This is a genomic window from Azohydromonas caseinilytica, from assembly GCF_012927045.1.
Taxonomy (GTDB): Bacteria; Pseudomonadota; Gammaproteobacteria; order Burkholderiales; family Burkholderiaceae_C; genus Azohydromonas; species Azohydromonas caseinilytica.
Genome location: NZ_JABBFW010000006.1, coordinates 113,410 through 164,360, shown reverse-complemented (window position 1 = coordinate 164,360; position 50,951 = coordinate 113,410). Strand labels below are relative to the sequence as shown.

At 67.7% G+C, this 50,951-nt stretch carries 50 protein-coding genes and 6 tRNA genes (1 of these 56 running past the window's edge); 42 read left to right on the top strand and 14 right to left on the bottom strand.

Annotated features, from left to right (window positions below; genetic code table 11):
• The 6 genes from HHL10_RS10970 (at position 1) to HHL10_RS10945 (ending at position 4,935) form a co-directional block, all read left to right on the top strand.
• Positions 1–77, top strand: a tRNA-Asp gene (locus HHL10_RS10970).
• A gap of 34 nt (positions 78–111) precedes the next feature.
• Positions 112–187 (top strand) — tRNA-Ala (locus HHL10_RS10965).
• Positions 188–635: 448 nt separating this feature from the next.
• The gene (gene phaR, locus HHL10_RS10960; RefSeq protein WP_169160397.1) at positions 636–1,229 is read left to right on the top strand and encodes a polyhydroxyalkanoate synthesis repressor PhaR; all 594 of its coding nucleotides are present in this window, start codon (positions 636–638) and stop codon (positions 1,227–1,229) included.
• Between the two features lie 21 nt (positions 1,230–1,250).
• Positions 1,251–2,654, top strand: a complete 1,404-nt coding sequence (rimO, locus tag HHL10_RS10955) for a 30S ribosomal protein S12 methylthiotransferase RimO (protein WP_169160396.1) — start codon at positions 1,251–1,253, stop codon at positions 2,652–2,654.
• Positions 2,651–3,832, top strand: a complete 1,182-nt coding sequence (locus tag HHL10_RS10950; protein WP_169160395.1) for a PLP-dependent transferase — start codon at positions 2,651–2,653, stop codon at positions 3,830–3,832. The genes rimO and HHL10_RS10950 overlap by 4 nt, the downstream gene beginning before the upstream one ends.
• Before the next feature lie 5 nt (positions 3,833–3,837).
• Positions 3,838–4,935, top strand: a complete 1,098-nt coding sequence (locus tag HHL10_RS10945) for an acyltransferase family protein (protein WP_235971323.1) — start codon at positions 3,838–3,840, stop codon at positions 4,933–4,935.
• A gap of 47 nt (positions 4,936–4,982) precedes the next feature.
• On the opposite strand, the gene smpB is transcribed toward HHL10_RS10945, so the two are convergent.
• Entirely contained in the window at positions 4,983–5,459 is a 477-nt protein-coding gene (gene smpB, locus HHL10_RS10940; protein WP_169160393.1) for an SsrA-binding protein SmpB, read from the bottom strand.
• A 50-nt stretch (positions 5,460–5,509) separates the two neighbouring features.
• On the opposite strand from smpB, the gene HHL10_RS10935 reads away from it, so the two are divergent.
• From HHL10_RS10935 to guaA, 5 genes are all read left to right on the top strand, one after another.
• Positions 5,510–5,962 carry a type II toxin-antitoxin system RatA family toxin gene (locus HHL10_RS10935; RefSeq protein WP_169160392.1) on the top strand — a complete coding sequence of 151 codons (453 nt, stop codon included), beginning with the start codon at positions 5,510–5,512 and terminating at the stop codon, positions 5,960–5,962.
• Positions 5,949–6,266 carry an RnfH family protein gene (locus HHL10_RS10930; RefSeq protein WP_235971320.1) on the top strand — a complete coding sequence of 106 codons (318 nt, stop codon included), beginning with the start codon at positions 5,949–5,951 and terminating at the stop codon, positions 6,264–6,266. Before HHL10_RS10935 ends, HHL10_RS10930 begins: the two co-directional genes overlap by 14 nt.
• A 198-nt stretch (positions 6,267–6,464) precedes the next feature.
• Positions 6,465–7,937 (top strand): IMP dehydrogenase, encoded by a 1,473-nt coding sequence (guaB, locus tag HHL10_RS10925; protein ID WP_169160391.1) that lies wholly within the window; start codon positions 6,465–6,467, stop codon positions 7,935–7,937.
• An 11-nt stretch (positions 7,938–7,948) separates the two neighbouring features.
• Entirely contained in the window at positions 7,949–9,196 is a 1,248-nt protein-coding gene (locus HHL10_RS10920; protein ID WP_310734574.1) for a TCR/Tet family MFS transporter, read from the top strand.
• 4 nt (positions 9,197–9,200) lie between these two features.
• On the top strand, positions 9,201–10,784 hold the full coding sequence (gene guaA, locus HHL10_RS10915; RefSeq protein ID WP_169160389.1) for a glutamine-hydrolyzing GMP synthase: 1,584 nt from the start codon (positions 9,201–9,203) through the stop codon (positions 10,782–10,784).
• A gap of 170 nt (positions 10,785–10,954) precedes the next feature.
• On the opposite strand, the gene HHL10_RS31340 is transcribed toward guaA, so the two are convergent.
• Positions 10,955–11,548 carry a PDDEXK family nuclease gene (locus tag HHL10_RS31340; RefSeq protein WP_169160388.1) on the bottom strand — a complete coding sequence of 198 codons (594 nt, stop codon included), beginning with the start codon at positions 11,546–11,548 and terminating at the stop codon, positions 10,955–10,957.
• Positions 11,529–11,768 carry a helix-turn-helix domain-containing protein gene (locus tag HHL10_RS10905; protein WP_169160387.1) on the bottom strand — a complete coding sequence of 80 codons (240 nt, stop codon included), beginning with the start codon at positions 11,766–11,768 and terminating at the stop codon, positions 11,529–11,531. The genes HHL10_RS31340 and HHL10_RS10905 overlap by 20 nt, the downstream gene beginning before the upstream one ends.
• Before the next feature lie 80 nt (positions 11,769–11,848).
• Here HHL10_RS10905 and HHL10_RS10900 point away from each other — a divergent pair, with 80 nt between their 5' ends.
• Positions 11,849–13,084 carry a DNA-methyltransferase gene (locus HHL10_RS10900; RefSeq protein WP_169160386.1) on the top strand — a complete coding sequence of 412 codons (1,236 nt, stop codon included), beginning with the start codon at positions 11,849–11,851 and terminating at the stop codon, positions 13,082–13,084.
• Between the two features lie 48 nt (positions 13,085–13,132).
• Here HHL10_RS10900 and HHL10_RS10895 read toward each other — a convergent pair whose 3' ends face one another.
• From HHL10_RS10895 to HHL10_RS10885, 3 genes are all read right to left on the bottom strand, one after another.
• Positions 13,133–13,471, bottom strand: a complete 339-nt coding sequence (locus tag HHL10_RS10895; protein WP_169160385.1) for a hypothetical protein — start codon at positions 13,469–13,471, stop codon at positions 13,133–13,135.
• Positions 13,472–13,742: 271 nt separating this feature from the next.
• Positions 13,743–14,417, bottom strand: coding sequence for a hypothetical protein (locus HHL10_RS10890; RefSeq protein ID WP_169160384.1), 675 nt, complete (start codon positions 14,415–14,417; stop codon positions 13,743–13,745).
• A gap of 50 nt (positions 14,418–14,467) precedes the next feature.
• Entirely contained in the window at positions 14,468–14,923 is a 456-nt protein-coding gene (locus tag HHL10_RS10885) for a hypothetical protein (protein WP_169160383.1), read from the bottom strand.
• A gap of 901 nt (positions 14,924–15,824) precedes the next feature.
• On the opposite strand from HHL10_RS10885, the gene HHL10_RS10880 reads away from it, so the two are divergent.
• The 9 genes from HHL10_RS10880 (at position 15,825) to HHL10_RS10845 (ending at position 26,923) form a co-directional block, all read left to right on the top strand.
• Positions 15,825–17,942, top strand: a complete 2,118-nt coding sequence (locus HHL10_RS10880; protein ID WP_169160382.1) for a type VI secretion system Vgr family protein — start codon at positions 15,825–15,827, stop codon at positions 17,940–17,942.
• On the top strand, positions 17,843–18,151 hold the full coding sequence (locus tag HHL10_RS31335) for a DUF2345 domain-containing protein (RefSeq protein ID WP_375138951.1): 309 nt from the start codon (positions 17,843–17,845) through the stop codon (positions 18,149–18,151). The genes HHL10_RS10880 and HHL10_RS31335 overlap by 100 nt, the downstream gene beginning before the upstream one ends.
• 161 nt (positions 18,152–18,312) lie before the next feature.
• On the top strand, positions 18,313–18,597 hold the full coding sequence (locus HHL10_RS10875; protein WP_169160381.1) for a hypothetical protein: 285 nt from the start codon (positions 18,313–18,315) through the stop codon (positions 18,595–18,597).
• A 267-nt stretch (positions 18,598–18,864) separates the two neighbouring features.
• The gene (gene tadA / locus HHL10_RS10870; protein WP_375138950.1) at positions 18,865–19,413 is read left to right on the top strand and encodes a tRNA adenosine(34) deaminase TadA; all 549 of its coding nucleotides are present in this window, start codon (positions 18,865–18,867) and stop codon (positions 19,411–19,413) included.
• Positions 19,410–20,330 carry an LD-carboxypeptidase gene (locus HHL10_RS10865; protein WP_169160380.1) on the top strand — a complete coding sequence of 307 codons (921 nt, stop codon included), beginning with the start codon at positions 19,410–19,412 and terminating at the stop codon, positions 20,328–20,330. The genes tadA and HHL10_RS10865 overlap by 4 nt, the downstream gene beginning before the upstream one ends.
• A 47-nt stretch (positions 20,331–20,377) precedes the next feature.
• Positions 20,378–22,588 carry an ABC transporter substrate-binding protein gene (locus HHL10_RS10860; RefSeq protein WP_310734580.1) on the top strand — a complete coding sequence of 737 codons (2,211 nt, stop codon included), beginning with the start codon at positions 20,378–20,380 and terminating at the stop codon, positions 22,586–22,588.
• A complete protein-coding gene (locus tag HHL10_RS10855; protein ID WP_169160378.1) occupies positions 22,585–23,568 on the top strand; it encodes an ABC transporter permease in 984 nt (327 codons plus the stop codon). The genes HHL10_RS10860 and HHL10_RS10855 overlap by 4 nt, the downstream gene beginning before the upstream one ends.
• 12 nt (positions 23,569–23,580) lie before the next feature.
• Positions 23,581–24,999, top strand: coding sequence for an ABC transporter permease (locus tag HHL10_RS10850; protein WP_169160535.1), 1,419 nt, complete (start codon positions 23,581–23,583; stop codon positions 24,997–24,999).
• Between the two features lie 10 nt (positions 25,000–25,009).
• On the top strand, positions 25,010–26,923 hold the full coding sequence (locus HHL10_RS10845; RefSeq protein WP_169160377.1) for an ABC transporter ATP-binding protein: 1,914 nt from the start codon (positions 25,010–25,012) through the stop codon (positions 26,921–26,923).
• Positions 26,924–27,008: 85 nt separating this feature from the next.
• On the opposite strand, the gene adk is transcribed toward HHL10_RS10845, so the two are convergent.
• The 6 genes from adk to HHL10_RS10815 all read right to left on the bottom strand — a co-directional run bounded on the left by adk (position 27,009) and on the right by HHL10_RS10815 (position 30,997).
• Positions 27,009–27,665 (bottom strand): adenylate kinase, encoded by a 657-nt coding sequence (adk, locus tag HHL10_RS10840; RefSeq protein ID WP_169160376.1) that lies wholly within the window; start codon positions 27,663–27,665, stop codon positions 27,009–27,011.
• A 238-nt stretch (positions 27,666–27,903) separates the two neighbouring features.
• On the bottom strand, positions 27,904–28,674 hold the full coding sequence (kdsB, locus tag HHL10_RS10835; protein ID WP_169160375.1) for a 3-deoxy-manno-octulosonate cytidylyltransferase: 771 nt from the start codon (positions 28,672–28,674) through the stop codon (positions 27,904–27,906).
• Positions 28,671–28,901 carry a Trm112 family protein gene (locus HHL10_RS10830; protein WP_169160374.1) on the bottom strand — a complete coding sequence of 77 codons (231 nt, stop codon included), beginning with the start codon at positions 28,899–28,901 and terminating at the stop codon, positions 28,671–28,673. The genes kdsB and HHL10_RS10830 overlap by 4 nt, the downstream gene beginning before the upstream one ends.
• Positions 28,891–29,940 (bottom strand): tetraacyldisaccharide 4'-kinase, encoded by a 1,050-nt coding sequence (gene lpxK / locus HHL10_RS10825; protein ID WP_169160373.1) that lies wholly within the window; start codon positions 29,938–29,940, stop codon positions 28,891–28,893. Before lpxK ends, HHL10_RS10830 begins: the two co-directional genes overlap by 11 nt.
• Entirely contained in the window at positions 29,927–30,346 is a 420-nt protein-coding gene (locus HHL10_RS10820; protein ID WP_169160372.1) for an ExbD/TolR family protein, read from the bottom strand. Before HHL10_RS10820 ends, lpxK begins: the two co-directional genes overlap by 14 nt.
• 18 nt (positions 30,347–30,364) lie before the next feature.
• Positions 30,365–30,997 (bottom strand): MotA/TolQ/ExbB proton channel family protein, encoded by a 633-nt coding sequence (locus tag HHL10_RS10815; RefSeq protein ID WP_169160371.1) that lies wholly within the window; start codon positions 30,995–30,997, stop codon positions 30,365–30,367.
• Positions 30,998–31,254: 257 nt separating this feature from the next.
• Here HHL10_RS10815 and xseA point away from each other — a divergent pair, with 257 nt between their 5' ends.
• Positions 31,255–32,616, top strand: coding sequence for an exodeoxyribonuclease VII large subunit (xseA, locus tag HHL10_RS10810; protein WP_235971313.1), 1,362 nt, complete (start codon positions 31,255–31,257; stop codon positions 32,614–32,616).
• A 114-nt stretch (positions 32,617–32,730) separates the two neighbouring features.
• Entirely contained in the window at positions 32,731–33,315 is a 585-nt protein-coding gene (locus tag HHL10_RS30525) for a superoxide dismutase (protein WP_235971311.1), read from the top strand.
• Between the two features lie 80 nt (positions 33,316–33,395).
• Here the strand turns inward: HHL10_RS30525 and HHL10_RS10805 are convergent, their stop codons facing one another.
• Positions 33,396–33,863, bottom strand: a complete 468-nt coding sequence (locus HHL10_RS10805; protein WP_169160370.1) for a DUF192 domain-containing protein — start codon at positions 33,861–33,863, stop codon at positions 33,396–33,398.
• A gap of 71 nt (positions 33,864–33,934) precedes the next feature.
• Between HHL10_RS10805 and HHL10_RS10800 the strand changes: the two genes are divergently transcribed.
• From HHL10_RS10800 to HHL10_RS10760, 9 genes are all read left to right on the top strand, one after another.
• On the top strand, positions 33,935–36,217 hold the full coding sequence (locus tag HHL10_RS10800; RefSeq protein WP_169160369.1) for a heavy metal translocating P-type ATPase: 2,283 nt from the start codon (positions 33,935–33,937) through the stop codon (positions 36,215–36,217).
• Between the two features lie 6 nt (positions 36,218–36,223).
• Positions 36,224–36,433 carry a cbb3-type cytochrome oxidase assembly protein CcoS gene (gene ccoS / locus HHL10_RS10795; RefSeq protein ID WP_169160368.1) on the top strand — a complete coding sequence of 70 codons (210 nt, stop codon included), beginning with the start codon at positions 36,224–36,226 and terminating at the stop codon, positions 36,431–36,433.
• A 14-nt stretch (positions 36,434–36,447) separates the two neighbouring features.
• The gene (gene ccoN / locus HHL10_RS10790) at positions 36,448–37,887 is read left to right on the top strand and encodes a cytochrome-c oxidase, cbb3-type subunit I (protein ID WP_169160367.1); all 1,440 of its coding nucleotides are present in this window, start codon (positions 36,448–36,450) and stop codon (positions 37,885–37,887) included.
• Positions 37,888–37,908: 21 nt separating this feature from the next.
• Positions 37,909–38,526 (top strand): cytochrome-c oxidase, cbb3-type subunit II, encoded by a 618-nt coding sequence (ccoO, locus tag HHL10_RS10785; RefSeq protein WP_169160366.1) that lies wholly within the window; start codon positions 37,909–37,911, stop codon positions 38,524–38,526.
• A 21-nt stretch (positions 38,527–38,547) separates the two neighbouring features.
• Entirely contained in the window at positions 38,548–38,739 is a 192-nt protein-coding gene (locus HHL10_RS10780) for a cbb3-type cytochrome oxidase subunit 3 (protein WP_235971308.1), read from the top strand.
• Positions 38,739–39,662: a cytochrome-c oxidase, cbb3-type subunit III gene (gene ccoP, locus HHL10_RS10775; RefSeq protein WP_169160365.1), complete on the top strand. Its 924-nt coding sequence runs from the start codon at positions 38,739–38,741 to the stop codon at positions 39,660–39,662. The genes HHL10_RS10780 and ccoP overlap by 1 nt, the downstream gene beginning before the upstream one ends.
• Positions 39,663–40,005: 343 nt before the next feature.
• Positions 40,006–40,260 (top strand): hypothetical protein, encoded by a 255-nt coding sequence (locus HHL10_RS30520; RefSeq protein ID WP_235971305.1) that lies wholly within the window; start codon positions 40,006–40,008, stop codon positions 40,258–40,260.
• 44 nt (positions 40,261–40,304) lie between these two features.
• Positions 40,305–40,595, top strand: a complete 291-nt coding sequence (locus tag HHL10_RS10765) for a nitrogen fixation protein FixH (RefSeq protein ID WP_235971302.1) — start codon at positions 40,305–40,307, stop codon at positions 40,593–40,595.
• Positions 40,596–40,646: 51 nt separating this feature from the next.
• A complete protein-coding gene (locus tag HHL10_RS10760) occupies positions 40,647–40,925 on the top strand; it encodes a hypothetical protein (RefSeq protein WP_235971300.1) in 279 nt (92 codons plus the stop codon).
• 65 nt (positions 40,926–40,990) lie between these two features.
• Here the strand turns inward: HHL10_RS10760 and fnr are convergent, their stop codons facing one another.
• Positions 40,991–41,728, bottom strand: a complete 738-nt coding sequence (gene fnr, locus HHL10_RS10755; RefSeq protein WP_169160364.1) for a fumarate/nitrate reduction transcriptional regulator Fnr — start codon at positions 41,726–41,728, stop codon at positions 40,991–40,993.
• A gap of 180 nt (positions 41,729–41,908) precedes the next feature.
• Here fnr and hemN point away from each other — a divergent pair, with 180 nt between their 5' ends.
• From hemN to HHL10_RS10705, 10 genes are all read left to right on the top strand, one after another.
• Positions 41,909–43,318: an oxygen-independent coproporphyrinogen III oxidase gene (hemN, locus tag HHL10_RS10750; protein ID WP_169160363.1), complete on the top strand. Its 1,410-nt coding sequence runs from the start codon at positions 41,909–41,911 to the stop codon at positions 43,316–43,318.
• Positions 43,319–43,379: 61 nt separating this feature from the next.
• The gene (locus HHL10_RS10745) at positions 43,380–44,078 is read left to right on the top strand and encodes a sulfite exporter TauE/SafE family protein (protein ID WP_310734573.1); all 699 of its coding nucleotides are present in this window, start codon (positions 43,380–43,382) and stop codon (positions 44,076–44,078) included.
• Positions 44,079–44,259: 181 nt separating this feature from the next.
• Complete coding sequence (gene icd, locus HHL10_RS10740) at positions 44,260–45,513, top strand: NADP-dependent isocitrate dehydrogenase (RefSeq protein WP_169160361.1); 1,254 nt, start codon at positions 44,260–44,262, stop codon at positions 45,511–45,513.
• 153 nt (positions 45,514–45,666) lie between these two features.
• Positions 45,667–45,742, top strand: a tRNA-Asn gene (locus tag HHL10_RS10735).
• A 54-nt stretch (positions 45,743–45,796) separates the two neighbouring features.
• Positions 45,797–45,872, top strand: a tRNA-Asn gene (locus HHL10_RS10730).
• A gap of 158 nt (positions 45,873–46,030) precedes the next feature.
• Positions 46,031–46,106 (top strand) — tRNA-Val (locus HHL10_RS10725).
• A gap of 123 nt (positions 46,107–46,229) precedes the next feature.
• A complete protein-coding gene (locus HHL10_RS10720; protein ID WP_169160360.1) occupies positions 46,230–48,158 on the top strand; it encodes a SurA N-terminal domain-containing protein in 1,929 nt (642 codons plus the stop codon).
• Between the two features lie 48 nt (positions 48,159–48,206).
• Positions 48,207–48,282 (top strand) — tRNA-His (locus HHL10_RS10715).
• Between the two features lie 134 nt (positions 48,283–48,416).
• Positions 48,417–50,873, top strand: a complete 2,457-nt coding sequence (locus HHL10_RS10710; RefSeq protein ID WP_169160359.1) for a DEAD/DEAH box helicase family protein — start codon at positions 48,417–48,419, stop codon at positions 50,871–50,873.
• Positions 50,870–50,951 carry the start of a DUF8741 domain-containing protein gene (locus tag HHL10_RS10705; RefSeq protein WP_169160358.1) on the top strand. Its footprint extends 2,804 nt past the window's final position, so 82 of the gene's 2,886 nt are visible here — the first part of the coding sequence; it begins with the start codon at positions 50,870–50,872; the stop codon falls past the right edge of the window. The genes HHL10_RS10710 and HHL10_RS10705 overlap by 4 nt, the downstream gene beginning before the upstream one ends.

Sequence of the window (50,951 nt, the reverse complement as noted above, 5' to 3'; positions counted from 1 at the left end):
GGAGTGGTAGTTCAGTCGGTTAGAATACCGGCCTGTCACGCCGGGGGTCGCGGGTTCGAGTCCCGTCCACTCCGCCAAAGTTTTATTGCCTGAACGGCGCGCAATTCCTTCGGGGGTATAGCTCAGCTGGGAGAGCGCTTGCATGGCATGCAAGAGGTCAGCGGTTCGATCCCGCTTACCTCCACCATCAATTTTTTGATGAGGGCGCGGCGTTCAGGAATGCAGTTTGACTGCAAGCCCTTTCAGGGCTCATGTGACTGTTTTGATGCTCAAGGCCGCCTTCGGGTGGCCTTTTTGCATTCTTGGATGCGAATTGGCGTTGGGTTAATGAGGCGAATTTCCAGGTAATTTTTCGCGGCGGGCGCGCCGCGTTGATGCGGGACCTGTTTTCACCCTTGCCGGCGGGGTCGGGCGCGGTCCTTGGTGAGCTGCGGCGTGCAGCGGGTTGGCTCCAGCGGGCTCCACACGCGCTGCATCCGGCCTGTGCAGCGCGTGGTTTTCAAAGCCGGGCGAGCGCTCCAAGCCCGATGATCTGCCGCACAAGGCCGCGTCGGGGTCCTGAATTCCTGCCGCCTCCAGGCTTGGGCCGGGGGCGCTGCGCCTAAAATCCCGGCGATTGTTACGGGAGCCTGTATATGCCCTTGAAGCGACCTGGCGGTACGGCCGGCGAAGCAAACACCGTCCAGGACAGCGGACCCCGCATCCTGAAGAAGTACCCCAACCGTCGCCTCTACGACACACACACCAGCGCCTACATCACGCTGGCCGACGTCAAGGCGATGGTTCTGGAAGGACAAGCCTTCGAAGTTCGCGACGCCAAGACTGGCGAAGACCTCACGCGCAGCATCCTGCTGCAGATCATCCTGGAAGAGGAAACCGGCGGCGTGCCGATGTTCTCGACCCAGATGCTGGCGCACATCATCCGTTTCTACGGCCACGCCATGCAGGGCCTGATGGGCTCGTACCTGGAAAAGAACCTGCAGACTTTCGTCGAGCTGCAAAGCCGGCTGGCCGAGCAGGGCCGCGAACTGTACGACCCGCAGAAATACACGCCGGAAATGTGGACGCAGTTCCTCAGCGGCCAGGCGCCGCTGATGCAGCACCTCATTGGCAATTACATGGAGCAGTCCAAGAAGCTGTTCACGCAGATGCAGGAGCAGATGCAGAAACAGGCCGAATCGCTCTTTCCCAACATGCCCGGCTTTCCCGGTTCAAAACGTCAGCCTTGAGGGATGCGGGACAATTCCCGCATGACTGACCCCATTTCCACCGCCGCGCCGCAGGGCGTGGCGCCCACCATCGGCTTCGTGTCGCTGGGCTGCCCCAAGGCACTGACCGATTCCGAGCTGATCCTTACCCAGCTGCGCGCCGAAGGCTACGAAACCAGCAAGACCTACGCCGGCGCCGACCTCGTCATCGTCAACACCTGCGGCTTCATCGACGACGCCGTCAAGGAAAGCCTGGACACCATCGGCGAGGCGCTGGCCGAGAACGGCAAGGTGATTGTCACCGGCTGCCTGGGCGCGCGCGCCGGCGCCGAGAGCGACAACCTCGTGCGCGAGGTCCATCCCAAGGTGCTGGCCGTCACCGGCCCGCATGCCACGCAGGAGGTGATGGACGCGGTGCACCAATACGTGCCCAAGCCGCACGATCCCTTCATCGACCTGGTGCCCGAGGCGCGCGGCGCCGCCGGCATCAAGCTCACGCCCAAGCACTACGCCTACCTGAAGATCAGCGAGGGCTGCAACCACCGCTGCAGCTTCTGCATCATCCCCAGCCTGCGCGGCGACCTGGTGTCGCGCCCGATCGGCGACGTGCTGGGCGAGGCCCGCGCGCTGTTCGAGTCCGGCGTGAAGGAGCTGCTGGTCGTCAGCCAGGACACGAGCGCGTATGGGGTCGATGTGAAGTACCGCACCGGCTTCTGGGACGGCAAGCCCGTGCGCACGCGCATGCTGGAGCTGTGCGAGCAGCTCGGCGCGCTGGCCGAGCAGCACGGCGCCTGGGTGCGGCTGCACTACGTCTATCCCTATCCGCATGTGGACGAGGTCCTGCCGCTGATGGCCGCGGGCCGCATCCTGCCGTACCTCGACATCCCGCTGCAGCACGCGCATCCCGACGTGCTCAAGCGCATGAAGCGCCCGGCCAGCGGCGAGCGTCATCTGGAGCGCATCGCCAAGTGGCGCGAGGTCTGCCCGGAGCTGGTGGTGCGCAGCACCTTCATCGCCGGCTTCCCCGGCGAGACCGACGCCGAGTTCGAGTACCTGCTGCAGTTCATGCAGGAGGCGCAGATCGACCGCGCCGGCTGCTTCGCCTACTCGCCGGTGCAGGGCGCCACGGCCAACGAGTTGCCCGGCGCCTTGCCGGACGCCGTGCGCGAGGAGCGCCGCGCCCGCTTCATGGCCGCGGCCGAGCGCATCTCGGTGGCCAAGCTGCAGCGCCGCGTCGGCGCCACCATGCAGGTGCTGGTGGACAGCGCCCCGGCGCTGGGCCGCAAGGGAGGCGTGGGCCGCACTTATGCCGACGCGCCGGAGATCGACGGCACCGTGCGCATCCTGCCGCCCGAGAAGGCCTCGCGCACGCTGAAGGTGGGCGAGTTCACGCGCGTGCGCATCGTCGCCGCCGAGGGGCATGACCTGGTGGGCATGCCCGTATGAGCCAGGACCGCAGCACCTCACTCATCCACCACGACTACGTCCCGCCGGCCGGTTTTGGATCGCCCGCGGTGGCGGTGCACAAGGCCTCGACCGTGTTCTTCCCGAACACGGCGGCGCTGCGCACGCACAGCTGGCTGGACAAGTCGGCCTACACCTACGGCCTGCACGGCACGCCCACCACCTTCACGCTGGAGGCACGCATCGCCTCGCTCGAAGGCGGCAAGCAGGCGCTGCTGGCGCCCAGCGGGCTGTCCGCCATCTCGCTGGTGGACATCGCGCTGCTGGGGCAGGGCGACGAGGTGCTGCTGCCCGACAACGCCTATGGGCCAGGTAAAACCTTCGCGCGCCATGAATTGAAGTCCTGGGGCATCACGCACCGGGTCTACGACGCGATGGACCCGGCCTCGCTCGAAGCGCTGCTGACGCCGCAAGTAAAACTCGTCTGGGTGGAGGCTGCGGGCTCGGTGACGATGGAGTTCCCGGACCTGCGCGCGCTCATTGCCGCGGTGCGCCGCGGCGCGCCGCAGGCCGTGATCGCGCTGGACAACACCTGGGGTGCCGGCATCGCCTTCGACGCCTTTGCGTTGGGCGTGGACCTGACGGTGCACGCGCTGACCAAGTACCCCTCCGGCGGCGGCGACCTGCTCATGGGCTCGGTCGTCACCGCCGACGAGACGCTGTACCGGCGCCTGGCGCTGGCGCACAGCCGCCTGGGCCTGGGCGTGGGCCTCAACGACGTGGAAGCGGTGCTGCGCGGGCTGCCCTCGCTGCCGCTGCGCTACGCGGCGCAGGACGCCGCCGGCCGGCAGCTGGCGCGCTGGTGCGCGCAACGCCCCGAGTTCGCGCGCGTGCTGCATCCGGCGCTGCCCGGGTCGCCGGGGCATGAGCACTGGGCCGACACCTGCAGCGCCGCCGCCGGCCTGTTCACGGTCGAGCTGGACCTGCGCTACAGCCCGGCCCAGGCCGACGCGGTGGTGGACGCGCTCAAGCTCTTTCGCATCGGCTGGTCCTGGGGCGGGCCGGTGAGCCTGGCCGTGCCCTATGACGCGGCCAGCCTGCGCAGCCGCCCGGTGCCGTACCGCGGCACGCTGATCCGCTTCAGCCTGGGCCTCGAAGCGGTGGAAGACCTGCAGGCCGACCTGGCCCAGGCACTCGACCTGCTGCACCGCGCTCCATGAAAAACATGGCTTCACGCTGGGCGCATGTGGATGCGCTCAAGGCGGTCGCGTGCCAATTGATCGTGCTGCATCACCTGGCCTTCTACGGGCCGATGTCGGACGTGGTGGCGCCGCTGGCGCCCGATCTGGTCGGCTGGCTGTCGCAGCACGCGCGCATCGCCGTGCAGGTGTTCCTGGTGCTGGGCGGCTTCCTGGCGGCGCGCAGCCTGGCGCCGCAGGGCCGGCTCAAGGCCGGGGCCTCGCCCTGGAGCCTGCTGGGCGAGCGCTACGCGCGGCTGGTGCTGCCCTACGCCGTGATGCTGCTGATCGCCATCGCGGCCTCGGCGCTGGCGCGCGAGTGGATGGACCACGACAGCATTTCCGATCCGCCGCGGCTGCTGCAGCTGCTGGCGCATGTGCTGCTGCTGCACGACCTGCTGGGCTTCGAGGCGCTGTCCGCGGGCGTCTGGTACGTGGCCATCGACTTCCAGCTCTACGCGCTGCTGCTGGCGCTGCTGGTGCTGGCGCACAAGCTGGAGGGCCAGGACGGCCTGCGGCGCCGGCTCGCGCCGATGCTGGTCTGGGCCGTCGTGGCGGCTTCGCTGCTGTACTTCAACCTGGATGCCGACTGGGACGTGGCGGCGCCATATTTCTTTGGCGCCTACGGCCTGGGCGTGCTGGCGGCCTGGTGGAGCGCGCCGCGGCTGCGCGTCGGGCCGCTGGCCGGCTTGCTGCTGCTGGTCGGGGTGGCGCTGCTGGTGGAGTACCGCGAGCGCATCGCGCTGGCGGCGCTGGTGGCCGCGCTGCTGGCGGTGCTGCAGTGGCGTCCGCAATGGGTGCCGGGCGCCCAGGGATGGTTGGGGCGGCTAACGGCGCGGCTCTCGCGCATCAGCTACGGCGTGTTCCTGGTGCACTTCCCGGTGTGCCTGGTGGTGAACGCGGCCTTCACCGAGTTCGTGCCGGCCGAGCCCGTGCCGCAGGCGCTGGGGCTGCTGCTGGCCTGGGGCGCGAGCCTGCTGGCCGGCGCGCTGTTCTACCGGCATGTGGAGCAGCGGGCCATGGCCTGGGTGTCAGCGCGGCGTGCCCGCGTCGAGGGGCACAGCGGGAGTTTTAGGTTGCGGTGAGGGTATGCGGGCGAGCGCGCCAGCCCCGCAAGGCCGGCGCGCCATCCTCACGCCTTGGTCGACACCTTGTGCCGCATCAGGCGGCCCTTCTCGCGTTCCCAGTCGCGCGCCTTCTCGGTCTCGCGCTTGTCGTGCTGGGCCTTGCCCTTGGCCAGGGCGATCTGGGCCTTCACCAGGCCGTTCTTGTAGTGCAGGTTCAGCGGCACGAGCGTGAAGCCGCGCTGCTCGACCTTGCCGATGAGGCGGCGGATCTCGTCCTTCTTCATCAGCAGCTTCTTGGTGCGGTCGGCCTCCGGCACCACGTGCGTCGAGGCGCTGCGCAGCGCGTTGATGCGGCAGCCGATGAGGTAGAGCTCGCCGTCGCGGATGACGACGTAGCCGTCGGTGAGCTGGACTTGGCCGGCGCGGATGGCTTTCACCTCCCAGCCGGCGAGCACCATGCCGGCCTCGAATTGCTCCTCGATGTGGTACTCGAAGCGGGCGCGGCGGTTTTCGGCAATGAGGGCGGGAGAGGGTGGCGGCATGGGCACGAAAAAAAGGGGGCCGGACGCGGCCCCTACAATCCCGCCATTGTATGAAGCACGTGAAAAAGTCGGTCCTGCTGTGGTACACGCCCCGCGAGATCTATGACCTGGTGACCGCGGTCGAGGACTACCCCGCCTTCCTGCCTTGGTGCGACCGCGCCGAGGTGCTGGAGCGCGTGGAGCAGAGCATGACCGCGCGGCTGCACCTGCACTACGCGGGTGTGCGCCACAACTTCACCACCCGCAACACCCACGTCGCCGGCCAGGAAGTGCGCATGGAGCTGGTGGACGGCCCGTTCTCGCTGCTCGACGGCACCTGGCTGTTCCACCCGCTGGGCGCGCCGGGCTCCGAGCCCAAGGCCTGCCGCATCGAGTTCGACCTGCGCTACGCCTTCTCCAGCCGCGCGCTGGAGCTGGTCGTCAGCCCGGTGTTCGACCGCATCGCCAACACCTTCGTCGATGCCTTCGTGAAGCGCGCCGAGCAGGTCCATGGACCGCGCTGAGGCCGCCATGCAGGTCGAAGTCGTGTTCAGCCCCGCGCCGCGCCAGGTCGAGCGTGTGACGCTGGAACTGCCCGCCGGCGCGACGCTGCAGCAGGCGGTGCAGGCTTCCGGGCTGATGGCGCGCCATCCGCAGTTCAGCGCGCAGTCGCTGGCCTTGAGCGTCTGGGGCCGGCTCCAGCCCCCGGAGCACCCGCTGCGCGAGGGCGACCGCGTCGAGCTGTGCCGCGGGCTGCAGGTCGATCCCAAGGAAGCGCGGCGGCTGCGCTACAAGGGGCAGGGCGGGCGGAAGAAGAAGCCGGGCTGAACCCGTCGTTCAGCCCCTGCCTGGCACCGGAAGGCTGAGCCGCCTCGCCACCCTCTCCCCCGCTGCGCGGTGGCGAGGGAGAAAAACACACCGCCGACGGCCTTTTCGTGAAGCGCTTGGCAAGCGTCCGTCTACCCCTTGGTGAGTGGCCCGCAAGGGGGGTTTCCTATAATCCGCTTTTGCGTCCGGAGCCCTCTCATGCGCCTACTTGGCAAAGCACTCACCTTCGACGACGTGTTGTTGGTGCCGGCTTTCTCCCAGGTCCTGCCTCGCGACACCAGCCTTGCCACCAAGCTGTCTCGCAACATCTCCCTGAACCTGCCGCTCGTGTCCGCCGCCATGGACACCGTGACTGAAGCCCGCCTGGCGATCACCATCGCCCAGGAAGGCGGCATCGGCATCGTTCACAAGAACCTCACGCCCCAGCAGCAGGCGGCCGAGGTGGCGCGCGTGAAGCGCTACGAGTCGGGTCTGCTGCGCGACCCCCTCACCGTCACTCCCGACACCACCGTGCGCCAGGTCAAGGCGCTGTCGGAGCAGCACGGCATCTCGGGCTTCCCGGTGCTGGAAGGCGCCAAGGTCGTGGGCATCGTCACCGGGCGCGACCTGCGCTTCGAGACCCGCATGGACGTGCCCGTGCGCGACATCATGACCCCGCGCGAGCGGCTCATCACGGTCAAGGAAGGCGCCTCGCTGGAAGAGGGCAAGGCGCTGATGCACAAGCACAAGCTGGAGCGCGTGCTGGTCGTCAACGACGCCTTCGAGCTGCGCGGCCTGATGACCGTCAAGGACATCACCAAGCAGACCACCTTCCCCAACGCCGCGCGTGACGCGCACGGCAAGCTGCGCGTGGGCGCGGCCGTGGGCGTGGGCGAGGGCACCGAGGAGCGCGTGGAACTGCTGGTCAAGGCCGGCGTAGACGTGCTGGTGGTGGACACCGCCCACGGCCACAGCCAGGGCGTGCTGGATCGCGTGCGCTGGGTCAAGCAGAACTTCCCGTCGGTGGACGTGATCGGCGGCAACATCGCCACCGGCGCCGCCGCGCTGGCGCTGGTCGAGGCCGGCGCCGACGGCGTCAAGGTCGGCATCGGCCCGGGCTCGATCTGCACCACCCGCATCGTCGCCGGCGTAGGCGTGCCGCAGATCATGGCCATCGACAGCGTCGCCACCGCGCTGCTGGGCACGGGCGTGCCCCTGATCGCCGACGGCGGCATCCGCTACTCGGGCGACATCGCCAAGGCCATCGCCGCCGGCGCCAGCACCGTGATGATGGGCGGCATGTTCGCCGGCACCGAGGAGTCGCCCGGCGAGGTGTTCCTGTTCCAGGGCCGCAGCTACAAGGGCTACCGCGGCATGGGCTCCATCGGCGCCATGAAGGCCGGCTCCGCGGACCGCTACTTCCAGGAAAACGACGAGACCACCAACCCCAACGCCGACAAGCTCGTGCCCGAGGGCATCGAGGGGCGCGTGCCCTACAAGGGCTCGATGGTGTCGATCGTGTTCCAGATGGCCGGCGGCCTGCGCGCGGCCATGGGCTACTGCGGCTGCGCCACCATCGCCCAGATGCACGAGCGCGCCGAGTTCGTCGAGATCACCAGCGCCGGCGTGCGCGAGAGCCACGTCCACGACGTGCAGATCACGAAGGAAGCGCCGAACTACCGCATGGAATGAGCGCCGGCGCCGTGACCGCAGACACCCCGCGCGGCCGACAGGCCGCGATGCCTTTCATCCTGGTGACCGTGCTGATCGACATGATGTCGATCGGCCTGATCATCCCCGTGCTGCCCGCCCTGGTGGGCACCTTCACGGGCAGCACGACGGACCAGACCTTCTGGTTCGGCGTGGTGAGCTTCACCTTCGGCATCGCCAACTTCTTCGGCTCGCCGGTGCTGGGTGCCTTGTCCGACCGCTTCGGGCGGCGGCCCGTGCTGCTGCTGGGGTTCTGCGGCCTGGCGTTCAGCTTCTTCGCCACCGCGCTGGCGCCGGCGCTGTGGGTGCTGGTGGCGGTGCGGCTGGTCAGCGGCGCGCTGCAGGCCAACGCGGCGGTGGCGCAGTCCTACGTGGCCGACATCAGCACGCCGCAGGAGCGGGCCCGGCGCTTCGGCCTGCTGGGCGCCACCTTCGGCGTGGGCTTCATCCTCGGCCCGGTGACGGGCGGCCTGCTGGGGGACATCGACCTCCATTTGCCCTTCTACGTGGCCGGCGGCCTGGCGCTGCTCAACACGCTCTACGGCGTGTTCGTGCTGCCGGAGTCGCTGCCCGCCTCCAAGCGCCGGCCCTTCGAGTGGCGGCGCGCCAACCCGGTGCACTCGCTGCGCGAGCTGCGCGCCCTGCGCGGCGTGGGCCCGCTGGTGACGGTGATGGCGCTGGGCAGCCTGGCGCAGTTCACGCTGCATTCCACCTGGGTGCTCTACACCGGCCTGAAGTTCGGCTGGGGCCCGCGCGAGAACGGCTGGAGCCTGTTCGCCGTGGGCCTGATGTCGGCGCTGGTGCAGGGCGGGCTGATGCGCCAGCTGCTCAAGCGCAACACGCCGCAGAAGCTGGTGCGCCTGGGCCTGATCTCCTCCGCGCTGAGCTACCTGTGCTGGGGCCTCGCGCCCGAGGGCTGGATGATGTACGCCGTCATCGGCCTGAACCTGCTGGGCTTCACCGTCACCGCCTCGCTGCAGAGCATGGTGTCCAACGCCGCGGACGCCACCAGCCAGGGCCGCACCATGGGCTCCGTCGCTTCGCTCAACAGCCTGATGGCCGTGCTCGCGCCGCTGACCGGCGCGGGGCTGCTGACCCTGGTGTCGCACCGACCGCAGGGCGACTTCTGGATCGGGCTTCCCTTCTACTTCTGCGCGCTGCTGCAGGCCGTGGCCGCGGTCATCGCCTTCCGGCATTTCCGGCAACGCAGCGCCACCAGTGCCGCCTCCTCGGCGGCTTGACACCATGCACGACAAGATCCTCATCCTCGACTTCGGCTCGCAGGTCACGCAGCTCATCGCGCGCCGGGTGCGCGAGGCGCATGTCTATTGCGAGATCCATCCCAACGACGTCTCCGACGACTTCATCCGCGCGTTCAACCCGAAGGGGATCATCCTGTCGGGCAGCCACGCCAGCACCTACGAGGACCACGAGCTGCGCGCGCCGCAGGCGGTGTGGGACTCGGGTGTGCCGGTGCTGGGCATCTGCTACGGCATGCAGACCATGGCCACGCAGCTCGGCGGCAAGGTCGAGTGGAGCGACCACCGCGAGTTCGGCTACGCCGAGGTGCGCGCGCACGGCCACACGCAGCTGCTGCAAGGCATCGAGGACTTCAACACCGTGGAAGGCCACGGGATGCTGAAGGTGTGGATGAGCCACGGCGACAAGGTCACCGGGCTGCCGCCGGGCTTCAAGCTGATGGCCTCCACGCCCTCGTGCGAGATCGCCGGCATGGCCGACGAGGACCGCCGCTACTACGCCGTGCAGTTCCACCCCGAGGTGACGCACACGCTGCAGGGCCCGGCCATCCTCAACCGCTTCGTGCTCGACATCGCCGGCTGCAAGCCCGACTGGGTGATGAACGACTACATCGAGGAGGCGGTGGCCCGCATCCGCGAGCAGGTGGGCGACGAGGAGGTGATCCTGGGCCTGTCCGGCGGCGTCGATTCGAGCGTGGCGGCGGCGCTGATCCACCGCGCCATCGGCGACCAGCTCACCTGCGTGTTCGTGGACCACGGCCTGCTGCGCCTGAACGAAGGCCGCATGGTGATGGAGATGTTCGTCGGCAAGCTGCACGCCAAGGTGGTGCACGTCGATGCCAGCGAGCAGTTCCTGGGGCACCTGGCCGGCGTGAGCGACCCGGAGCAGAAGCGCAAGATCATCGGCCGCGAGTTCGTCGAGGTGTTCCAGGCCGAGGCCAGGAAGCTGAGCAACGCCAAGTGGCTGGCGCAGGGCACGATCTACCCGGACGTGGTGGAGTCGGGCGGCACCAAGACCAAGAAGGCCGTGACGATCAAGAGCCACCACAACGTCGGCGGCCTGCCCGAGACGCTGGGCCTGAAGCTGCTGGAGCCGCTGCGCGAGCTGTTCAAGGACGAGGTGCGCGAGCTGGGCGTGGCGCTGGGCCTGCCGCCGGAGATGGTGTACCGCCATCCGTTCCCCGGTCCGGGCCTGGGCGTGCGCATCCTGGGCGAAGTCAAGCGCGAGTACGCCGAGCTGCTGCGCAAGGCCGACGCCATCTTCATCGAGGAGCTGCGCGCCGCCCGCGACACGGCCAGCGGCAAGAGCTGGTACGACCTGACCAGCCAGGCCTTTGCCGTGTTCCTGCCGGTGAAGAGCGTGGGCGTGATGGGCGACGGCCGCACCTACGACTACGTGGTGGCGCTGCGCGCCGTGCAGACCACCGACTTCATGACCGCCGACTGGGCCGAGCTGCCGTACTCGCTGCTCAAGAAGGTGTCCGGGCGAATCATCAACGAGGTGCGGGGAATCAGCCGGGTGACTTACGACGTGTCGTCGAAGCCGCCGGCGACGATTGAGTGGGAATAACGGCGTGGGGCGGTTTTAGGTAGCCGCCTTACTGCCTAACAAAAAGCCGTTGACGATGGGTTTGGGCCCGGGGTCAACGGCTTTTCCCTTGATGAACATGATGGCGCACGTCATCTAATGCTAAGCGTCATGCTGTTCGATAACGGCCTGCTCGCGCCTAGCAATAGCAGCTATCTCAATGCTCTGCCATCTGTCCCTTTAGGAATTGCCGGCGCCGTTGAAGAGAGTGCATCATATTCGACTACATAAACAGAAAGCACGCCTTCAACTACGAGGCTTTCCCACATTGGAAAATAAGGTTCAATCTCGGAGTAGTTTCCAGTTCTGTCCGTTAGATAGGTGTACATTTGCCTTGAAGGTAGTACAAGTGCTCCTCCGGCCAAACACCCGTCAAGCAGGCCGACCGCCATCTTATTCAGTGCACGATGGCTTGAGGAAATGTTGCCTGTCTCCCATTCGACCGCGAAATGCCTCCCGTCTTGTAGCCGGTGAACCGCATCAACTTTGCCGGGCCGTATACGTGAAGCAATTCGCATACGCTGCTCAACTTGCCAGCCCTGCTCTTGTAAGTGGGCGATGAAGTCATTCTTGATGGGTTTAACTCCATTGCCGTCTGGAGTATTAAGTAAAGTAAATGAGCCGCTACCAGCCGGCCAGCACACCCGTTGGATACCGTTTTGTATGTCAGTATCAATTCTCGTTGCTTCGACTGAGCTTGCAAATGTCCCCCGGTGCAGGAGATGTCTAACGTTTACTAGCCGCACTGAGCGTGTCCTCAACTCGTTGAACAATATGGCTGGGAGACACGCCGAGTGCTTTGCTCAGCTGAAAGATAGAAGCAAGGCTAGGCTGACGCAGGCCTCGCTCTAAAAGAGAAATAAATGTGCGGTCAAGGTCGGCGTCAAAGCCGAGTTGTTCCTGCGTAATGCCCTTCGAAGCTCGAAGCTCCTTCAGAACCGCACCAAAAGCCTCATCTATAGTCATTGGTCCCCCAGTGACAGAATGGGGGAAATCGCAGACAATGGTCGACGGACTATAGTCTGCAAACTAACCGGTCTGCGCTTATGTTTTTCCACGCCCTTAACATTGACTCAAGCAGCCGCAAGGCGCTCCAGCACGTTGCGAAATCCACTGGCATCCCCGTCGCACGCTTGAAGGCTATCGATGCTCATGGATTTGAACCAACCGCTGCAGAAATTGAACGGCTGGCAGCATTTCTTGGACTTACTGAAATTGCATTCAGATTGCGTACTGGGTTTTTGAGTCGCCCGCTCCGAAAGCTTTTGGCAGCATCCGCGGATGAAATTGACAAGCTGCTCGGGGCGAAGCTTGGAAACGTTGCGTCATTCAACCAAACCCCAAGCAAAACGGTAGCGCCGTCCTTCAGTACTGATTTTGGTGTGCTTTACCAAGGGGATTGTGTTGAAATTATGCGGTCCTTGCCGGATCAATGCTGTGATCTAATTTTTGCAGATCCGCCCTTTAATTTAGATAAGCTGTATCCATCCGAGATGGATGACGATTTACGGCAGGATCATTACTTGGAGTGGTGTGAGGGGTGGTTGGATCAATGTGCTCGCCTTTTGCGTGATGGTGGATCTCTGTTTGTTTATAATTTACCCAAATGGAATACGTTTCTCAGTGCTTATCTAAATAAGCATCTGACATTTCGCCATTGGATTGCGGTTGACATTAAATTTAGTTTGCCAATTTCGGGTCGACTTTATCCGAGTCATTATTCTCTTTTGTATTACACTAAAGGAGGCCGCCCGGCTAATTTTCAGCCCGACAGAATGCCGATGGAGATATGTCCAAGCTGCTTGGTAGATTTGAAAGACTATGGAGGCTATAAAGATAAGATGAATCCGCTTGGAGTGAATCTTACTGATGTTTGGTACGACATTCCTCCTGTAAGACATGCTAAGTACAAGAAGAGGAAGAGCGCAAATGAGCTTTCCATAAAATTGCTGGATCGAGTAATTGAGCTTGCATCTAAGGAGGGTGAGACTATTCTTGATCCATTTGGTGGTTCTGGTACAACTTATGCGGTTGCGGAGATGAAGAAGCGCAAGTGGATTGGGATGGAGATTGGGCCGGTTGAAGATATCATAAGTAGAATGAAGGATTTGAAAGACGAAAACCAGTATCTTGAGCGAATTCGAGATGGATATAACAAACTATTCTTGCCTGAGCATGCGGCTGCTCGCAAGGCGAGAGGGCTTTGGACTGCCAGCTCTTTCAACAATCGCTCGCCTGAAAATTTGGAGGAAAAGCAGCAATTGCTTTTGGGGCCTTATTGATCCGGGTGGTTTGAAATGATTTTTCTGGGTTAGGTTTTTGATTGATATTTATTGGGTTTTCTCCACCCACCAAAACCTCCCCGCATCCTCCCTCCTGTACTCCTCCAGCGGCCCCCGCCGCGGCATCGAGGCGGGGAGGGCGTGTTGCTGCTTGAGATGGATAAGGGATATCAGGTTTTGATCAGCGGCCAGGTCGAAGCCTTCACGGGTGCGCAACAGCCCCGCCACGCGGCGGCCCGGGTGCGCGTTGGCGAAACCTTGCTTCAGCGAGCCATAGGTGAAGAGCAGGGGCATGAAGGTTTCTTCAAGGCCTGAAACATCCAAGTTTTGCGCGCCCTGGCCGGCCTCGATTTGACGAGAAGGGGCGATTTTCAGGAACAAATTCACGGCCACGCGGCGCAGGCCGGCCTGAAGGCGGGAAATGAGGCGGGCAGCCGCCTCACGGCATGGTTCCGACGGCGGACATTCCTTGCCGCACGGCGACAAAAGACAAGGCCGGGGTGCGGTTGCGCCGTCGGCCTTGTCGCCCGCAAGAAACTGGCAGGGCCAGTAATGACCTGAAAACTGGTCAACGGGGACCGATGGCCTTGCACCCCGGCCCCAATGTGCCGCCGTCGCCCAGGCCCGGCGCCGAGCCCTGAACGCAGCGGCGAGAATTTCATTTCGACAGATAAAGCACCGAAACCTGGCGATTGTCACCTTGGTCGATTTGACCGACGTCGACCTTGGGCAGGGTCTGGGCCAGCCGGCTCACGAGGACGGGCAGGTCAGCAGCGCCACCGGGCTGCAGGGCATCGCTATCCACCATCACCCGGCAACTGTGCGAGCGGCATTCGATGCTGCGGATATGGTCAGCGCCCCCTTGCTTGCCTTGAAGCAAAGCGGCCCGGACGCTGTCCGCGGTATTGCGGCTCCAAGCTGCATCCACCTGCTCGGCACGGAAAGCCGCTTCGACGCTCGCCACCCGAGCGGCTTGGGCACGCTCGAATTCCCTTTGTTCCGTCTCACCGGGGCGATTGTTGAATAGGGCCGCCTCCGATGACGAAGCCACCGTCGGCATGCGTGCGAGCTGCGCACGAATATCGGCCACATCGCGTCGCAGTGCGGCGACCTGTTGTTTCAGCGAAAGATTTTCCGCATCGGCCCCTTTCTCTTCAGCGGCCGACTGCACCGGGCGGCCCTGCGCACCGGACAGGCCTGCAGCAGGCGCGGCCTGCACAGAAACTCCCGTGGTTGCGACGGAAGCCTTATTGTCCTCGCCAGACCCTCCGCATCCGGCAAGCAGGACGATCACCGATGCGAAAAGAACTGCAGTTCCTGGAACGTTGCTCATCGTTCAACTCCTATGAGAGCTTCGCCCTGGGCGCATGCCGGCGCCGACTATCAGAGCACCGGTGAAACGCCAAGAATATTGCCGTTGGGCGGCAGCAGGCAGTAGACGGCTTGATATGAATAAGCCGGCACCGCTGCTTGGGCCAAACCCAGCCAACCCTGGCCGGTGATCGGGCCGGAAACACCCAGGAACGCACTCGTCCAGTTATAGCTGTAGAGCCAGCACGTCGATGCCGGGCTGCCTGCCCTTTGGGACACCCAGACATCGAACCTGCCGTCCACGACCTCCGCGGGCCGCACGATGGGGCAAATGACCGCCATCGTTGCATTGGTGTAATTGCTTACGCCCAAGACCCAGGAGTAGAGGCCGCCGGCATTGCTGTAGTTATAAGGCTTGCAGACGGCCCCGTGCTCGGAAGCCACGGGACCGGCCGTGGCCGGCGCCTGCATCGCCATCAAACTCAGGGCGGCCGCCGCCGAATACAGCAGTTTCAGTGAAGCTTGCATGACCATACTCCTTCACCCAAGAACGAGGGCGCAGGGCTTTCATTTCCAGACGCGGCCCTCGGTGCGCTGGAAAGGCGTGTCGGTATGAGGTTGACCGGTATCCACGCCAATCCAGAGTCGTCGATGAACCGCCTGACGGCCATGGTCAAAAGTCACTGCGCTGCCGCTTGGGTTGATTTTCGCAGGCCCGGCAGACTGTTTGGAGACCGCCCTGCACGGCGGGACAGCGCCTGAAAAATTAGTGGCCCTTCTGCGCGATGGACGAAGGTCACTGCTGTTCAGCTTGATTTCCTGCGAGCTTGGCAGGCTGCCCGTAATTCGGCATGCACGGGGCAAAATACAGGCTGCCAAACGCTATGAACTCCAGGCAAGCCATTGAGGTGCACCATGTGGACAAAATGTCATCCTCAATAGGAATGATCTATCAAATCTTGTTCGTAAAACAGGACTTATAAAATCCGCTTCCTGGCGCTGCCGACAGCGTGACAGAGTTTTTCCCTGCATGGAAAAGGGCGAAGTGGCGGTTTTCAGGGATGGCGGGCGTCCGTGAAAACCCGGCGGCGCCCCGGACGAATCCGGGGATTCCGCGTGATTCGTCCTTGCCCATCCAACTTGTGTCTGCCCGGCCAAGGGCCGTTCATGAGAAGGGCGCTGGCTCCGAAGGAGCCGCCGGCCGGGCTGCGCCTCGGGCCGGTCCGCTCTCAGGCCTTGCCGCAATGTTCTGTAACACCGTCCCCCCCTACCTTGAGGCTCTGGGCGCTTGACGCGCGGCCGTACCGAGCGTCGAGCGCCACCCCGGGCTGTCCTGCCGGCACGCCCGGCAGCGCATCCCGCATCAAGGTCGTTCCGCCCGGCCCGGCCGGGCGCGGAACCAGGGCAGCAGGAAGGGGAGGCGGGCGGCGTGGGCGTATTCACCGACAGCAGCAGGCGAGCGGCCGGGTCCGGCCCGGTGCAGGACACGCGGCTGTTCCAGCTGCACACGCCCCTGGGGCCGGAGGTGCTCATCGGCGAGGCGCTGGACGTTTGGGAAGCCGTGGGCCCGCGCCCCGGCCCGGCGCTGGACGACGCGGCGCCGGGCTGGAGCGACGGCATCGAAGCCTGGGCCCTGGACGCGGCGCCGGGCCCGGCCTGCGCCGGGCTGCGGCTGGTGGTGCACGCGCTGTCCACCGACGCGCGGCTGGACCTGGACGCGCTCATCGGCCAGCCCGCGCTGGTGGAGCTGCTGTGCCAGGACAGCGTCGATGAGCTGCGCCCCTGGCACGGCCGCGTCATCTCCGCCGCGCTGCTGGGCGCCGACGGCGGCCTGGCCCGCTTCCGGCTGGTGATCGAGCCCTGGCTGACCTTCCTGGCCCTGCGCAGCGGCGCCTTTGTGTTCCAGGACCGCACCGTGCCGGAGATCGTGGACGCGCTGTTCTCGCGTCCCCTGGACGGCGGCCGGCTCGCGCCGGCGTGGCGCTGGGACCTGCGCGACGCCTCGGCCTACGCCCGGCGCAGCCTGTGCGTGCAGCACCACGAGAGCGACCTGGACTTCGTGCAGCGGCTGCTGTTGGAAGAGGGCCTGTTCTGCTGGTGGGAGCACGAAGGCGACCGTGACGGCCCCGCGCTGGGCCGGCACACGCTGGTGCTCGCGGACCACAACGGCGCCTTCACGCCGAATCCGCAGCGCCGCGTGCGCTTCACGCGCAGCGACGCCACGCTGGGCGCGGACAGCCTCACGCGCTGGCGCGACGGCGCCGGCGTGGCACCGGCGCGCGTGGGCATGCTCAGCCGCGACTACCGCGGGCTGGAGGCGCGCCCGGTACGGGGCCCGGTCGGCGCCGCGCCCGCGCTGCCGGCCCTGGCGCAGGGCGACGCCCCCGGCCCCTACGCCTACGAGGACCTGGAGCAGGGCCGGCGCCTGGTCACACGCCAAGCCGAGGCGCTGGCCGCCGCGCGCGGCCTCAGCCACGGGCGTGGCCCCTGGCGCCGCGCCCAGGCCGGCACGGTGTTCACGCTGGCCGAGCATCCGCGCCACGATGGCAGCGACGCCGCGCGGGATAGCTTCGTCGTGCTGGCCGCGCAGCAGCGCACGCGCAACAACCTGCATGCCGACGCCCGGGCGCGCCTGCCCTTGCTGGACGAGGTGCTGGCCCGGCCAAGCGAGGGCGGCGCGGACGGCCGGGAGCCCGAGGAGGCGCCGCTGCACGAGGCGGCGCTGCTGGCGCAGCCGCTGTCGCGGCCGGTGCGCCTCGGCGCGGCGCGGCCGGCACCGCACGGCGACGGCGGCATGGGCCTGCTGCCGCGCCGGGACGTTGAAACGGCCCCGGCATCGGACGCCTGGAACCAGGACCTGCTGATGAATCCGCCGCCGCTGCGCGCGCTGCCGCTGCCCGACGTGCGCCTGAACCGCGCGCCCACGGCGGCCGGGGTGCAGAGCGCCATCGTCACCGGCCAGGGCGCGCCGGTGCACACGGACCGCGACGCGCGCGTGCGCGTGCAATTCCACTGGCAGCGCGGACGCGGCGGCAGCCACCGCCTACCGCTGCCGGCCAGTGGGGACAACGCCCCGGCCACCGCGGCCAGCTCGACCTGGGTGCGCGTGGGGCAGACGCAGGCCGGCGTGAACCATGGCGCGGTGTTCATTCCGCGCGTGGGGCAGGAGGTGCTGGTCGGCTTCCTGGGCGGCGACGCCGAGCGCCCGGTGGTGCTGGCCGGTCTCTACAACGGCCAGGGCCAGCGCGACGCGCCGGGCAACCGCATCCACAGCGGCGTCCCGCACGCCACGCCCTGCGCGCCGCCCTGGTTCGCCGGCTCGGCGCGCTCGGGCCCGCACCAGGGACACCAGCACGCGGCGGTGCTGGGCGGCTACCGCAGCCAATCGCTCGACACCAGCACGACGGGCCTGGGCGGCTGGAGCCAGCTCGTACCGGCGCCGCGCGCCTGGCCGCCAGCGGCGCCGTCGAGGTCGCCAGCACCCAGGGCAGCGTGGCGGTGGGCTCACCGCTCCAGGTACTGCTGGCGGCGGCGGGGGCGGCGCTGAGGATCGGGCAGGGCGGGGTCGAGGTGTCGGCGCCGGGGAGTGTGCGGTTCAGGGCGGGGATGAAGGAGTTCACAGGGCCGGCGGCTGTTTCAGCACCGTCTCCATACTTGGCTGCACCACCAGAAGTTCACTTGAACCCGGAAGAGCCATACAGCGTGCGTTTCGCGGTACAGGGCGCAGACGAATTGCCGTCGCGTTGCTTGTCGTAATATTTAATTTTTCTGGTTCTGTGTTCGCCGGAATTGCGGAGGGGCCATACATTGTTTGGATCAATCTCGCGAAATCGGAGGTAAGTATCATCGATGCCAAAGTCAGGGGCTACTTGAACTCAGGTGACGATTTATGCTGGAATTCAGACGCTAGAATTTACATGAAAAAGCGTCCTCCGAGGATTGCAAGTGAACTCGTAACGAAGGCTTTGCTTGAAAATTCGAAAGGTGCACAATCCGCGCTTGTGGAAATACTCGGCAAGCCATTCGATCAAGTCCCTGCGTTTGATGGTGTCATCGTCTATGCCGATGACCCATCTCCGCGATTCATAAGCCTTTCGCTAAAAGGGAAGAAAAAGGCCGAGCCAATATCAAATGTCGCAGATATTGATGCAATCAAAGCATCTTTGTGTATTGTCATGCCGCCAATAGCCAGGCGACCGTGAAGCTCGACTTCGTGTTGAATGCGCTCGGACTTGTGCCGGGTATGCGGATAATTGTGAAGAATTTGGCTTCCTGGTTCTTGGTGAACTCGGTTATTTAAGGATTCGGTGTGGGTAGGAAGCCCGGCGTACAATCGCCGCCGCTGCAAGGCGGCGCTTCGGGCTGGCGGGTGAGAAAATCCAGTCTTGCGGCCGGGCGCCTTTTCTTCCCTGAGCCATGAACATATTGAGTATTTGTCCGGCCCCAGCGGCTATTTCCGGAGGGCGGGCGTGATCGCGGACCGCCTCGGCGACGAGGCCGCCATGCGCCTGGCCCTGGCCCAGGCCGAGCTGGCCTACCAGGCCGGCGAGGTGCCCGTCGGCGCCGTGATCCTGTTCAACGGTGAACCCATCGCCGCCGGTTTCAACCAGCCCATTGGCCTGCACGATCCGACGGCGCATGCCGAGATCGTCGCGCTGCGCGCCGCGGCGCGGCATGTCCAGAACTACCGGCTGCCGGAGTGCGAGCTGTTCGTCACCCTGGAGCCCTGCGCCATGTGCGCCATGGCGCTGATGCACGCGCGCTTCAAGCGCGTGGTGTTCGGCGCCACCGATCCCAAGACCGGCGTGGCCGGCTCGGTGCTGGACCTGTTTGGCTACCGCGAGCTCAACCACCACACGGTGATCGAGGGCGGGCTGCTGGGCCAGGAGTGCGGCGAGCTGCTGCGCCGCTTCTTCCGCGAACGCCGCGCCCAGCAGAAGGCGCTGCGGCTGGCGGCGCAGGAGGCGGCGGGCCAGGGCGGGAGGGCCATGCCGCTGGGCCACAATCCCCCTCGATGAGCTCCCTCACCCTGTTTTCTCCTTCGGGCGTGGTCGCCAAGGCCACGCCGCTCAAACGGGCCGTCAAGCGCCTCACCCAGTTCGGTTTCGACGTCAGCGTGGACGAGTCCGCCTTGGCGCGCTTCCAGCGCTTCGCCGGCGACGACGACACGCGGCTGGCCGCGCTGCACCGCGTCGCCGAGGCCGCGCCCTCCATCGCCCTGGCCACGCGCGGCGGCTATGGCCTGACCCGGCTGCTGGACCGCATCGACTGGCCGCTGCTGGCGCGCAGCGTGGAGCAGGGCACGCGCTGGGTCGGCTACAGCGACCTCACCGCGCTGCAGCTGGGCCTGCTGGCCCACGCCAAGGCCGAGAGCTGGGCCGGCCCGCTGGCGCTCGACGACTTCGGCCGCGACGAGGCCGACGGCGGCCTGGACGAGATCACCCCGGAAGTGTTCCGCGAGGCCATGGGCGGCGAGCTGGAGGCGGTGGGCTTCAGGACCGAGGCCGGCTTCGACGCCCTGGACGCCAAGGGCGTGCTCTGGGGTGGCAACCTCACGGTGCTGGGCTCGCTGCTGGGCACGCCGCACTGGCCCAAGGTCAGGGGCGGCATCCTGTTCCTGGAGGACATCAACGAGCATCCCTACCGCGTCGAGCGGATGCTGCTGCAGCTGCAGCAGGCCGGGGTGCTGGCGCAGCAGAAGGCCATCCTGCTGGGCGACTTCGGCGGCTGGAAGAAGTCGCCGCTGGACCGCGGCTACGGCCTGAAAGACATGGTGGCGGCGCTGCGCGCGGTGTGCGCCACGCCCATCCTCACCGGCCTGCCTTTTGGCCATGTGCCCACCAAGCTGTGCCTGCCGGTGGGGCGCAAGGTGCAGCTGGTCGTGGACAAGCGTGACGTGTTCATCGGATGGGAGCACGGGCACCATCACCACTAGGCCCCATCGCGGGGCCGCTGCCGCGCCGGTGGCTGCCGGCGGCGTTGGTGATCGTGCTCGCGCTGCTGCTGGCGGCCTGCGACAACAGCCCGTACCCCGCCGGCACCGCGCGCAGCAACACGCTGCTCAATGCCTTCCAGGAGCGCAGCCCGCGCTCGCTGGACCCGACCGCCTCCTACAACAACAACGAGACGCCGTACACCTACCAGGTCTACGAGCCGCTCTACGGCTACCACTACCTCAAGCGCCCTTACGCGCTGGTGCCCAAGGCGGCCGAGGCGATCGCCGAGCCGCGCTACCTGGACGCGCAGCGCCGCCCGCTGCCGCCCGACGCCGACCCCGGGCAGATCGCCTACAGCGTCTACGACATCCGCATCCGCCCCGGCATCCTGTTCGCGCCGCACCCGGCCTTCGCCAGGGACGAGCAGGGCCGCCATCGCTACCACGCGCTGAAAGCCGGTGAGCTGGGCGAGCGCCGCACGCCGCTGGACTTCGAGCACCAGGGCACGCGCGAGCTCACGGCTGAGGATTTCATCTATGCCCTGAAGCGCCACGCCAGCCCGCGCGTGGAAGCACCGGTGTTCGGCGTGTTCGCCGAGCATGTGCTGGGCCTGAAGGCGCTGGGCGACACGCTGCGCACCGAGGACGCGAAGCTGCGCCAGGGCCTGCCGGCCTCGGCCCTGGACAAACCCTTCCTGGACCTGCGCCGCTGGCCGCTGGAAGGCGCGCAGGCGCCGGAAAAACACCTGCTGCGCATCACGCTGAAGGGCAAATATCCGCAGTGGAAATACTGGCTGGCCATGACCTTCATGGCGCCGGTGCCCTGGGAGGCCGATGCCTTCTACGCCCAGCCCGGCATGGCCGGCGCCGGCATGAGTCTGGCGGCCTGGCCGGTGGGCACGGGGCCGTACATGCTGACCGAGCGCATCACCGACCGGCGTCACGTGCTGGAGCGCAACCCGAACTTCCGCGGCGAGCCCTATCCCTGCGAGGGCATGCCCGGCGACAAGGAGGCCGGGCTGCTCGACGACTGCGGCAAGACCATGCCCTTCATCGACCGCATCGTCTCCACCAACGAGCGGGAAAAACTGCCGCACAAGGCCAAGTTCATCCAGGGCTACCTGGACGTGCCGGAGATCGAGCGCCCGGAATGGGGCATCGAGTTCCTCAGCGACATGCAGGACTCCGCCGCCACGCGGCGGCTCTACGAGGAGCGCGGCTTCCAGTTCCCGAAGACGGTGGACATCAGCATCGCCTACCTGGGCTTCAACTGGCTGGACCCGGTGGTGGGCCGCGGCGACACGCCGCAGCAGCAGGCGCGCAACCGCAGGCTGCGCCAGGCCATCTCCATCGCCATCGACTACGAGGAAGGTTACGGCCGCATCTTCATCAACAAGGCCGGCGAGGCCGCGCACGGGCCGCTGCCGGCCGGGCTGTTCGGCTCGCGCCACGGCACGGTGGAAGGCCACAATCCGGTGACGCACCGGGTGGTGGGCGGCAAGGTGGTGCGCCGCTCCATCGCCGAGGCCAGGCGGCTGCTGGCCGAGGCCGGCTACCCCGACGGGCGCGACGCGAAAAGCGGCCGGCCGCTGGTGCTCTATTACGACTTCCAGCGCGTGCCCACGCCGGAGATCCGCGCCGAGCTGGACTGGCTCACGCGGCAGTTCGGCAAGCTCGGCATCCAGCTGGAGATCCGCGCCACCGACTACAACCAGTTCCAGGAAAAGATGCGCCACGGCCGCGCGCAGATCTTCAGCTGGGGCTGGCTGGCCGACTACCCGGACCCCGAGAATTTTCTTTTCCTGCTCTACGGCCCCAATGCCAAGGTCGGGCATGACGGCGAGAACTCCAGCAACTACCGCAACCCCGAATACGACCGGCTCTACAAGCAGATGCAGTCGCTGGACGACGGCCCGCGGCGCCAGGCCGTGATCGACGAGATGGTGGACATCGTGCGCCAGGACGCGCCCTGGGCCTGGGGCTACTTTCCTTACGCGGCCTCGGCGTTCCAGCCCTGGGTGCACAACGGCAAGCCCAGCCTGCTGGTGCGCGACATGGCCAAGTACTACCGGCTCGACACGGAGTTGCGCGCGCAGCGCTGGGCCGAGTGGAACCGGCCGCAGTGGTGGCCGCTGCTGCTGCTGCCCGTGGCGCTGCTGGCGCTGCTGTGGCGGCTGCGCGCGCACTGGCGCGCGCGCGAGGCGGCGGCGGGGCGAAGTGAGGCCGGGGCCAAGCGCCCCGGGGAGGCCGCCGCATGATCAACGCCATCCTGCGGCGCGTGGCCTACGCGGTGCTGGTGCTGGTGGGCGTCAACCTGCTGACCTTCCTGCTGTTCTTCACCGTCAACACGCCCGACGATATGGCGCGCATGAACATCGGCGGGCGCCGCGTCGGCGCCGAGCAGATCGAGAAGTGGAAGGCCGAGCGCGGCTACGACCAGCCGCTGATGTGGAACGAGCAGGGCGAGGGCACGGAAAAACTCACCCGCACCGTGTTCTGGCAGCGCTCGGTGTCGCTGCTGTGGCTGGACTTCGGCCGCTCCGATTCGCAGAGCGCGCTGGACATCGGCCGCGAGATCCGCACGCGCATGGGGGTAAGCCTGCAGCTGGCGGTGCCGATCTTCATCCTGCAGCTCATCGCCTCGGTGGGCTTCGCGCTGCTGCTGGTGTTCTTCAGGCACACCCGCATCGACTTCTGGGGCGTGGTGCTGTGCGTGCTGATGCTGTCGATCAGCAGCCTGTTCTACATCATCGTCGGCCAGCTGCTGTTCTCGCGCGTGCTCAAGCTCGTGCCGATCTCGGGCTGGGCCCCGGGGCTGGACGCGTTGAAGTTCCTGGTGCTGCCGGTCTGCTTGAGCCTGCTGGCGCGCCTGGGCGGCGAGGCGCGCCTCTACCGCGCCATGCTGCTGGAGGAGGTCGGCAAGGACCATGTGCGCACCGCGCGCGCCAAGGGCATGAGCGAACCCGCGGTGCTGCTGCGCCATGTGCTGCCCAACGCGCTGATCCCGATCCTCACCAGCGCTGGTTCCTTCCTGCCCTACGTGTTCCTGGGCAGCCTGCTGTTCGAGAGCTTCTTCGGCATTCCGGGGCTGGGCGCCTACGTGGTGGACGCCATCTCGGCGCAGGACTTCGCCGTGGTGCGCGCCATGGTGTTCCTGGGCGCGCTGCTCTACGTGGCGGCATTCCTGCTCATCGACATCGCCTACACCTGGGTCGATCCCCGGGTGCGGCTGGAGTAGCGCATGGCGCCGCTGCCTCGTCCCGTGCTGTTGTGGACCGACGCGGTGCTGTGGCTGCTGGTGGCGGCGCTGGCGCTCTACGGCTGGCGGCTGCAGCGCGACCCGGCGCGGCGCGCGCCCTGGCGCCGCATCCTCCATGACGCGCCGGCGCTGTGCGCGCTGATCGTGTTCGGCGCCTTCGCGCTGGTGGCCTTGCTGGACAGCCTGCACTTCCGCCGCGCGCTGCCGCCCACCGCCTCGGGCGAGGTCTTCTACGCCACGCGCACCGAGAGCCTGCTCGACGTGCTGCTGGCGCGGCCCATTGCCATGCGCGAGTCCAGCTACTCTGCGCCGCTGGCCACGCACGCCTTCAACCGCCAGAGCGTGGAGCAGGGCGGCAGCGTGGTGCGCACCTTCCCTCGCCTGCAGCATGGCGGCGCGCACCTGGCCGACCCCGGGCGTGATCGGGCCGGCGACGTCACCCGGCGCGTGCTGGCCGGCGTGGCGGGCGCCCTGGTGGTGGCGACCATGGTGCTGGCCCTGATGTGCCGGCGGCGCCGGCGGCAGAAAGGCATTCCGTGGCGCTGGGCGCTGGAGGACATCGTGCATGACCGCACCCGCGCGCCGCTGCGCGCGGCGCTGCTGTGCGTCACCGCGCTGTGCCTGGTGGCCGGGCCGGTGCTCGCGCTGATGGGCCACTACCACGTGCTGGGCACGGATCGCACCGGCAACGACGTGCTGGTGCAGGCCTTGAAGAGCGTGCGCACCGCCTTCGTCATCGGCAGCCTTGCGACCGTCGCCACGCTGCCGCTGGCGCTGGTGCTGGGCATCGTGGCGGGCTACCTGCGCGGCTGGGCCGACGCGCTGATCCAGTACCTCTACACCGTGCTCTCGGCCGTGCCCAACGTGCTGCTGATCGCCGCCTGCGTGCTGATGGTGCAGGTGTTCATCGACCAGAACCCCGGGCTGTTCGCCACCGGGGCCGAGCGCAGCGACCTGCGTCTGCTGCTGCTGTGCCTGATCCTGGGGCTGACCGGCTGGGCCACGCTGTGCCGGCTGCTGCGCGCGGAAACGCTGAAGCTGCGCGAGATGGAGTACGTGCAGGCCGCCACCGCCTTCGGGCTGCCGGCCGGGCGCATCATGCTGCGCCACATCCTGCCCAACACGCTGCACCTGGTGCTGATCACCACCGTGCTCGACTTTTCGGCCCTGGTGCTCTATGAGGCGGTGCTGAGCTACGTGGGCGTGGGCGTGGACCCCTCGCTCAACAGCTTCGGCGGGATGATCAACCTGGCCCGCAGCGAGATGAGCCGCGACCCGTTGGTGTGGTGGAGTTTCACCAGCGCCTTCATGTTCATGCTGGCGCTGGTGCTGTCGGCGAACCTGCTGGCCGATGGGGTGCGCGACGCCTTCGACCCGCGCGCGCGGGCGTTGCGGGTGCAACGAGGCTGAGGGGCTGCGCATGGCCGATCAGGAACGTGCTCAGGGCCGCTCCGCGCGGGGACAGGGACGCCTGGAGGTCCAGGATCTGGACGTGCGCATCGACACCGACGCCGGCAGCCTGGCGGTGGTGGACGCGCTGTCGCTGGCCTTGACGCAGGGACAGACCGTGGCGCTGGTGGGCGAGAGCGGCTGCGGCAAGAGCATCACGGCGCTGGCGCTGATGCGGCTGCTGCCCGAGGGCGGGCGCGTCGTGGGTGGGCAGGTGAAGCTGGATGGGCAGGACCTGCTGGCGCTGCCGGAGGCGCGCATGCGGCCGCTGCGGGGCCGGCGCATCGGCATGATCTTCCAGGAGCCCGCCACCAGCCTGGACCCGGTGATGACGGTGGGCGAGCAGGTGGTCGAGGCCATCGAGCGGCACCTGCCGCTGCATGGCGCCGCGGCGCGCGAGCGGGCGCGGCAGTGGCTGCGGCGCGTGGAACTGCCCGAAGGGGCGTTCGAGCGCTATCCCTTCACGCTCAGCGGCGGGCAGAAGCAGCGCGCCATGATCGCCATGGTGCTGGCCACCGAGCCGGACTACCTGCTGGCCGACGAGCCCACCACGGCGCTGGACGTCACGGTGCAGGCGCAGATCATGGAACTGCTGCGGGAGCTGCAGCGCGAGCAGGGGCTGGGGCTGCTGCTGATCACGCACGATCTGGCGCTGGTCTCCGGCTTTGCGCAGCAGGTGGCGCTGATGTATGCGGGCCAGCTGGTGGAGCTGGCGCCGGCCGAGGCCTTCTTTCACGCGCCGGCGCACCCGTATGCGCAGGCGCTGCTGCGCGCGTTGCCCGATGCGCGGCGCCGCGACGAGCCGCTGGCGGCCATCGCCGGCAGCGTGCCGGGGCTGTCCGAGCGCCTGCCGGGCTGCCGTTTCAAGTCGCGCTGCCCGCATGCCATGCCGGTGTGCGGCGAGCCGGTGCCGCTGTTCCGGCCCGGCAAGGGGCGGCAGGTGCGCTGCGTGCTGTACGCGCCGGGCGCGGTGCCCCCGTCGCCCGGCGACACGGCGGCGGCGCTGCAGCCCTCATCCGCCCAGCGGGCGCTGAAAGGCGTACCGCCCGCAGCCGGTTCGGTGCCGCTGTTGCAGGTGAAAAACCTGTCGGTGGGCTTTCCGGTGCGCAAGGGCTTGTTGCGCCGCGTGGTGGGCCATGTGGAGGCGGTGCGGGAGCTGAGCTTCGACATGCGGCCCGGGCGCACGCTGGCGCTGGTGGGCGAGAGCGGCAGCGGCAAGACCACCACCGGCAAGGCCATCGTGCAGCTGCTGCGCCGGCAGGCGCGGGTGCGGGGGCAGGCGCTGCTGGAGGGCGTGGACCTGTTCGCGCTGGAGGGCGACGCGCTGCGCGAGGCGCGCGCGCAGGCGCAGATCGTGTTCCAGGACCCGTTCGGCTCGCTCAACCCGCGGCTGCGCGTGGCCGAGCTGCTGGAGGAGGGTTTACAGGCGCTGCTGCCGCAGCTCGGTGCCGAGCAGCGGCGCGAGCGGGTGCAGGCGCTGGCGCGGCAGGTAGGCCTGCCCGCCGACGCGCTGCAGCGCTGGCCGCACGAGTTCTCCGGCGGGCAGCGGCAGCGCATCGCCATCGCGCGCGCCCTGGCGGTGGCACCGAAACTGCTGGTGTGCGACGAGCCGACCTCGGCGCTGGACGTGTCGGTGCAGGCGCAGATCCTGAACCTGCTGCGCGAGCTGCAGCAGCAGCTGGGACTGGCCTATCTCTTCATCACGCACAACATCGGCGTGGTGGGCTACCTGGCGCACGAAGTGGCGGTGATGCAGGGCGGGCGCATCGTCGAGATGGGCCCGGCCGAGCAGGTGCTGCAGGAGCCGCGGCACGAGTACACCAAGAGTTTGCTGGCGGCGGTGCCGAGGTTGGTGGTGAGACAGACGGCTGATGGTCCGAAGTAGAGAGCGCGGCAGCTCCGTTTCCGGCTGCCGTACAAACGCAAAAAAGCCGCCCCCAGGCGGCTTTTTCAAGCGAGACGCTTCAGCCTCAGGCCGACAGCGCGTCCATGGCGCGGGCGGTGATCTCGTCCACCGAGCCCAGGCCGCTGATCTTGGCGTAGCGGGGGGCCTGCGCGTCGCCGGTGGCGGCCCAGTCGGCGTAATAGTTGACCAGGGGACGGGTCTGGCTCTGGTAGACCTCCAGGCGCTTGCGCACGGTCTCTTCCTTGTCGTCATCGCGCTGGATCAGCGCCTCGCCGGTCACGTCGTCCACGCCTTCGGCCTTGGGCGGGTTGTACTTGACGTGGTAGGTGCGGCCCGAGGCCACGTGCACGCGGCGGCCGGCCATGCGCTCGATGATGGCCTCGTCGGGCACGTCGATTTCGAGCACCACGTCGAGCTTCACGCCGGCGTCACGCATGGCTTGCGCCTGCGGGATGGTGCGGGGGAAGCCGTCGAACAGGAAGCCCTTGGCGCAGTCGGGCTGGGCGATGCGGTCCTTGACCAGGCCGATGATGATCTCGTCGCTCACCAGGCCACCGGCGTCCATCACCTTCTTGGCTTCCAGGCCCAGCGGGGTGCCGGCCTTCACGGCCGCGCGCAGCATGTCGCCCGTGGAAATCTGCGGAATCCCATATTTCTGGCAGATGAAGGCGGCTTGCGTCCCTTTGCCGGCGCCCGGTGCGCCCAGAAGAATCAGTCTCATCGGTTTCCTTGATTGGTGTTCAGCCGCGCCTGCGGGACAGGCGCTCCACCGGCCGGGCGGCCGGCGTTGTCTCGGATGAGTATGCCATGCGGGTCTTTGCGCCAAGCTGACGCCTGTCAAGCGCCAACCCCCGTTCTAACCCGCATGCGGCGTGACGGTCATCACGCCGTGGGCATTTGCCTGACAGGGGTGTCAGCGTTGCGTCAGCATCTTTGGCTCACGCGCCGAGCCCGTCGCTTCAGGCCTTTTCGAGCAGTGCGCGCACGCGCTGCAGGTCCTCGGGCGTGTCCACGCCGGGGCCGGGCGCCTGCACCGTGACGTGCACCGCGATGCGCTCGCCATGCCAGAGCACGCGCAGCTGCTCCAGCGATTCGATGCGCTCCAGCGGCGAGGCCTCCAGCGTCGGATAGCGGCGCAGGAAGCCGGCGCGGTAGGCATACAGGCCGATGTGGCGCAGCGGCGCGGGGCTGGGCAGCGCGCCGGGCGGCACGGCGTCGCGCCAGAAGGGCACGCTCGCGCGCGTGAAGTACAGGGCGCGGCCGGCGGCATCGAGCACCACCTTCACCACGTTGGGATTGCGCCAGTCCTCCTCGCTCTCGATCACGTGGGCGGCGGTGCCCATCACGCAATCGTCGCGCTCGCGCAGCAGCGCGGCGCAGGCATCGACGAGGGCCGGGTCGATCAGCGGCTCGTCGCCCTGCACGTTGACCACGATGTCCTCGCCGTCCAGGCCCAGCAGCGCGCAGGCCTGCGCCAGGCGGTCGCTGCCGTTGGGATGGTCCTTGGCGGTCAGCACCGCCTCGACGCCATGCCTGGCGCAGGCCTGCACGATGCGCTCGTCGTCGGCCGCCACCACCACGCGGCGGGCGCCGGACAGCGCCGCGCGCTGCGCCACGCGCACCACCATCGGCAGCCCGGCGATGTCGGCCAGCGGCTTGTCGGGCAGCCGCGTGGAGGCCAGCCGCGCGGGAATCAGGACGGTGAAATCCTCGTGAGGCAGCACGCTCATATCGCGGCGGCGTCGTCGGGCGTGGGCGACAGCGGCGCCGCGGGCGCGTCCAGCGAGCGGGCCTCGTTCTCCAGCATCACCGGCAGGCCGTCGCGGATGGGATAGGCCAGTCGGTCGGCCGGGCACAGCAGCTCGCGCGGCTGCAGTTGCGTGTCGCGCAGCAGCTCCAGCGGGCCTTTGCACACCGGGCATACCAGCAGTTCAATCAGTCGGTGGTCAAGGCTCATGAGGCGGGGAAGGAAGCAGCCGGGCCAGTGCGGCCACGAAGTCGTCGGGGAGGGCGAAGTCTAGCGCCACGACCCACACGCGCGTTCCGGCGCAGCGCCCCGGCTCCAGCTTGATGGCGTCCTTCTCGGTCAGCACCACGTCGGCGCTGCCGGGCGGCCAGGGCAGCGTGGCGTAGTCATGGTGGTCGGGCACGGGGCAGGGCGTCAGGCTCAGCCCCTGAGCCTGCAGCATGGCGAAAAAGCGCTGCGGCGCGCCGATGCCGGCCACGGCCACGACGCGCCGGTCCCTCAAGGCCTGCAGCGCATCCGGGCTGGGCGGCCGGCCCGCCCACCAGTCGCCCAGCTCCACCGCGCCGGCCAGGCGCCGCTGCGCGCACCACCCCGGCAGCGGCGTGCTCGGGGTCGCGGCGTTGTAGAGCACCAGGCTGCGCGGCGGCACGCTGTCGGGCAGCCGCTGCCGCATCGGCCCGGCGGGCAGGGTAAAACCGTTGCCTGCGCCACGATCGTCGAAGACGATGACCTGCGCGTCGCGCGCCAGGCGCCAGTGCTGCAGGCCATCGTCGGCCAGCAGCAGGTTCACGTCCGGATGGGCCACGCGCAGCGCCTGTGCCGCGGCCAGCCGGTCCCGGCCCACCACCACCGGGGCGCCGCTGCGCAGGTGGATCAGCAGCGGCTCGTCGCCGACCTCGCGCGCGCGGCTGTCGCGCCGCACCTCCGCCACGCCTGCGGCGGCGCGCCCATGGCCGCGCGAGATCACGCCCGGCGTCCAGCCCAGCGCCCGCAGTGCTTGTGCCAGCGCGATGACGGTGGGCGTCTTGCCGGCGCCGCCGACGATCAGGTTGCCGACCACCACCACCGGCAGCCCGGGGCTTTGCGGCGTGGTGTTGCGGCGTTGGCGCTCGGCCAGCGTCTCGTACAGCAGGGAGAGCGGGCCCAGCAGCCGCGCGGCCGGCGAGGGCCGCGGCTGCCACCACTGCCGCTGCAGCCAGTCGCCCAGGCGCGACGTGGTGCCGCCGGGCGTGGCCTCAGCGCGGGTCACCGCTCTGGCTGGCGAAGGTCAGCCGCGACAGGCCTGCGCGCCGCGCCGCGTCCAGCACGTTGATCACCGACTGGTGCGCGGCCGTGGCGTCGGCGCTGATGATCACCACCGGCTGCGACAGGTTCTGCGTGGCGCCGCGCAGCTCGGCGGCAAGCGCCTCCACGCTGCGGCCGTCCACCACGCGCTGGTTGATCGCGTAACGGCCGTCGGCCGCCACGGCCACCACGACCTCCTGGGGCTTCTGCGCCAGCGGCTGCGTGCTGGCCGTGGGCAGCGTCAGGTCCAGCGCCGTGAGCCGGTTGAAGGTGGTGGTGACCATCAGGAAGATGAGCACCACCAGCAGCACGTCGATGAACGGGATCAGGTTGATCTCCGGCTCGTCGCGCCGAGGCTTGCGGAAGTCCATCGCCCGCTCCCGGCCGGCTCAGGCGCCGCGCGCCGCCGCCTGGCGCAGCAGCAGCGGCAGCAGCCGCTCGGCCGCCTGCTCCAGCACCAGCGTGTACTCGTCCACGCGGGCGCGGAAGTGCCGGTAGAACAGCAGCGCGGGGATGGCGATGGCCAGGCCGAAGGCGGTGTTGTAGAGCGCCACCGAGATGCCGTGCGCGATCTGCTGCGGGTTGGTGCCGCCGCCGGGCGTCTGCGCGCCGAAGAGTTCGATCATGCCCACCACGGTGCCGAACAGCCCCAGCAGCGGCGCGGCCGAGGCGATGCTGCCCAGCGCGCTCAGGTAGCGCTCCAGCTCGTGCACCGCCACGCGGCCGGCGTTCTGGAAGGCCTGGCGCAGCCGGCCCTCGTCGATGCGCGGCTCGCGCAGCACGCTCAGCATCCCGGCCGCCAGCACCTGGCCCATCACGGAGTGCTGCTCCAGCTTCTGCACCACGTCCGGCCCCGGCAGGGCGGCATGCGTGAGCTGCAGCACCTCGTCGAGCAGCTTCGGGGGCGTGATGCGCCCCGCGCGCAGGCTCAGCAGCCGCTCGATGATGAGCGTGAGCGCCAGCACCGAGCACAGCAGCAGCGGCCAGATCGGCCAGCCGGCGGCTTGTATGATCGAAAACAAGGGTGTCCCCAGGTCGTTGGGCAAGAGAAATCCGGGACTGCAAGACGGACCACCCGGATCGAGGGGCGATTATGCCGAAGGGCTCCAGCGGGTCTGGCCGCCGCTCAACGTGCCCTGTCCGCTGTCCACCGGAGCTGTGGACAAGTTTGTGACCAGCCCCGGGACAGCGCGCCGAACTGCTTGTCGGCCGGGTGCTTGGGTTGGATTGCCTCTTTTTTCAGCACTTCGGCGGATTTCATTCATTGGAGAACCACCACATGGCCGAGCCCACCACGATGGCGCGCCAGGTCTGGGGCGTGGCGGCGCTGTTGCTGGCCATGGGCGACGCGCTGGCGGCGCGCTTCGGCGCCTGCAGCGTGCGCGGCGAGCTCTCGGGCTTCACGCGCGCGGCCAGTGGCCACTGCTACTTCACGCTCAAGGACGCCGAGGGCCAGGCCGCGGCGCTGCGCTGCGCGATGTTCCGCCGCGCGGCCGGACTGCTCGACTTCAACCCGCGCGACGGCCAGCAGGTGGAGCTGCGCGGGCGCATCGCGCTGTACGAGCCGCGCGGCGAGCTGCAGTTCGTGGTCGAGGCCATGCAGCTCGTGGGCACGGGCTCGCTGTACGAGCAGTTCCTGCGCTTGAAGGAGCGGCTGCAGGCGCAGGGGCTGTTCGACGCCGAGCGCAAGCGGCCGCTGCCGCGCTTTCCGGCGCGCGTGGGCGTGGTCACCTCGCTGGCCGCCGCGGCGCTGCGCGACGTGCTCACCACGCTGGCGCGGCGCGCGCCGCAGGTGGAGGTGGTGATCTACCCGAGCCCGGTACAGGGCGCCGAGGCGCCGGCGGCGCTGGTGGCGGCGCTGGCGCTGGCCAACCGGCGCCGCGAGGTGGACGTGTTGATCCTGTGCCGCGGCGGCGGCTCGCTGGAGGACCTGTGGGCCTTCAACGACGAGCGCGTGGTGCATGCGGTGGCGGCCAGTGGCATCCCGCTGGTGTGCGGCGTCGGCCACGAGACCGACGTCAGCCTGGCCGACTTCGCGGCCGACCTGCGCGCGCCCACGCCCACAGCCGCCGCCGAGCTGGTGGCACCTTCGCAGGCCGAGGCCCTGGAGCAGCTGGCAACGCTGGCGCGGCGCATGCAGCGGCAGGTGCAGCGCCAGCTGGAGCGGCAGGCTCAGGACCTGGACCAGCGCGCGCTGCAGCTGGCCCGCCCCGGTGCCGTGCTGGCGCGCCATGCGCAGCAGCTCGACCGGCTGGAGGAGCGCGCGCGTCACGCGCTGCGCCACGCGCTGCAGCGCGCGGCCGAGGCGCCGCAGCGGCTGGCGGCACGCTTGGAGCGGGCCCAGGGCGTGCAGCGCGAGCGCGCCGGCGTGCGGCTGCAGGCGCTGGCGCAGCGCCTGCAGCGCGCCCAGGCGGTGCAGCGCGAACGCCGGGTCATTGCGCTGCAGGGCATGGAACAGCGGCTGGCGGCGCTGGACCCGCACCGGGTGCTGTCCCGGGGCTATGCCTGGGTGACGAACGAGCAGGGGCAGCCCATCGTCTCGTCACGCGCGCTGCGGCCCGGTCAGCAGGTGCAGGCGGTGTGGAGCGACGGCCGCGCGCTGGCGCAGGTGCTGCAGGTGCAGCCGGATGCCGAGGCGTGACTTCGTTCGCAAGGCCCTTGCACGGTCTGTGCACTTTGCCGCGCACTCCTACAATCGCCGCGGCATTGCCCCCTGCACGCTCTTTGTCGTGCGTCAATGAAACCAGGAGAAAAGATGGAACACGTCCTGCCCCCGCTGCCCTACGGCTACGACGACCTCGCCCCGCACTACAGCCGCGAGACGCTGGAATACCACCACGACAAGCACCACAACGCCTATGTCGTGAACCTCAACAACCTCCAGAAGGGCACCGAGTTCGAGAACATGTCCCTCGAGGACATCATCAAGAAGTCCTCCGGCGGCATCTACAACAACGCCGCCCAGATCTGGAACCACACCTTCTTCTGGAGCTGCATGAAGCCCAACGGCGGCGGTGAGCCCAAGGGCGCGCTGGCCCAGGCCATCAATGCCAAGTTCGGCTCCTACGCCGCCTTCCGCGAAGCCTTCGTCAAGAGCGCCGTGGGCAACTTCGGCTCGGGCTGGACCTGGCTGGTGGGCAAGGCCGACGGCAGCGTGGACATCGTCAACATGGGCGCCGCCGGCACCCCGCTGACCACCGGCGACAAGCCGCTGCTGACCGTGGACGTGTGGGAACACGCCTACTACATCGACTACCGCAACCTGCGTCCGAAGTTCGTCGAGACCTTCCTCGACAAGCTGGTGAACTGGGAGTTCGCGGAGAACAACCTCGCCGCCTGATCGATCGGGCATTGCGGCGCCCCGGGCGGGCGCCGCTTGAGCGATGTCAATAGGCCGGTCTTGCGATCGGCCTTTTCACGTCAGCGCTGCGGGTTGAAGACCGGACCCTTAAGCTTCGCGCCGGCCTGGATGCCGCGCTTGGCAAACCAGCCCTGGTTCATCTCCAGCGCATAGCGCACCGGCTTGGCCGAGCAGTGGGAGTCCAGCGCCTGCGGCTGCATGTCGGCGATGTTCACCACCGTCCCGTCATCGGCCAGGAAGGCGATGGACAACGGCAGCAGCGTGTTCTTCATCCAGAAGCACTGCGGCGCCGGCTGCTCGAACACGAACAGCATGCCCTCGTGAGCCGCCATCTCGCGCCTGTACATCAGGCCGGTGGCACGTTGCTCGGGCGTTAGCGCCACCTCGGCGCGAATGTTGTGCATGCCCGCGTTCAGCGTGATGGTTTCGAGCCGCTGGGGCTGGCTTTGCTGCGCGGCTGCGGGTGAGGTGGTGAGCACCAGGGCCAGCAGCCCCGCCAGGGATGCGCGTGTCTTGATCTGAGTCATGCCGTCACCGGGGGATGGACCCTAGATTATCCGGCGTCGTCGGGCCTGTGGCCGGCGCGCGCCTGTCGCCGATGAACGCTCCCACCGCCACTCTCGAATCCCCCGTACCGCCCGAGCTCGCCGTCCTCGACGACCCGCAGGAACAGCAGCGCTTCACGCGCTGGCGCGTGGGGCGCGACGGCCAGCGCAAGGGCGAGTCGGTGCTGCGTCTCTCGGGCATGTACTGTGCCGCCTGCGCCGACACCATCGAGCAGGCCCTGATGGCCGTGCCGGGCGTGGAGTCCGCGCGCGTGAGCGCCTCGGCCGAACGTGCCCGCATCGAATGGGACCCGGCGCGCACGCGCATGGCGGCGCTGGTGCAGGCCATCCGCCGCGCCGGCTATGACGCTGTGCCCGATGCCGCGGCCCCCGCGCGCGCGCTGCGCCAGGCCGAGAACCGGCAGGCCGTGTGGCGGCTGTTCGTGGCCTGGTTCTGCATGATGCAGGTGATGATGATGGCCTGGCCGATCTACGTGGCCAGGCCGGGCGAGATGGCGCCCGACCACTGGCAATTGCTCAACTGGGGCTCCTGGCTGCTGAGCGTGCCGGTGGTGTGGTGGTCGGCCGCGCCATTCCTGCAGGGTGCCTGGCGCAGCCTGCGCACGCGGCGCATCGGCATGGACGTGCCCGTGGCGTTGGGCGTGATCGTCACCTTCGTGGCCAGCACCGGCGCAACCTTCGACCCGGGCGGCATCTTCGGCCGCGAGGTCTATTTCGACTCGCTCACGATGTTCGTGAGCTTCCTGCTGGCCGGGCGCTATCTGGAGATGCGCGCGCGGCACCGCGTGGCCGCCACGCTGGAGGAAGCGCTGGCGCGCATGCCGCAGACCGCCAACCGCGTGGGTGCCGACGGCAGCCTGGAAGCCGTGAGCGTGCATGCGCTGCGCCCCGGCGACCTGCTGCAGGTGGCGCTGGGCGAGAGCTATCCGGCTGATGGCGAACTGGTTGAGGGCTCGACGCAGGCCGACGAATCGCTGCTCAGCGGCGAGTCGCGCCCGGTGGCCAAGCGGCCCGGCGATGCGCTGGTGGGCGGTGCCCTCAATGTCGGCGTGCCGGTGCGCATGCGCGTGCAGCGCGTGGGCGCGGACACCCGCTACGAGCACATCGTGGCGTTGATGCAGCAGGCCCTCACCGAGCGGCCCGCGCTGGCGCGCGCCGCGGACCGCTGGGCGCGGCCTTTCCTGTGGGTGGTGCTGGTGTTGGCGATCGGGGCCGCGGCGGCGTGGAGCGTGATCGATCCGTCGCGCGCGGTGTGGGTGGCGGTGTCGGTGCTGATCGTGACCTGCCCCTGCGCGCTGTCGCTGGCCGCGCCCTCCGCGCTGGTGGCCGCCGCCGGCGGCTTGGCGCGCCGTGGCGTGCTGCTGCAGCGGCTCGATGCGCTGGAGGCGCTGGCGCGGGTGCGCCGTCTCTTCATCGACAAGACCGGCACGCTGACCGAGGACAGCCTGGCGCTGCGCGAGCTGCAGCCGGCGCCGACGCTGGCCGTGGCCGACGTGCAGCCGCTGCGCGAGCGGGCGGCGGCGCTGGCGCGCTGGTCCACGCATCCGTTGTCGCGCGCGCTGGTGCAGGCGGTGTCCGCCGCTTGCAATGCCGGTGCGGTCGTTGAGGCCGGCTGGACGCAGGTGCGCGAGCAACCAGGGCAGGGCATGAGCGCGCTGGATGCGCAGGGCGTGGAGTGGCGGCTGGGTCGCGCGTCCTGGGTTGCCGACGCGAGCGTGGAGGAGGGCGGTGATGCGCTGCAGGTCGCCTTCGGGCGGCGCGGTCAGGTGCTGCTGACCTTCGGTTTCGAGGAACGGCTGCGCGAGGACGCGGCCGCGGCCATGGCCGCGCTGCGTGCCGCCGGCATCGAGCCGGCGCTGCTGTCAGGCGACGCGCCGGGGCGCGTGCAGCGGGTGGCTCAGCGCCTGAGCCTGCCGGTGGCGATGGCCGGCGCCACGCCCGAAGCCAAGCTGCAGGCGGTGCGCCAGGCGCAGGCCGTCGGCGACGTGGTGGCGATGGTCGGTGACGGCGTCAACGATGCGCCGGTACTGGCGCAGGCCGACGTGTCCTTCGCCATGGGCGAGGGCGCGCTGGTGGCGCGTGTGCATGCCGATGCCATCCTGCCCTCGCAGCGGCTGCAGGCGCTGGCTGACGCGCGCAGTATTGCCGCCAGGAGCATGCGCATCGTGCGGCAAAATATCGCCTGGGCCGCGCTCTACAACGCAGCCTGTATCCCGCTGGCGCTGGCGGGCTGGCTGCCTCCCTGGGCGGCCGGCCTGGGCATGGCGGCGAGCTCACTGCTCGTGGTGGGCAATTCGCTGCGCCTTGCGCGCTGAGGGCCGATGGAAATCCTGTACCTGCTCATACCGCTGTCGGCGCTGTTGGTCCTGGTGATCATCGGCGTCTTCGGCTGGGCCTTGCACGGCGGGCAATTTGACGATCTCGACCGAGAGGGCGAGCGCATCCTGAATGCGGATGGTGAAGCGTTGACAGGGGTCAAGCTTGAGGAAAGCTCGGCGCCGAACAATGCGCACCGGGTGGATTCTCACTAAGAAGGAGGCCAGTGATGGCTCAAGCGGCGCAACCGGGAAGACCGGTTTACAGCGACGCCCCCGTGCGATTGTTCGCACTGGCGGCGGTGCTCTGGGGTGTGGTGGGCATGTTCGTGGGCGTATTCATCGCCGCGCAACTGGCCTTCCCTGATCTGACGTTCGGCATTCCCTGGCTGAGCTACGGGCGCTTGCGTCCGCTGCACACCAACGCGGTGATCTTCGCCTTCGGCGGCTGCGCGCTGTTTGCCACGTCCTACCACGTCGTGCAGCGCACCTGCCAGACGCGCCTGTTCGCGCCGGGCCTGGCCATGTTCACGTTCGTGGCTTGGCAGCTGGTCATCGTGGCGGCCGCCATCAGCCTGCCGCTGGGCTACACCTCCGGCAAGGAATACGCCGAGCTGGAGTGGCCGATCGACATCCTGATCGCCATCACCTGGGTGAGCTACGCCATCGTGTTCTTCGGCACGGTGGGTATCCGCAAGGTGCGCCACATCTACGTGGCCAACTGGTTCTTCGGCGCCTTCATCATCGCCGTGGCCCTGCTGCACATCGTCAACAGCGCCGCCGTGCCCGTGAGCCTGTTCAAGAGCTACTCGGCCTATGCCGGCGTGCAGGACGCCATGGTGCAGTGGTGGTATGGCCATAACGCGGTGGGCTTCTTCCTGACCGCGGGCTTCCTGGGGATGATGTACTACTACATCCCGAAGCAGGCCGAGCGCCCGGTGTACTCGTATCGCCTGTCGATCGTGCACTTCTGGGCCCTGATCTTCACGTACATGTGGGCGGGTCCGCACCACCTGCACTACACCGCGCTGCCCGACTGGACGCAAAGCGTGGGCATGATCTTCTCGCTGGTGCTGCTGGCGCCGAGCTGGGGCGGCATGATCAACGGCATCATGACCCTCTCGGGTGCGTGGCACAAGCTGCGTGACGACGCGATCCTGAAGTTCCTGATCGTGGCGCTGTCGTTCTACGGCATGTCGACCTTCGAAGGTCCGATGATGTCCATCAAGACCGTCAACGCGCTGTCGCACTACACCGACTGGACCGTGGGCCACGTGCACTCGGGCGCTCTGGGCTGGGTGGGCATGATCTCGATCGGCTCGCTGTACTTCCTGATCCCGCGCATGTTCGGCCGCAAGACGATGTACAGCACCCGCGCCATCGAGCTGCACTTCTGGGTGGCCACCATCGGCATCGTGCTCTACATCGCCGCCATGTGGATTGCCGGCGTGATGCAGGGCCTGATGTGGCGCGCGGTGAACCCCGACGGCACGCTGGTGTACAGCTTCGTCGAGAGCGTCAAGGCGACCTATCCCTTCTACATCATCCGCATGCTGGGCGGTCTGCTGTACCTGACCGGTATGGTGATCATGGCCTGGAACACGGTGATGACGGTGCGCAGTGGCAAGGTCGCTGCCACGCCGGTGCCCCTGGCCGCGGCTCACGCCTGATTGGATTGAAGAAAGACCGACATGGCACACGCTAATCCGACTGGCCACGAGAAGATCGAGACCAGCAACTTCCTGATGATCGTGCTGATCCTGGTCACGGTCGCCTTTGGCGGCCTGACCGAGATCGTCCCGCTGTTCTTCCAGCACAGCACGACCAAGCCGGTGGAAAACCTCAAGCCGTACTCGGCGCTGCAGCTCGCGGGCCGGGACGTCTACATCCGCGAGGGCTGCTACAACTGCCACTCGCAGATGATCCGTCCCTTCCGTGCCGAGACGCTGCGCTACGGCCACTACTCCACGGCCGGCGAGTACGTCTACGACCATCCCTTCCAGTGGGGCTCCAAGCGCACCGGTCCGGACCTGCACCGCGTGGGCGGCAAGTACAGCGACGAGTGGCACCGCATCCACCTCATGAACCCGCGTGACGTGGTGCCCGAGTCGAACATGCCGGCGTACCCGTGGCTGGAAAAGGCCGCGCTCAACCCGGCCGAGGTGGGTCCCAAGATGGCGGCGCTGCGCAAGGTCGGCGTGCCCTACACCGATGACGAGATCGCCAAGGCGGCCGACGAGGTGAAGGGCAAGACCGAGCTCGAAGCCGTCGTGGCTTACCTGCAGGTGCTTGGCACCGCGCTGAAGTAAACCAGACCAGGAGCCACAGCGATGGACATGGACATCAATGCTCTTCGCAGCGCCGTGACGTTGATCAGCTTCGTGCTGTTCCTCGGCATCGCGTTGTGGACCTGGAGCAAGCGCCAGCGTTCCCAACATGAAGCGGCGGCCCAGCTGCCCTTCCTGGAAGAGGACGGCGAGCCCGTCGCTGCGGCCGCGGCCCGCTTCCAAGGGAGTAAGTGATGAGTGACTTTTTCAACAGTGGCTGGTCATGGTATGTGACCAGCATCGTGGTGGGCGGACTCGCGTTCTGCGTGTTCGTGCTGATGGTGGCGGCCAAGCGCAAGCCCATGGCCGACGACAACACCACCGGCCACATCTGGGACGAGGACCTGCGTGAGCTCAACAACCCGCTGCCGCGCTGGTGGCTGTGGCTGTTCGTGATCACGGTGGTGTTCGCGCTCGTGTACCTGAGTGTGTACCCGGGCCTGGGCTCGAACAAGGGCGTCTTCGGCTGGACCAGCGTGGGCCAGTACAACGCCGAGCAGGACAAGGCCCGTGCCGCCATGGCGCCGGTCTACGCCAAGTTCGTGAACATGAAGGCCGAGGAGCTTGCGCAGGACCCGCAGGCCATGGGCATTGGCGAGCGCCTGTTCGTCAACACCTGTGCCGGTTGCCACGGCTCGGATGCGCGCGGCAGCAAGAGCTTCCCCAACCTGACCGACAACGACTGGCTCTACGGCGGTTCGCACGACACGATCAAGCAGACCATCACCGGCGGCCGCCAGGGCATGATGCCCCCGATGGCGGAGGCCATTGGCGGTGGCGAGAACGTGCGTAACGTCGCCCACTACGTCCTGAGCCTGTCGGGCAGCCCGCACAACTCGGTGTATGCGCAACTGGGCAAGGAGAAGTTCACGATGGTCTGCGCGGCCTGCCACGGTGCCGACGGCAAGGGCAACCAGGCCATGGGCGCGCCCAACCTGAGCGACAAGATCTGGCTGCACGGCTGGGGCGAGCAGGCGATCATGAACATGATCAACAACGGCAAGACCAACATCATGCCGGCGCACGCCAGCCGCCTGAGCCCCGAGCAGATCCATGTGCTCGGCGCTTACGTGTGGAGCCTGTCCCACAAGGGCGGCGCCGCCACCACCGCCCAGTAAGAGAGGGTCGCGCCGCTTCGGTAAGCGGCTCTGCCACCGCCACGGCTGTGCCTCGTGCCGAGGCCGACGCCAAGACGGCGGTGGTGTCGCTCCATCAGGGGCAGCGCCGGATCTACCCGCTCGCCGTCAGCGGCCGCTTCGCCGCCTGGCGCTGGGCGGCCTGTGTTTTACGGGCTGCCTTGGCTGGAATGGAGCGCGCGCGCGGCGCCTCTGCGTCTTCGGCCCGTTCCTGTATCCGCAGGATGTCACTACCCGACTTCAAGGTGGATGTCGTGCACGCCCGTGCCGCGCTGGCTCGCCAGGTGGCACGGGCGAAATCGAGAACGTCTACCGCCTGCAGCCGATGAACGCCACCGGGCAGCCGCAGCGCTGCCGTGCCGGCGTCGAGGGGCTGGCCGGGACCGTTGTGGTCGAACCGGGCGCTGCCGTGGAAGTGGACGCGCCGCAGGCGCGCTGGATGCCCGTGGCGCCGGAAGCCGCCATGGCCCTGGGCGGCGGCGTGCATGAGCTGCGCTTCCGTATCGAACAGATGGTGCCCCGCGCGAAGGCGGTGGCCGCCGACCCCATCGAGAAATCCACCTTTGTCGTGCCGCGTTGACGCACTGTGCGTGCGAGGCCGGCCTGACCGGAGCAGTATTCCCCATGGATCGCAGAACCGATAAACAGGCCGGTGCCGGCCAGCGCGTGCCTTGGTGGCGCGTGCGCATGATGTGGCTGGTGGTGGGTGGGCCGTTGGCCGTGGTGGTGGCGGCGATCATCACCGCCGTCATTGCCGTGCGCGGCGCCGACGTGGTGATCGGCTCCGGCGCGGCGCCCCAATCGCAGCAGCCCGCGGAGGAGTCCTCGTCGGGCGACATGCGTCCGGCCCTCGAAGCGCGCAACAAGGCTGCGGCCGAAGCGGCTGCCGCTGCGGCCTCTGCGGGTCAACGCTAGGACGCGGCGCGTCAGGTACGCGCAAGAATTCACGCCAGGAGGTGATCGCAAATGACGACAACCCCTCGCGTGCAAGCGGTGATGCTGGTGGCCTGGCCGTCGTTCCTGATGGCCGCGGTGCTGGAGATGCTGGTGTTTGCGCTGGTCGATCCGCACAGCCTTCAAGGTGCCGGCGGTGTCTTCTCGGAGCTGTCGGCTACGACCGTCTACTCCCTGGCCTTCTTCCTGTTCTGGGCTGCCATCGCCGCGGCCGGGGCCCTGGAGCACTGGCTGGCGGCGCCCGCCGACGGGCCGCGCTCACGCGCGATGCCCGATGCTCACGGCCATTGACCTGAGACGACCCAAGAAAAAGGGCGCCCCTTGTGGGCGCCCTTTGTTCATTCGCTTGTCCGTTCTCAGCAGGCTGCGCCGTTGACCAGCTTCTGCAGCCCGTCCTGATCGACGATGCGGATTTGGCGCTGCTTGACCTCGAGCAGGCCTTCTTCCTGGAACTTTGAGAAGGTGCGGCTTACCGTTTCGAGCTTGAGGCCCAGGTAGCTGCCGATCTCCTCACGCGTCATGCGCAGGATCAACGAAGACGCCGAGAAGCCGCGGGCCTGGAGCCGCTGGGTCAGGTTGAGCAGGAAAGCCGCCAGACGCTCCTCGGCCCGCATGCTGCCCAACAGCAGCATCACGCCGTGGTCGCGCACGATTTCCCGGCTCATGATCTTGTGCAGTTGGCGCTGCAGGTCGGAGAACTCGCGCGACAGTTCCTCGAGCTGGGCATAGGGGATGACGCATACCTGCGAGTCTTCCAGGGCCACCGCGTCCACCGTGTGGCGGTCGCTGCCGATGCCGTCAAGCCCCAGGAGTTCGCCCGCCATCTGAAAGCCCGTGACCTGATCGCGGCCATCCTCGGCCGAGACACAGGTCTTGAAGAAACCTGTGCGCACGGCGTAGAGCGACTGAAACGCGTCACCGGCGCGGAACAAGGTGTCGCCACGCACCACCGAACGCCGCGTGGCCACCATGGTGTCGAGCTGCTCCAGGTCATTGCGCGACAGGCCCACCGGAAGGCACAGCTCACGCAGGTTGCAACTCGAGCACGCCACTTTGAAGGGCTCGGTGCGGATGGGCGGCATCGTGGAATTCATGTTGGTTCGCGGAGTTGAGCCAGCACAGCCCGAGGGCTGGATGCAGGAATCATCAGGGAAATCAGCGGTCTTCAACATGAATGATATGCCTCAAAAACTGGCGTTATTCTTGGTGTGGCTGGTATTTGCCCACTTGAGGCACATCAAGCTCGCATGGGCCAACTTTGGCAAAGTGGCGCCATGCTAAGCGATACCTCCGCCACCGGGCCCGTTCTGACCGAAAGCCTGCTCCAGCGCCTGGACGTGCCTGGGCCCCGCTACACCTCTTACCCGACGGCCGATCGCTTCGTCGAAGCCTTCGGGCCGGCCGAGTATCGACAAGCCCTGGAGCAGCGTGCCCAAGGTGCGACTGTGGGTGGCACGCCGCCTTTGTCGATCTATGTGCACATCCCGTTCTGCGAGTCGGTCTGCTATTACTGCGCCTGCAACAAGGTCATCACCAAACACCATGACCGCGCTGAGGAATATCTCCAGGCGCTGGAGGCCGAGATTGCCCTTCATGTCGCAGTGCTGGGTACGGGCAAGGCCGTGTCGCAACTGCATTTTGGCGGCGGCTCGCCGACGTTCCTGTCCGACGCCGAGATCGAGCGCCTGATGAACGTGCTGCGCGGGGCGTTTCGCATTGCTCCGGGTGCGGAGCTGTCCATCGAAGTCGATCCGCGCACCGTCAGCGCAGAGCGGCTGCAGCATCTCGCGCGCCTGGGTTTCAACCGGCTGAGCTTTGGTGTGCAGGACTTCGATACCGAAGTGCAGAAGGCAGTGCACCGCGTGCAGTCCTATGAGAGCGTGCGCGAACTGGTGCTGAGTGCCCGTGCCCTCGGCTTCGAGTCGCTCAACGTCGATCTGATCTACGGCTTGCCCAAGCAGACGCCCGAATCCTTTGCCCGCACGGTGGAGCGGGTGGGCGAGCTGCGGCCCGACCGCATCGCGCTCTACGCCTATGCGCACCTGCCGGCGCGCTTCAAGCCGCAGCGCCGCATCGACCCGGCCCAGTTGCCGCCCCCCGGCCACCGGGTGCAGATGCTGGGCAATGCCATCCAGGGCTTCCTGGGCTTTGGCTATACCTACATCGGCATGGACCATTTCGCGTTGCCCGGCGACAGCCTGGCAGCGGCCAAGCGCCAGGGACGCCTGCACCGCAACTTCCAGGGCTACAGCACGCAGCCGGACTGCGATCTCATCGGCCTGGGCGTGTCGGCCATTGGCCGCATGGGTCCCACCTACAGCCAGAACGCCAAGACGCTGCCGGAGTACTACGACGCCGTGCGCCAGGGGCAGTTTCCGGTGGTGCGTGGCCTGGCCCTCACGCGTGACGACTTGGTGCGCCGCGCCGTGATCATGGCGCTGATGTGCCAGGGGCGCGTGGAGTTCGAGTCCATCGAGCTGGCACATCTGGTGAACATGCGCGAGTACTTCGCGACGGAGCTTGAGGTGCTGCAGCCGCTGGTGGAGATGGGGCTGGTGGAGATCGAGCCTGATGCGATCCAGGTGACGCCGCGAGGCTGGTACTTCGTGCGTGGCGTGGCCATGGTGTTCGACCGGCATTTGCGGGCCGATCAGACGCGCGAGCGCTTTTCCCGGATCATTTGAGGCTTTGCCTGCACGCCCCGCGCAGGTCCGATAGCTTGCGGTCATGGATGTCGCCCTTGTCTTGAGCGCCCTGTTGATGGGGCTGGCTGGATCGCCGCACTGCATAGCCATGTGCGGCGCGGCATGCACGGCCCTGGCCGGGCGTTGCGGCGGCGCGCGGCCGCAGCAGGCGCTGGTCGGGTTCCATTTGGGGCGGCTGCTGGGCTACGCGGCGGCCGGCGCGGTGGCGGCGGGCAGCGTGTCGCTGCTGGCGCAGTTTTCGCAACTGACACCGGCGCTGCGTCCGTTGTGGACGCTGGTGCATGTGGCGGCGCTGGGGCTGGGTGTGTGGCTGCTGGTCAAGGGGCGCCAGCCGCAGTGGGTGGAGCACCTGGGCCGGGGCACGCGGCTGGCGCCAGTGGCGGCAGGCGCGGGGACAGCCGGCGGTTGGCAGCCCATGCTGGGCCCATTGAAGGCCGGGATGGCCGGCACGGTCTGGGTGGCGTGGCCTTGTGGGTTGCTGCAGTCCGCGCTGGTGGTGGCCGCACTGGGCCAGCATGCGGCTTCCGGGGCCTCGATCATGGCTGCCTTTGCGCTGGGTTCCTCACTCGGTTTGTGGCTCGGCCCGGCGCTGTGGTGGCGCCTTGGGGCGCCGGGCTCGCGATGGCTGGCCTCGGGCGGCTGGGCCGTGCGTCTGGCCGGTCTGGGCCTGGCCTCGGCCTCGGCCTGGGCATTGGGCCATGGGCTGTGGACGCGCATCGCCGCCTGGTGCGCGAGCTGAAGCACGCCTGCTTTCACCGGGTTTGACCCAGTCAGGCTTGTCAACTTCGCGTCAAGCTGCGCTGCAATGCTGTCCCGCTTGGAGCCACGTTGTCTCAAGTCTTATGTAAGACATAGGACTTCTCGCCGCGTCGCATAGAATCGCGGTCTCATTCCACAACCCCACGCCGGAGCGAGTTTCCATGTACCAACACATCAAGGTGCCCGAGGGTGGGCAGAAGATCACCGTCAATGCGGACTTCTCGCTCAATGTCCCCAGCAACCCGATCATTCCGTACATCGAGGGCGACGGCACCGGGTTCGACATCACGCCCGTGATGCTGAAGGTCGTGGATGCCGCGGTGGAGAAGGCCTACGGCGGCCAGCGCAAGATCCACTGGATGGAGGTGTACGCGGGCGAGAAGTCCACGAAGGTCTATGGCCCCGACGTCTGGCTGCCCGCCGAGACGCTGGACGTGCTGCGCGAATACGTCGTGTCGATCAAGGGCCCGCTGACCACGCCGGTGGGCGGCGGCATCCGCTCGCTCAACGTGGCCCTGCGTCAGGAACTCGACCTCTACGTCTGCCTGCGCCCGGTGCAGTACTTCAAGGGCGTGCCCAGCCCGCTGAAGGAGCCCGAGAAGACCAACATGGTCATCTTCCGCGAGAACTCGGAAGACATCTACGCCGGCATCGAATACGAAGCCAAGAGCGAGAAGGCCCAGAAGGTCATCAAGTTCCTGATCGAGGAGATGGGCGTCAAGAAGATCCGCTTCCCGGAGACCTCGGGCATCGGCATCAAGCCCGTGTCGATCGAGGGCACCGAGCGCCTGGTGCGCAAGGCGATCCAGTACGCCATCGACAACGACAAGCCCAGCGTGACCATCGTCCACAAGGGCAACATCATGAAGTTCACGGAAGGCGGCTTCCGTGATTGGGCCTACGCGCTGGCCAAGCGCGAGTTCGGCGCCGTGGAGATTGACGGCGGCCCGTGGTGCAAGTTCAAGAACCCGAAGACGGGCAGAGACATCATCGTCAAGGACTCGATCGCCGACGCGTTCCTGCAGCAGATCCTGCTGCGCCCGGCCGAGTACTCCGTGATCGCCACGCTCAACCTCAACGGCGACTACATCTCCGACGCCCTGGCCGCACAGGTCGGCGGCATCGGCATCGCCCCGGGTGCGAACCTGTCCGACTCCGTGGCCTGCTTCGAAGCCACGCACGGCACGGCGCCGAAGTACGCGGGCAAGGACTACGTGAACCCTGGTTCCGAGATCCTGTCGGCCGAGATGATGCTGCGCCACATGGGCTGGACCGAGGCGGCTGACCTGATCATCAGCTCCATGGAAAAGTCGATCCAGTCCAAGAAGGTCACCTACGACTTCGCCCGCCTGATGGAGGGCGCGACGCAGGTCTCCTGCTCGGGCTTCGGCCAGGTGATGATCGAGAACATGTGATGAGGCAGGGCCCGGCGCCTTCGGGTGCCGGGCCGGTTGTCCGTTCGGCGGGCTCACGTCATGAGCCTGCGCGGCCCGCAAGGAGCTGCCAGACAAAAAAGTGATGAAATCGCTTGCCAGGTCTGAAATCCTTGCTAGAATCTCAGCTTCTGTTCCCCGATAGCTCAGTCGGTAGAGCGACGGACTGTTAATCCGCAGGTCCCTGGTTCGAGCCCAGGTCGGGGAGCCAACAGAAACACTGAAGTAGTACCGAAGAGGCGCCGCGTTTGAGCGGTGTTTTAATTCCCCGATAGCTCAGTCGGTAGAGCGACGGACTGTTAATCCGCAGGTCCCTGGTTCGAGCCCAGGTCGGGGAGCCAAATTCCAGAAAATGCCCGCGCCAGCGGGCATTTTTTGTTGAGGGACGTCCTGCCGCCGCTGCAGTGGCAGGACGGGCCCGCCGCCCATGTGCGGCCGCAGGGAAGGGCGTCCGGAAGACGCCACCGACGCGGTTACACTAGCGGTTTCGGTCCGACGCGGGTGCTTAGCTCAGTTGGTAGAGCGGCGCCCTTACAAGGCGTAGGTCGGGGGTTCGAACCCCTCAGCACCCACCACCCCGCGGCGGCTGCAAGGCCGGCAGGCAGATGGCTTCAAAGGCGAACCGTGGTTCGCCTTTGTCGCATCCGGGCGACGCTTTTTCGCCGTGCCGCGGCCTCAGGACCCTGCTCGAGGAACCCATGTTCGATTTCGTACGCACCCACACCCGGCTGCTGCAGTTCCTGCTGGTGCTGCTGGTCTTTCCCTCCTTCGTGTTCTTCGGCGTACAGGGCTACAGCCGCTTCACCGAGGGCGGCAACGCCACGGTGGCCGAGGTCGACGGGCATGCCATCACGCAGGCGCAGTGGGATGCGGCGCACCAGCAGCAGGCCGAGCGGCTGCGCCAGCAAATGCCGGGCGTGGATGCCAAGCTGCTGGACTCGCCCCAGTTCAAGCGCGAGACGCTGGACCAGCTGGTGCGCGAGCGCGTGCTGATGTCCGCCGCTGAGAAGCAGCATCTGGCGGTCAACGACGAGCGGCTGCAGCGCCTCTTCGTCACCGATCCGCAGTACGCCTTCCTGCGCAACCCCGACAACAGCATCAACACGCAGATGCTGGCCGCGCAGGGCATGAGCTCGGCGCAATTCGCCGAGCGCCTGCGCCGTGACCTGACGCTGCGCCAGGTGCTCGCCGGCATCACCGAGACGGCGCCCGCCATGCCGGCGGCCGGCAAGCTGGCGCTGGACGCGCTGCTGCAGCAGCGCCAGGTCCAATTGCAGCGCTTCAACGCCGCCGACTACGCCGCGCGCGTCACCCCGACCGATGCCGAGCTCAAGGCCCACTACGACGCCAACCAGGCTCGCTTCAAGGCACCCGAGCAGGCCGTCATCGAGTACGTGGTGCTCAACGCCGAGGCGCTGCAGCAGGACGTGAACGTGAGCGAGGAAGACCTGCGCAAGTACTACGACGAGAATGCCGCGCGCTACACCAGCGCCGAGCAGCGCCGTGCCAGCCACATCCTGATCGCCTCCGACAAGGACCAGCCCGCGGCCGAGCGCGCCAAGGCCAAGGCCAAGGCCGAAGCGCTGCTGGCCGAGCTGCGCAAGAACCCGGCGAGCTTTGCCGACGTGGCGAAGAAGGAGTCGCAGGACCCGGGCTCTGCGCAGAAGGGGGGCGACCTGGACTTCTTCGCCCGTGGCGCCATGGTCAAGCCCTTCGAGGACGCGGCCTTCGCCATGAAGCCCGGCGAGATCAGCAACGTGGTGGAAACCGACTTTGGTTACCACATCATCCGCCTGGATGCCGTGCGCGGCGGCGAGAAGAAGCCCTTCGAGGCCGTGCGTGGCGAGATCGAGGCTGAGGTGCGCAAGCAACTGGCACAGAGCCGCTACACCGAGGCCGCCGAGCAGTTCACCAACACCGTCTACGAGCAGCCGGACTCGCTGCAGCCGGTGATCGACAAGCTCAAGCTCAAGAAGCAGACGGCCACCGTGCAGCGCACGCCCGCGCCTGGTGCGGCCGGTGCGCTGGCCTCGGCCAAGCTGCTGGAGGCGGTGTTCTCCAACGACGTGCTGCGCAACAAGCGCAACACCGAAGCCGTGGAGATCGGCGCCAACCAGCTCGTTTCCGCCCGCGTCGTGGAGTACCGGCCCGAGCGCGTGCGTCCTTTCGAGGAAGTGCAGCTGCAGGTGCGCGAGCGCGTGGTGGCCGAGCAGTCGCTGGCGCTGGCGCGCAAGGACGGGCAGGCCCGCCTGGCGCAGCTCAAGGAAGGCGGCGACGCCGCGGCGGCTTCGCTGCCCGCGCCCGTGACGGTGTCGCGCGCCGAGCGTGGCGATCTGGCGCCTGCGGCGCTGGATGCCGTCATGCGCGCCGATGCGAGCAAGCTGCCCGCGCTGCTGGGCGTGGACGTGCCGCAAGGCTTCGTGGTGGCGCGGCTGATCAAGGTCGAGGCGCCGAATGCGCAGTCGCCGGCGCTGGCCGCGCTGCAGGGCCAGTACCCGCAGGCCTGGGCTTCGGCGGAAGGCCGTGCCTACTACGAGACGCTGAAGAAGCGCTTTGACGTGAAGATCAAGGCGCCGGCCGTGGCTGCCGTGCCGGCCGAAAGCGCGGCTTCAGAAATTTCGCGCTGACCCTTGCACAGACGCAGGAATTCGTATTAGAATTTCATTTCTTCGACGGTGGCTGTAGCTCAGTTGGTAGAGTCCCAGATTGTGATTCTGGTCGTCGTGGGTTCGAGTCCCATCAGCCACCCCAAAACACCAGGCAGTGATGCCTGACACACAAAGCCTCCCTCGCGGAGGCTTTGTTGTTTTCGGGGATGCCCGAATCGTCCTGACTCGGCTGCTGAAATAAAAAGTCACAAATAGCACACGGGAGGGGAATGCACGATGGACGTCCTGCTGGCACACCAGCGGGCGGGCGAGGACGACTCGAAGTACATCCGCAGTTCCTTTCACGGCCTCGATCCGCAGCTCCGCTCCGTACTCGACACCACGCTGCTGCACGCGTCGCAGCGCGACTCATCGGCCCGAAGCATCCTTGCGGTGGTGGTGTGCCCGACGCCGGCCCGGCTCCAGGACGCGCTGGAGAGCCTGAACCGCTGCGCAGGCAACCACCAGGAGAGCGGCGGAGACCGCTTTCCCATCCGCTTCGCCGCATGCACCAGCCACGCGCCGCATGAGGTACACGAGCGCCTGCGTCTGGACCCGCCGCAACTGCTGCTGACCGACGCGGCGACGCTGGACCGATGGCTCATGGGTTGGGCCGGCCCCGAGCTGCGCGACAGCCTGCTTTGTGGACTGCGCGTGCTTGCATGCCTTGGCGACGCCCATGACCGCACCGGCTTGCAGGCTGCCGAGCTGGCGCTGCTCGTACGCCGGTACCGGATGCAGTGCCGGCACGCCTTGAGCTGCATCGGCAACCCGGAGCCACCGGCCATGCTGCATCCCGAACCGTTGCGGGCACACCTTCATGCACTGACCGTTTCCGAGGTCGGGTGGCCTGCATGGCCCTGGCGCGTCGATGGCCGGCCGTCGCTCAGCGCCTTCGTCGAGGAGAGCCAGCCCGGGCTGCCCCTGCGTCCCGAGCTGCGCGCTGCGCTGCGGCTCGCGCCCCAGATGCGTGACCGCATCCATGCTGCCTTCGAGCACAGCCTGCGCGATCTGCCGCTGCAGGTCCGTACCCAGCAGTTCGACCATGACCATGTCGAGCACGCGCTTGACGCGTTGCCCCAGCAGCTGGACCAGGCCTTGGACCGCTGGCGTGCGCTCTACCGTGCGGCTTATGCCACCCACGAGCATGCAACGTACAAGCTTCAAAATGAACTACTTTCCTCACGAGGAAAGGCCTGCCTTGACCAACAGCGCCGCCAGGACGAGGCGGCGCGCCAGCTCCGGTGGCTGCGCAACGCCTGCAGCGACGCCGGACCGGAATTCGATCCGGCCCACTTTCTCGCCGCCGAAGGCTTTCTGCCCAGCCACGGGGTGAGGCGGCAACCACTGCGCGTGTTCCTGTCGTCGGCGTGCGGCCCGGGTCAATTCATTTCACGCCCTCGCGCCACCGCCTTGCACGAGCTTGGGCCGCTGGCGCTCTTGCATCACGAAGGGCGGTGCTACCGCCTGACCCGGTTCGTGTTGCCGGACGCGGGCCCGGCGCTCACCGCGGCCAAGCTCTGCCGGTCTTGCGGCTGCCTGCTGGAAGCCGGGCAGCGCCAGCGCGAGACCTGCCCTGTCTGCGGAGTGAGCCTCTCGGACGCAGGCGTCAGCGAAGTCCTGCACGACCTGCTGGAGGTGGCTGACGCCCATGCCGAGGAGGTCGATGCGCCGTCTCCCGCTGACGAAGCGGGTGCGTGCGGCTTCGACATCGACACCTGCTTCAGCATCGGTGACGGCCACACGGGCGCCGTCAGGCAGGCCTGGTTGAAGGCGGGTGGCCGGACGTTGCTGGACCTGGGCTTCATCCCCGGCGCGCGCCTGGTGCAGCTCAACCGCGGCTGGCGCGGCAGCGAGGCCGAGGGCTTTCCGCTGGATCTGCTCAGCGGCACCTGGTGCCCTTGCGCACTTGAGAACGCTTCCACACCGCCGAGGCAGCTCCGCCGCGTCAGGCTCCGCGCCTCGTACCCGGCCGATGTGCTGCTGCTCCTGCCCGCGGTGTTCCTGGGCCTGGAGCGCGAAGGCGTGCTCGCGCTCCAGGACCTGCTGCTGCGTGCCATCGGGTACTGCCACCAACTGGGGCCAGGCGAGCTGGGCGCGGCCAACGTGGGGCAGGGAAGCCGGCCCGGCATCCTGCTGCACGAGACGGAGGCGGGCGGCGCCGGTGTGCTGTCGCGCCTGCTGGAGCCGGACACCTTCTCGACGGTGATAAAGCGGGCGCGGTCGCTGCGTCGCAGCGTCGGCGCGGTCGCCACGGCGCCGGATCGAAATGGCAGCAGTGACCGTATCGACGACGCGCTGGACCGGCTGTGCCGCGGCTCCCTGGAGCAGCCCGCTGCCGTTGCGCAGCAAGACTACGCGGCTCGGTACGCGCGGTTGCTGAAGCAACTTGATCCTGCAGCGCCCGCCGCCCGCCGCTTCATCGAGCACCTGTACGCGCGCGGCCTGCGCCTGCCCGACGTGGCCCGGCAGCGCGTGGACGGGCTCTACGTCCGCCCCGACTTTCACTATGCGCCGCGCGCCTGGATCTTCTGCGACGACCTGCCGGACGGCGAACTGGCCGTGCGCGAAGCGGATGAGGTCCAGCGCGAGGCCCTGCTGGCGCGCGGCGACGAGGTCTGGGTCTGGCATGCGGGGGACGACCTGGCCGAGCGCGTGGCGCAGCGGCCGGACCTGTTCGGCCCGGTGCGGTGAGCGTCGCCTTCCAGCCCGGCGGGCTCGTGTCCCTGCGCGGGCGCGACTGGGTCGTGCTGCCCTCGGCCGACCCCGAGC

Bases quoted from the DNA above. Each gene is read 5' to 3' on its own strand.
- ccoS (WP_169160368.1), top strand. From the start codon at position 36,224: ATGGAAATCCTGTACCTGCTCATACCGCTGTCGGCGCTGTTGGTCCTG.
- kdsB (WP_169160375.1), bottom strand. From the start codon at position 28,674: ATGAGCGTGCTGCCTCACGAGGATTTCACCGTCCTGATTCCCGCGCGG.
- HHL10_RS10875 (WP_169160381.1), top strand. From the start codon at position 18,313: ATGAAAAAGCGTCCTCCGAGGATTGCAAGTGAACTCGTAACGAAGGCT.
- HHL10_RS10885 (WP_169160383.1), bottom strand. From the start codon at position 14,923: ATGCAAGCTTCACTGAAACTGCTGTATTCGGCGGCGGCCGCCCTGAGT.
- HHL10_RS10820 (WP_169160372.1), bottom strand. From the start codon at position 30,346: ATGGACTTCCGCAAGCCTCGGCGCGACGAGCCGGAGATCAACCTGATC.
- HHL10_RS10710 (WP_169160359.1), top strand. From the start codon at position 48,417: ATGGACGTCCTGCTGGCACACCAGCGGGCGGGCGAGGACGACTCGAAG.
- HHL10_RS10900 (WP_169160386.1), top strand. From the start codon at position 11,849: ATGTTTTTCCACGCCCTTAACATTGACTCAAGCAGCCGCAAGGCGCTC.
- HHL10_RS10930 (WP_235971320.1), top strand. From the start codon at position 5,949: ATGGACCGCGCTGAGGCCGCCATGCAGGTCGAAGTCGTGTTCAGCCCC.
- HHL10_RS10830 (WP_169160374.1), bottom strand. From the start codon at position 28,901: ATGAGCCTTGACCACCGACTGATTGAACTGCTGGTATGCCCGGTGTGC.
- xseA (WP_235971313.1), top strand. From the start codon at position 31,255: ATGGCCGAGCCCACCACGATGGCGCGCCAGGTCTGGGGCGTGGCGGCG.
- HHL10_RS10945 (WP_235971323.1), top strand. From the start codon at position 3,838: ATGGCTTCACGCTGGGCGCATGTGGATGCGCTCAAGGCGGTCGCGTGC.
- HHL10_RS10845 (WP_169160377.1), top strand. From the start codon at position 25,010: ATGGCCGATCAGGAACGTGCTCAGGGCCGCTCCGCGCGGGGACAGGGA.
- rimO (WP_169160396.1), top strand. From the start codon at position 1,251: ATGACTGACCCCATTTCCACCGCCGCGCCGCAGGGCGTGGCGCCCACC.
- ccoO (WP_169160366.1), top strand. From the start codon at position 37,909: ATGGCACACGCTAATCCGACTGGCCACGAGAAGATCGAGACCAGCAAC.
- HHL10_RS30520 (WP_235971305.1), top strand. From the start codon at position 40,006: ATGAACGCCACCGGGCAGCCGCAGCGCTGCCGTGCCGGCGTCGAGGGG.
- HHL10_RS10890 (WP_169160384.1), bottom strand. From the start codon at position 14,417: ATGAGCAACGTTCCAGGAACTGCAGTTCTTTTCGCATCGGTGATCGTC.
- HHL10_RS10905 (WP_169160387.1), bottom strand. From the start codon at position 11,768: ATGACTATAGATGAGGCTTTTGGTGCGGTTCTGAAGGAGCTTCGAGCT.
- HHL10_RS10800 (WP_169160369.1), top strand. From the start codon at position 33,935: ATGAACGCTCCCACCGCCACTCTCGAATCCCCCGTACCGCCCGAGCTC.
- HHL10_RS10720 (WP_169160360.1), top strand. From the start codon at position 46,230: ATGTTCGATTTCGTACGCACCCACACCCGGCTGCTGCAGTTCCTGCTG.
- adk (WP_169160376.1), bottom strand. From the start codon at position 27,665: ATGAGACTGATTCTTCTGGGCGCACCGGGCGCCGGCAAAGGGACGCAA.
- HHL10_RS10865 (WP_169160380.1), top strand. From the start codon at position 19,410: ATGAGCTCCCTCACCCTGTTTTCTCCTTCGGGCGTGGTCGCCAAGGCC.
- icd (WP_169160361.1), top strand. From the start codon at position 44,260: ATGTACCAACACATCAAGGTGCCCGAGGGTGGGCAGAAGATCACCGTC.
- guaA (WP_169160389.1), top strand. From the start codon at position 9,201: ATGCACGACAAGATCCTCATCCTCGACTTCGGCTCGCAGGTCACGCAG.
- fnr (WP_169160364.1), bottom strand. From the start codon at position 41,728: ATGAATTCCACGATGCCGCCCATCCGCACCGAGCCCTTCAAAGTGGCG.
- HHL10_RS10765 (WP_235971302.1), top strand. From the start codon at position 40,305: ATGGATCGCAGAACCGATAAACAGGCCGGTGCCGGCCAGCGCGTGCCT.
- HHL10_RS10780 (WP_235971308.1), top strand. From the start codon at position 38,548: ATGGACATGGACATCAATGCTCTTCGCAGCGCCGTGACGTTGATCAGC.
- HHL10_RS10805 (WP_169160370.1), bottom strand. From the start codon at position 33,863: ATGACTCAGATCAAGACACGCGCATCCCTGGCGGGGCTGCTGGCCCTG.
- ccoN (WP_169160367.1), top strand. From the start codon at position 36,448: ATGGCTCAAGCGGCGCAACCGGGAAGACCGGTTTACAGCGACGCCCCC.
- HHL10_RS10760 (WP_235971300.1), top strand. From the start codon at position 40,647: ATGACGACAACCCCTCGCGTGCAAGCGGTGATGCTGGTGGCCTGGCCG.
- HHL10_RS30525 (WP_235971311.1), top strand. From the start codon at position 32,731: ATGGAACACGTCCTGCCCCCGCTGCCCTACGGCTACGACGACCTCGCC.
- ccoP (WP_169160365.1), top strand. From the start codon at position 38,739: ATGAGTGACTTTTTCAACAGTGGCTGGTCATGGTATGTGACCAGCATC.
- HHL10_RS10855 (WP_169160378.1), top strand. From the start codon at position 22,585: ATGATCAACGCCATCCTGCGGCGCGTGGCCTACGCGGTGCTGGTGCTG.
- HHL10_RS10935 (WP_169160392.1), top strand. From the start codon at position 5,510: ATGAAGCACGTGAAAAAGTCGGTCCTGCTGTGGTACACGCCCCGCGAG.
- hemN (WP_169160363.1), top strand. From the start codon at position 41,909: ATGCTAAGCGATACCTCCGCCACCGGGCCCGTTCTGACCGAAAGCCTG.
- phaR (WP_169160397.1), top strand. From the start codon at position 636: ATGCCCTTGAAGCGACCTGGCGGTACGGCCGGCGAAGCAAACACCGTC.
- HHL10_RS10950 (WP_169160395.1), top strand. From the start codon at position 2,651: ATGAGCCAGGACCGCAGCACCTCACTCATCCACCACGACTACGTCCCG.
- guaB (WP_169160391.1), top strand. From the start codon at position 6,465: ATGCGCCTACTTGGCAAAGCACTCACCTTCGACGACGTGTTGTTGGTG.
- smpB (WP_169160393.1), bottom strand. From the start codon at position 5,459: ATGCCGCCACCCTCTCCCGCCCTCATTGCCGAAAACCGCCGCGCCCGC.